The sequence below is a fragment of the Variovorax sp. AC103 genome (assembly GCF_979254005.1).
On sequence record NZ_CEEDFC010000017.1, the window covers coordinates 109,179 to 157,008 of the forward strand.

46 protein-coding genes (1 of these 46 running past the window's edge) are annotated in these 47,830 nt (G+C 69.2%); 23 read left to right on the forward strand and 23 right to left on the reverse strand.

The annotated features are described in order from the left end of the window. Positions 1–351, forward strand: the final stretch of a protein-coding gene (locus AC0IYU_RS23380) for a DUF6708 domain-containing protein (protein WP_472121595.1). Its footprint begins 669 nt before the window's first position; the window shows 351 of its 1,020 coding nt (coding positions 670–1,020); its start codon lies off the left edge, out of view; its stop codon occupies positions 349–351. 195 nt (positions 352–546) lie between these two features. On the opposite strand, the gene AC0IYU_RS23385 is transcribed toward AC0IYU_RS23380, so the two are convergent. The 4 genes from AC0IYU_RS23385 to htpG form a co-directional block, all read right to left on the reverse strand. After that, positions 547–2,214: a hypothetical protein gene (locus AC0IYU_RS23385; RefSeq protein ID WP_472121599.1), complete on the reverse strand. Its 1,668-nt coding sequence runs from the start codon at positions 2,212–2,214 to the stop codon at positions 547–549. A gap of 149 nt (positions 2,215–2,363) precedes the next feature. Beyond that, positions 2,364–3,350: a Bug family tripartite tricarboxylate transporter substrate binding protein gene (locus AC0IYU_RS23390; protein ID WP_472121601.1), complete on the reverse strand. Its 987-nt coding sequence runs from the start codon at positions 3,348–3,350 to the stop codon at positions 2,364–2,366. Positions 3,351–3,423: 73 nt separating this feature from the next. Continuing rightward, entirely contained in the window at positions 3,424–3,984 is a 561-nt protein-coding gene (locus AC0IYU_RS23395) for a hypothetical protein (RefSeq protein WP_472121603.1), read from the reverse strand. Positions 3,985–4,046: 62 nt separating this feature from the next. Further along, positions 4,047–6,083, reverse strand: a complete 2,037-nt coding sequence (gene htpG / locus AC0IYU_RS23400) for a molecular chaperone HtpG (protein WP_472121606.1) — start codon at positions 6,081–6,083, stop codon at positions 4,047–4,049. Positions 6,084–6,517: 434 nt separating this feature from the next. Here htpG and AC0IYU_RS23405 point away from each other — a divergent pair, with 434 nt between their 5' ends. The 7 genes from AC0IYU_RS23405 to AC0IYU_RS23435 all read left to right on the forward strand — a co-directional run bounded on the left by AC0IYU_RS23405 (position 6,518) and on the right by AC0IYU_RS23435 (position 12,559). Beyond that, complete coding sequence (locus tag AC0IYU_RS23405) at positions 6,518–8,662, forward strand: SdrD B-like domain-containing protein (protein WP_472121609.1); 2,145 nt, start codon at positions 6,518–6,520, stop codon at positions 8,660–8,662. A 43-nt stretch (positions 8,663–8,705) separates the two neighbouring features. Beyond that, positions 8,706–9,317 (forward strand): hypothetical protein, encoded by a 612-nt coding sequence (locus tag AC0IYU_RS23410; protein ID WP_472121613.1) that lies wholly within the window; start codon positions 8,706–8,708, stop codon positions 9,315–9,317. Continuing rightward, positions 9,310–9,903, forward strand: a complete 594-nt coding sequence (locus AC0IYU_RS23415) for a hypothetical protein (protein ID WP_472121616.1) — start codon at positions 9,310–9,312, stop codon at positions 9,901–9,903. The genes AC0IYU_RS23410 and AC0IYU_RS23415 overlap by 8 nt, the downstream gene beginning before the upstream one ends. A gap of 2 nt (positions 9,904–9,905) precedes the next feature. Next, positions 9,906–10,424, forward strand: coding sequence for a hypothetical protein (locus tag AC0IYU_RS23420; protein ID WP_472121619.1), 519 nt, complete (start codon positions 9,906–9,908; stop codon positions 10,422–10,424). After that, positions 10,421–11,275 (forward strand): fimbrial biogenesis chaperone, encoded by an 855-nt coding sequence (locus tag AC0IYU_RS23425; protein ID WP_472121622.1) that lies wholly within the window; start codon positions 10,421–10,423, stop codon positions 11,273–11,275. Before AC0IYU_RS23420 ends, AC0IYU_RS23425 begins: the two co-directional genes overlap by 4 nt. Further along, the gene (locus AC0IYU_RS23430; RefSeq protein WP_472121624.1) at positions 11,275–11,937 is read left to right on the forward strand and encodes a hypothetical protein; all 663 of its coding nucleotides are present in this window, start codon (positions 11,275–11,277) and stop codon (positions 11,935–11,937) included. Before AC0IYU_RS23425 ends, AC0IYU_RS23430 begins: the two co-directional genes overlap by 1 nt. A gap of 127 nt (positions 11,938–12,064) precedes the next feature. After that, the gene (locus AC0IYU_RS23435; RefSeq protein ID WP_472121690.1) at positions 12,065–12,559 is read left to right on the forward strand and encodes a DUF3761 domain-containing protein; all 495 of its coding nucleotides are present in this window, start codon (positions 12,065–12,067) and stop codon (positions 12,557–12,559) included. Positions 12,560–12,667: 108 nt separating this feature from the next. On the opposite strand, the gene AC0IYU_RS23440 is transcribed toward AC0IYU_RS23435, so the two are convergent. From AC0IYU_RS23440 to AC0IYU_RS23460, 5 genes are all read right to left on the reverse strand, one after another. Then, positions 12,668–13,708: an ABC transporter substrate-binding protein gene (locus tag AC0IYU_RS23440; RefSeq protein WP_472121626.1), complete on the reverse strand. Its 1,041-nt coding sequence runs from the start codon at positions 13,706–13,708 to the stop codon at positions 12,668–12,670. Between the two features lie 67 nt (positions 13,709–13,775). Continuing rightward, positions 13,776–14,114 carry a hypothetical protein gene (locus AC0IYU_RS23445; protein WP_435437587.1) on the reverse strand — a complete coding sequence of 113 codons (339 nt, stop codon included), beginning with the start codon at positions 14,112–14,114 and terminating at the stop codon, positions 13,776–13,778. Between the two features lie 157 nt (positions 14,115–14,271). Continuing rightward, positions 14,272–15,657 carry a sensor histidine kinase gene (locus AC0IYU_RS23450; protein WP_472121629.1) on the reverse strand — a complete coding sequence of 462 codons (1,386 nt, stop codon included), beginning with the start codon at positions 15,655–15,657 and terminating at the stop codon, positions 14,272–14,274. After that, positions 15,654–16,310 (reverse strand): response regulator, encoded by a 657-nt coding sequence (locus AC0IYU_RS23455; RefSeq protein WP_435437585.1) that lies wholly within the window; start codon positions 16,308–16,310, stop codon positions 15,654–15,656. The genes AC0IYU_RS23450 and AC0IYU_RS23455 overlap by 4 nt, the downstream gene beginning before the upstream one ends. A 104-nt stretch (positions 16,311–16,414) precedes the next feature. After that, positions 16,415–17,248, reverse strand: coding sequence for a pseudouridine synthase (locus AC0IYU_RS23460; RefSeq protein ID WP_472121631.1), 834 nt, complete (start codon positions 17,246–17,248; stop codon positions 16,415–16,417). Positions 17,249–17,332: 84 nt separating this feature from the next. On the opposite strand from AC0IYU_RS23460, the gene AC0IYU_RS23465 reads away from it, so the two are divergent. The 6 genes from AC0IYU_RS23465 (at position 17,333) to AC0IYU_RS23490 (ending at position 23,586) form a co-directional block, all read left to right on the forward strand. After that, positions 17,333–18,421, forward strand: a complete 1,089-nt coding sequence (locus AC0IYU_RS23465) for a bifunctional nicotinamide-nucleotide adenylyltransferase/Nudix hydroxylase (protein ID WP_472121633.1) — start codon at positions 17,333–17,335, stop codon at positions 18,419–18,421. Positions 18,422–18,488: 67 nt separating this feature from the next. Beyond that, positions 18,489–19,934 carry a nicotinate phosphoribosyltransferase gene (locus tag AC0IYU_RS23470; RefSeq protein WP_472121636.1) on the forward strand — a complete coding sequence of 482 codons (1,446 nt, stop codon included), beginning with the start codon at positions 18,489–18,491 and terminating at the stop codon, positions 19,932–19,934. A gap of 235 nt (positions 19,935–20,169) precedes the next feature. Beyond that, entirely contained in the window at positions 20,170–21,324 is a 1,155-nt protein-coding gene (locus AC0IYU_RS23475) for an MGDG synthase family glycosyltransferase (protein ID WP_472121639.1), read from the forward strand. Beyond that, a complete protein-coding gene (locus AC0IYU_RS23480) occupies positions 21,321–21,812 on the forward strand; it encodes a hypothetical protein (RefSeq protein ID WP_435488013.1) in 492 nt (163 codons plus the stop codon). The genes AC0IYU_RS23475 and AC0IYU_RS23480 overlap by 4 nt, the downstream gene beginning before the upstream one ends. Further along, positions 21,809–22,369: a dual specificity protein phosphatase family protein gene (locus tag AC0IYU_RS23485; protein WP_472121642.1), complete on the forward strand. Its 561-nt coding sequence runs from the start codon at positions 21,809–21,811 to the stop codon at positions 22,367–22,369. The genes AC0IYU_RS23480 and AC0IYU_RS23485 overlap by 4 nt, the downstream gene beginning before the upstream one ends. An 86-nt stretch (positions 22,370–22,455) precedes the next feature. Then, positions 22,456–23,586 carry a zinc-binding dehydrogenase gene (locus AC0IYU_RS23490; RefSeq protein ID WP_435488011.1) on the forward strand — a complete coding sequence of 377 codons (1,131 nt, stop codon included), beginning with the start codon at positions 22,456–22,458 and terminating at the stop codon, positions 23,584–23,586. Between the two features lie 143 nt (positions 23,587–23,729). On the opposite strand, the gene kdpE is transcribed toward AC0IYU_RS23490, so the two are convergent. The 9 genes from kdpE to AC0IYU_RS23535 all read right to left on the reverse strand — a co-directional run bounded on the left by kdpE (position 23,730) and on the right by AC0IYU_RS23535 (position 32,454). Next, positions 23,730–24,428, reverse strand: coding sequence for a two-component system response regulator KdpE (gene kdpE / locus AC0IYU_RS23495; protein WP_472121645.1), 699 nt, complete (start codon positions 24,426–24,428; stop codon positions 23,730–23,732). Positions 24,429–24,438: 10 nt separating this feature from the next. After that, on the reverse strand, positions 24,439–27,189 hold the full coding sequence (locus AC0IYU_RS23500; protein ID WP_472121648.1) for a DUF4118 domain-containing protein: 2,751 nt from the start codon (positions 27,187–27,189) through the stop codon (positions 24,439–24,441). A 14-nt stretch (positions 27,190–27,203) separates the two neighbouring features. Next, complete coding sequence (locus AC0IYU_RS23505) at positions 27,204–27,335, reverse strand: hypothetical protein (protein WP_472121651.1); 132 nt, start codon at positions 27,333–27,335, stop codon at positions 27,204–27,206. Then, positions 27,325–27,630, reverse strand: coding sequence for a hypothetical protein (locus AC0IYU_RS23510; protein WP_435488005.1), 306 nt, complete (start codon positions 27,628–27,630; stop codon positions 27,325–27,327). Before AC0IYU_RS23510 ends, AC0IYU_RS23505 begins: the two co-directional genes overlap by 11 nt. Before the next feature lie 67 nt (positions 27,631–27,697). Next, positions 27,698–28,297 (reverse strand): potassium-transporting ATPase subunit KdpC, encoded by a 600-nt coding sequence (kdpC, locus tag AC0IYU_RS23515; protein WP_435488004.1) that lies wholly within the window; start codon positions 28,295–28,297, stop codon positions 27,698–27,700. A 13-nt stretch (positions 28,298–28,310) separates the two neighbouring features. Further along, on the reverse strand, positions 28,311–30,410 hold the full coding sequence (gene kdpB, locus AC0IYU_RS23520; RefSeq protein WP_472121654.1) for a potassium-transporting ATPase subunit KdpB: 2,100 nt from the start codon (positions 30,408–30,410) through the stop codon (positions 28,311–28,313). A 13-nt stretch (positions 30,411–30,423) separates the two neighbouring features. Further along, entirely contained in the window at positions 30,424–32,223 is a 1,800-nt protein-coding gene (gene kdpA, locus AC0IYU_RS23525) for a potassium-transporting ATPase subunit KdpA (RefSeq protein ID WP_472121657.1), read from the reverse strand. Position 32,224: 1 nt separating this feature from the next. Continuing rightward, positions 32,225–32,323 carry a K(+)-transporting ATPase subunit F gene (gene kdpF, locus AC0IYU_RS23530; protein ID WP_093243136.1) on the reverse strand — a complete coding sequence of 33 codons (99 nt, stop codon included), beginning with the start codon at positions 32,321–32,323 and terminating at the stop codon, positions 32,225–32,227. Continuing rightward, the gene (locus AC0IYU_RS23535; protein WP_435496813.1) at positions 32,320–32,454 is read right to left on the reverse strand and encodes a hypothetical protein; all 135 of its coding nucleotides are present in this window, start codon (positions 32,452–32,454) and stop codon (positions 32,320–32,322) included. The genes kdpF and AC0IYU_RS23535 overlap by 4 nt, the downstream gene beginning before the upstream one ends. Before the next feature lie 226 nt (positions 32,455–32,680). Between AC0IYU_RS23535 and AC0IYU_RS23540 the strand changes: the two genes are divergently transcribed. The 5 genes from AC0IYU_RS23540 to AC0IYU_RS23560 are packed head-to-tail and all read left to right on the forward strand — an operon-like array spanning position 32,681 to position 39,651. Then, on the forward strand, positions 32,681–33,787 hold the full coding sequence (locus tag AC0IYU_RS23540) for an efflux RND transporter periplasmic adaptor subunit (RefSeq protein ID WP_472121659.1): 1,107 nt from the start codon (positions 32,681–32,683) through the stop codon (positions 33,785–33,787). Next, entirely contained in the window at positions 33,784–36,864 is a 3,081-nt protein-coding gene (locus AC0IYU_RS23545) for a MexW/MexI family multidrug efflux RND transporter permease subunit (RefSeq protein ID WP_472121662.1), read from the forward strand. The genes AC0IYU_RS23540 and AC0IYU_RS23545 overlap by 4 nt, the downstream gene beginning before the upstream one ends. A gap of 2 nt (positions 36,865–36,866) precedes the next feature. Beyond that, entirely contained in the window at positions 36,867–38,315 is a 1,449-nt protein-coding gene (locus AC0IYU_RS23550; protein WP_472121665.1) for an efflux transporter outer membrane subunit, read from the forward strand. Positions 38,316–38,350: 35 nt separating this feature from the next. Next, entirely contained in the window at positions 38,351–39,031 is a 681-nt protein-coding gene (locus AC0IYU_RS23555; RefSeq protein WP_472121668.1) for a helix-turn-helix transcriptional regulator, read from the forward strand. A 38-nt stretch (positions 39,032–39,069) separates the two neighbouring features. After that, on the forward strand, positions 39,070–39,651 hold the full coding sequence (locus AC0IYU_RS23560) for a superoxide dismutase (RefSeq protein WP_472121671.1): 582 nt from the start codon (positions 39,070–39,072) through the stop codon (positions 39,649–39,651). 4 nt (positions 39,652–39,655) lie between these two features. Here the strand turns inward: AC0IYU_RS23560 and AC0IYU_RS23565 are convergent, their stop codons facing one another. Further along, positions 39,656–40,033: a VOC family protein gene (locus AC0IYU_RS23565; protein WP_435487491.1), complete on the reverse strand. Its 378-nt coding sequence runs from the start codon at positions 40,031–40,033 to the stop codon at positions 39,656–39,658. A 206-nt stretch (positions 40,034–40,239) separates the two neighbouring features. Between AC0IYU_RS23565 and AC0IYU_RS23570 the strand changes: the two genes are divergently transcribed. Continuing rightward, complete coding sequence (locus AC0IYU_RS23570) at positions 40,240–41,220, forward strand: Bug family tripartite tricarboxylate transporter substrate binding protein (RefSeq protein ID WP_472121674.1); 981 nt, start codon at positions 40,240–40,242, stop codon at positions 41,218–41,220. A gap of 60 nt (positions 41,221–41,280) precedes the next feature. Beyond that, entirely contained in the window at positions 41,281–42,309 is a 1,029-nt protein-coding gene (locus AC0IYU_RS23575; RefSeq protein WP_472121678.1) for an MBL fold metallo-hydrolase, read from the forward strand. A gap of 140 nt (positions 42,310–42,449) precedes the next feature. Here AC0IYU_RS23575 and AC0IYU_RS23580 read toward each other — a convergent pair whose 3' ends face one another. The 4 genes from AC0IYU_RS23580 to AC0IYU_RS23595 all read right to left on the reverse strand — a co-directional run bounded on the left by AC0IYU_RS23580 (position 42,450) and on the right by AC0IYU_RS23595 (position 44,824). After that, positions 42,450–42,707, reverse strand: coding sequence for a hypothetical protein (locus tag AC0IYU_RS23580; protein ID WP_472121680.1), 258 nt, complete (start codon positions 42,705–42,707; stop codon positions 42,450–42,452). Between the two features lie 28 nt (positions 42,708–42,735). Beyond that, positions 42,736–43,503: an SDR family NAD(P)-dependent oxidoreductase gene (locus tag AC0IYU_RS23585; protein ID WP_472121683.1), complete on the reverse strand. Its 768-nt coding sequence runs from the start codon at positions 43,501–43,503 to the stop codon at positions 42,736–42,738. 62 nt (positions 43,504–43,565) lie between these two features. Further along, positions 43,566–44,039 (reverse strand): hypothetical protein, encoded by a 474-nt coding sequence (locus tag AC0IYU_RS23590; RefSeq protein ID WP_435487494.1) that lies wholly within the window; start codon positions 44,037–44,039, stop codon positions 43,566–43,568. Further along, positions 44,036–44,824 (reverse strand): Crp/Fnr family transcriptional regulator, encoded by a 789-nt coding sequence (locus AC0IYU_RS23595; protein ID WP_472121685.1) that lies wholly within the window; start codon positions 44,822–44,824, stop codon positions 44,036–44,038. The genes AC0IYU_RS23590 and AC0IYU_RS23595 overlap by 4 nt, the downstream gene beginning before the upstream one ends. Positions 44,825–44,908: 84 nt before the next feature. Here AC0IYU_RS23595 and AC0IYU_RS23600 point away from each other — a divergent pair, with 84 nt between their 5' ends. Together AC0IYU_RS23600 and AC0IYU_RS23605 are read left to right on the forward strand one after the other, a co-directional pair. Continuing rightward, the gene (locus tag AC0IYU_RS23600) at positions 44,909–46,864 is read left to right on the forward strand and encodes an AMP-dependent synthetase/ligase (RefSeq protein ID WP_472121688.1); all 1,956 of its coding nucleotides are present in this window, start codon (positions 44,909–44,911) and stop codon (positions 46,862–46,864) included. Beyond that, positions 46,861–47,646, forward strand: coding sequence for an ABC transporter ATP-binding protein (locus AC0IYU_RS23605; RefSeq protein ID WP_435437556.1), 786 nt, complete (start codon positions 46,861–46,863; stop codon positions 47,644–47,646). The genes AC0IYU_RS23600 and AC0IYU_RS23605 overlap by 4 nt, the downstream gene beginning before the upstream one ends. Positions 47,647–47,830 lie beyond the last annotated feature (184 nt).

The window sequence follows — 47,830 nt, forward strand, 5'->3', positions numbered from 1 at the left end:
ATGCCGCCTTTGAAGGCGGGAGAGGTTTCGCCCACCAAAGGCGCCAGAGGCATCAAAGGCTTCGACATGGTCGAGGCGCTGCGTCAGCGGCGCATCGATTACTGGCGCGACTGGAAGGAGTTTCCCTGGACACAGCTCTGGCAACACCTTGTGCTTCCACTGTTCGCCGTGTACTTCATCGTCAACCGCTTCGTGGTCTGGACCGCGCAAACAGTGATCTGGCCGAACGACATCCTGGACGCACTGGGTGCGCCGGTCACCGCAGCTGATCTCGACGCCGATGTACTGCACGCACTGCGCGCGGCAGCGCCTTCGTCAGGAAGAGCTTCAACGTCGCCAGAAGCGGTATAGCCTCCGCCAACCGTTGTACGACTGCGCGCACGGCGTATGCGGTCAGTTCAAAGAGTGCTCTGAACGCGCACGCCGATGAGTACCTTGCGCAGCGAAAAAAGAGAAGCAGCGGGACCGAAGCGGGAGACATTCGCGGAGCAAGGAGCCCGCCGACGTGAGCGCGCCCTGAAGGAACGGTACACAGCACACAGAGTGCTACCCCGCAACCCCGCGCGCCGAATCGATCAACGCTCTAAAGGCGCGCGTCATCGCGCGCACCGGATGCATCCCGGACCACGGCTTCGCAGTCGCCTTCGGCGGCGCCGAGATCACGCCACGGCCCATGCGCAGCGACACCTGCAGCTTCCTGATCGTGAGCGCCGGCCGGGTCACGCCGCGCATCAGCAGGCCGCCGCGCACGGTTCCCGCGGCCACCGCGAACTGCACCACCAGGCACTTGCGCCCCGCCGAGGGCTCGACCTCGAACACCAGGCTGCGCCGCCGCGCGCCGGTGCCGCGCTGGCCCTGCAGCACCATGCCGTCGAACATGGCGTGCACGCTGGTGGCCTTGGCGTTGCTGCGGTAGTCGATGCGCACCTCCAGGCGGCAGGGCTGCTGGTGCGACTGCGCGGGCTGGTGCAGCGAAGGCAGCGGAATCACCAGGCAGGCCAGCTCGCCCTCGCTGCGCGCACCTTCGCCGTCGAAACCCGCCCAGCCGTGGCTGAGCCAGCCCATCGCGGGGCTGCCGGGGTGGAACAGGTAGGGGCGGCCGGTCTGCAGTTCGGCCGTCTCGCACAGGCCGTGCGAGGCATCGTCGAGGCCCCAGCGCGTGAGAAAGGCCTTGTCGAGGGCGGCCGCCGGCCAGGCCGGCAGGCCGGGGGCCGAGGGCACATCGCCGGCGCCGCACACCGCCGCCATGCAGTCCACCGAGCCCAGCGCCGCGCCCATCGGTATCCAGCCCGAGCAACCCCGCGGCAGCTGCGCCGGTGCGTTGCGGTCGGCGCGGATCAGCGCATGCGCGGGCTTGCGGAAGTAGCGCGCCTCGGTCAGCACGCTCGACGACAGGCTCGCGGCGAAGTGCACGTTGCTGGCCGACAGCAGCGCGTAGGTGTTCTCGCGCGTCCAGGCGACGTTGGGAATGGCGCGCGCAATGGGCGCCAGGTCGTGCAGCGCGCTCTCGTAGGGGTGCGGCTTGACGACCAGCAGGTCGACGCTGCCCGCCAGCTCGCGCAGCGGCGCGATCACGCTGGCCGGGTGCATGGTGCGCCCGCCGCTCACCAGCGACAGGTCGACCAGGCTCTGGCCGAAGAACAGCCCCACGCGCAGGCGCGGGTCGAACAGCGCGGTCGCGCCGTGCCGTGCGAAGCGCCCCTTGAGCGCGCTCGCATGGTTCCAGAACAGCTCCTCGTCCACACGGCGCGCCAGCAGCGCGGCCTCGATGACCGGGTCGTTGGTGCGCGCGCAGAAGTGCAGGTGCTCGGTGAAGCGGCGCGGATCGATCTCGATGTCCAGGTAGCTCGCGCCGCCGCGGTCGATGCAGTGCTGCAGCGCGGGCGTCAGGCCCCAGCCGATGACCAGGCACCCGGGCTCGAACGCCGGCAGGCCCTCGCGCCCGGCCAGCGGCACCAGGTCGGCGGTGCAGGCACGCGCCCAGCCGGCCGGCGTGCAGGGCAGCTCCAGCCGATGCATGAGGCGCGCCACGTCGATGCGCCCGCCTTCGGACAACGGCGCGATCTCGCCCATCGGCAGGTCGAGGCGGCCCAGCGCAGCGTCGAAGAAGGCACGCAGGAATCGCCGGTTGGCGACGTGGTACTGCAGCCCGTTGACGGGCGAGCGGAAGAAGTCGTCCGCAAAAACGACATGGTGAAAACGGCGTGTGGTCATCGGTCTCGGGAGGACCGGGCTGCCCGTTGCAGACCGTCCCTCCGGCCTTTCCTGAGCGATGCGCCAATCTAGGCAGCCACTCTTAGCCTCATGTGAGAAAGGTCCGGCACGCGCGCAAAGTTGCCGTAAAGGCCAGGGGTCGGTTCGCCCTAGTCAAGCGTGAGGTTCAGCTCGCGAATCAACGGATGCCAGCGCGCCGACTCGCCCTGCAGCAGCGCGGCGAACTGGCTGGGCGCATCGCCCACGGGCTCCACGCCGAACTCGGCCAGCTTGCGCTGCACGGCCGGGTTGTGGATGGCATCGGCCACCGACTGCTGCAGCCGCGTGACAAGCTCGCCCGGCGTGCTGGCGGGCACCACCAGGCCCATGAGCGCGGCCGCCTCCACCCGGGGCATGCCGAGCTCGGCGAAGCTGGGCACGCCCGGCAGTTCTTTCAGCCGCTGGGGGTGCGCCACCGCCAGTGCGCGCAGCTTGCCGCTCTGGATGAAGCGGCGCGACGCGGCCAGGTCGCACATCATCACGGGCAGCTGGCCGCCGGCCACGTCGGCCAGCGCGGGCGCGGCGCCGCGGTAGGGCACATGCACCATCTCCAGCCCGGCCTCGCGTTCGAGCAATGCCATCGCCAAGTGCTGCGGGCTGCCGGTGCCGGCCGAGGCGAAGCTCACCTTGCCGGGGAAGGCGCGCGCGTCCTCGATGAAGGCCCGCGCGTCCTTCTGCCCGCTGGACGGGCCGACCAGCAGCACCATCGGCAGCCGGCCCAGCAGGGTCACGGGCGCGAAGTCGCGCGAGGGGTTGTAGCTGAGGTTGCGGTACAGCGCGGGGTTGAACACCAGCATGCCGTTGTCGGCCGACAGCAGCGTGTAGCCGTCGGCGGCCGCGCGGGCGGCCTCGATGGCGCCCAGCGCGGTGTTGCCGCCGGCGCGGTTCTCGATGAGCACGGGCTGCCCCGCGTCGATGGCCAGCTGCGTGGCGATGGTGCGCGCGACGATGTCGGCACCGGCACCGGCGGGGTACGGCACGATCCATCGGATGGGCTTGGCGGGGTAGCCGAACTGGGCCTTCGCCGCGCGGGGCAGCGCCGTGGCAGCCAGCGCGGCCAGGGCCAGGAGTCGCAGCAGCAGCGGTCGGCGGGTCATGGTGCGTCGGTCTCCGAAGGAGATTCAGGCGCCATGTTAGGCCGGGTTGCCTGTTCGCGTCGGGCGGCCGCGCTCAGGGCGCGACGGGGTTGCCCGGCGTGCCGGCTTCGCGGGCCGGCACCGCGGCTGCGGCTGCGGCCGGCGTGCGGTAGCTGACGTTCACCGCGGGCGCCGGGGGCTCCGGCGGCGGACGCGTGATCTTGACGAGGGGCGCCCTGGCCGGGACCGGGGCATGCGCCGCCGGCAGGGCGGCAGGCGCCGGGGCCACGGTGGCAATCGGCGTGAAGGGGTCGGCGGGCGTGGAATAGCGCACCAGGGCCGGCGCCGCCGGAGCGACGGCAGTGGCAGGGGTCGCCGCCGAAGCCACGGCGCCGGTCGGCACTGCCGGCGCGGCCTTCGGGTCGTAGAGCACCGCGCCCTTGCTGACCCCCGTCGCTACCGGCCCCACGCCGACCCCGACACCGGCCGAGCCCGACACCTGCCCGCCGTTGTTCACCGCCACGCCTGCGCCGAGCGGGCCGAAGCCGGTGTTGAGCCCCACCGAGAAATTGCCGTCCTTCGTGGCGCCGAGCCCCAGAGAGAGCCCCGGCACCAGCGGAATGCCGACGTGGTAGTGCGAGCAGCCGCCCACCATGAGGAGCAGCAGCGCCGCGGGAATTGCGGCAGCTGTTGTCCGGACAGTGCGCGGCCGGGCGATCACACCAGCAGCGCGTTGACGCGCCTCACATAAGCCGCGGGGTCGGCCGGCAGGCCGCCTTCGGCCAGCAGCGCCTGGTCGAACAGGATGTTCGCCAGGTCGTCGAAATGCGCGGAGCTTTCGAGCTTCTTCACCAGCGGATGCTCGGCGTTCACCTCGAGCACCGGCTTGAGCTCGGGCGCGGGCTGGCCGGCCTGCTTGAGCATGCGCGCGAGCTGCGTGCTCATGCCGCCGTCCTGCACCACCAGGCAGGCGGGCGAGTCGACCAGGCGGGTGGTCACGCGCACGTCGTCGGCCTTGTCCTTGAGCGCGGCCTTCAGCCGCTCGAGCAGGGGCTTGAACGACTCGGCGGCTTCCTCGGCGGCCTTCTTCTCGTCGTCGTCCTGCAGCTTGCCCAGGTCGACCGCGCCCTTGGCCACGCTTTGCAGCGGCGTGCCGTCGAACTCGTTGAGGTAGTTCAGCGCCCACTCGTCGACGCGGTCGGTCATGAGCAGCACCTCGATGCCCTTCTTCTTGAAGACCTCGAGCTGCGGGCTGTTCTTCGCGCCGGCCAGGGTGTCGGCCGTGATGTAGTAGATCGCGTCCTGGCCTTCCTTCATGCGCGCCTTGTAGTCGGCGAAGCTCACGCTCACCGTGTCGGTGGTCGTGGAGGCGTAGCGCAGCAGCTTGGCGATGCGGTCGCGGTTGCCCATGTCCTCGCCCAGGCCTTCCTTGAGCACCGCGCCGAACTCGGCGTAGAACTTCGCGTACTTGCCCGATTCGTCGGCGGCCGCGGCGGCCGCTTCAGCGGCGGTGGGCGCGTTCTTGTCGACCACGTCGGTCACTGCGCCGGTCGGCTCCGGCGCTGGCACCGATTCGCCCGAGCCCACGTCGATCAGGCCTTCGCCGCTCTCGGGGCCGGTCTTCTGCTTCTTCGCCAGGTCTTCGAGCATGCCGAGCACGCGCTTGGTGCTGCCCTCGCGGATGGCCTTCACGTCGCGGCTTTCCTGCAGCAGCTCGCGGCTCACGTTCAGCGGCAGGTCGGCCGAGTCGATCACGCCCTTCACGAAGCGCAGGTAGCTGGGCATCAGCGCCTCGGCGTCGTCCATGATGAAGACGCGCTTGACGTACAGCTTCACGCCCGCGCTCTTCTCGCGGTTCCACAGGTCGAAGGGCGCCTTGGCCGGGATGTACAGCAGCTGCGTGTACTCGGTGCTGCCTTCCACGCGGTTGTGGCCCCAGGCGAGCGGGGCCTCGTAGTCGTGGCTGATGCTCTTGTAGAACTCCTCGTACTGCTCGGTGGTGATGTCCTTCTTGGGGCGGCTCCACAGGGCGTTGGCCTTGTTGATGGTTTCCCATTCGCCGGTCTTCACCATGTCGCCGGGCTGGTCGTTCTCGCCTTCCTTCCACTCTTCCTTTTCCATCAGGATGGGCAGCGAGATGTGGTCGGAGTACTTGCCCACGACCTGCTTGATCTTCCAGGCGTTGAGGTACTCGTCGGCGTCGTCGCGCAGGTGCAGCGTGATGCTGGTGCCGCGCGCGGCGCGCGTGATGTCGGCCACGTCGAAGTCGCCGGCGCCGCCGCTGGCCCAGCGCACGCCCTGCTCCGGCGGCACGCCCGCACGGCGCGACTCGACCGTGATGCGGTCGGCCACGATGAAGCCCGAATAGAAGCCCACGCCGAACTGGCCGATGAGCTGTGCGTCGGCCTTCTGGTCGCCGCTGAGCTTGCTCATGAAGTCCTTGGTCCCGCTCTTGGCGATGGTGCCGAGGTTGTCGATCGCTTCCTGGCGCGACAGGCCGATGCCCTTGTCGGTGATGGTGAGCGTGCGCGCGGCCTTGTCGAACGAGATGCGCACGTCGAGCTCGGGCTGGTCTTCGTACAGGTCGGGCTGGTCCAGCGCCTCGAAGCGCAGCTTGTCGCACGCGTCGGACGCGTTCGAGATCAGCTCGCGAAGAAAGATTTCCTTGTTGGAGTAAAGCGCATGCGTGACGAGGTGCAGCAGTTGCGCGACTTCGGCCTGGAAGGGGAGTTTGGTGTTGGAGGAATCAGCCATGGAGAAAAGAAATATCGAATCCAAAAAATTCTAAGCCGGCAGGCGCCTGCCGTGTGACGTTGCGCCTGCTTCTCAAGTGGGGAGGTCCTTCGACTTCATCAAGTCTGCGATGAGGTCGAAAGGCCCATTTTGCGCATTCCTGAAGAACAAAAACCAACGTTCCGCCGAAGTAGAAACCCGCGTTGTCATCAAAAGTTACCGTAGATAACATTTTTGGAAATATCCTGTTCTTGGCTCCACAACAGGGCGGCAGCGCCCCGGGAAAACAGGGATGTCGTTTGATGATTCGAGTGGCATTGCGTACCGCGGTCGGTCCCGCCGGCGCACGCCGACGCCCGGCCTGGGCCCCCGTGTGGATCGGATGCGCTGCGGCGCTGGCAGGGCTGCCGTGCGCTCACGGGCAGACCGCATCACCCCCGAAGAGCAGCAGCAGCATGGCGGCCCCGGCCGGCCCCGACATGGCTGACGCGCGCATCGAACCCGTCGACCGCGCAGAGGTGGAGCAGGCGCGTCTGCGGGCGCTCATGGAGTCCGCGCCCAAGGCTTACGAAGACCGCTTCATGAACGCCACCGACCCCGTGACGAACGAGGTCGATGCCGAGCCCGAGCAGCCGCAGGGCTTTCGGGCCTGGCTGGTGGAAAGCCGCATCGGCCTGGGCGACGCCACCAGCACCGGCTACCGCCGCCAGCGCGCCACCGAGTTCGGCCAGCGCCTCGAGTACCGCCGCGAAACGCTCAACTACGGCGAGTTCGTGCTGCAGGCCGACGCGCGCCACCTGAGTGGCGACAGCTTCCTGGGCGGCGGAGGCATCGGCTCGCTGGGCTATGCGCGAGACGCCACCAGCGCGCGCTTCACGTTGCGCAACCTCGGCTTTCCGCTGACCACGCAGACCTTTGCCGACAGCGCGGTGGGTGACATCTACAGCGAGCTCACCGACGGGCTGGCGCGCAACTACCGGCTCTCGCTGGGCTCGACCACCGTGCGGGGCGCATCGACACGCATCTTCAACGCCGACCTGGACGTGCGCGCGGGCTTCGGCGAGCGCGGCAACCTCACGGGCGGTCCGTTTCCCGGCTTCGAAAAGAGCCAGGGCACGCTCGGCTGGCTCGGGCTCACCAAGCGCCTGGGCGACCCGTGGTTCACCTCGTTCCAGCTCGAACAGGCGCGCGGCATTCCGGCCTACTACTTCGACCCGGTCACGGCGCAAGGCTTCGGGCGCAAGAACGTCGACAGCTGGGCCACCTCGATCGGCTACGGCGGCCAGCTGCTGCGCGACGGCGACCTGCGCGCGCGCGCCACCCTGGTGGGCAGCCGCACCACCTCGCCGACGCCGGGCGTGGCCACGGGCGCTTCGCAGGGCCTGTTCGTGGAGGCCAGCGCGCGCACCGGCGCCTACCGGCACGAGCTGGGCGCGTACGCGGCGCGGCCCGACCTGTACTTCGGCGACTACCCGCTGGCCACCGGCACGCGCGGCGCGTACTGGCGCATCGACCGCAGCGACAACCGCCTGAACTGGGGCGCCGGGCTGGACTTCGAGCGCGCCGCGCCGAACGACAGCTTCAACCTCTTCGGCTACCGCCGCGCCGGCGCGAGCGGCAACTTCCAGTACCTGGTGGACCGCAACACCTCGTTCGGCGGCAGCGTGAGCCTGACGCAGACACGCTACGAGCGCGAAGGCACGGGCACCACGGCCGCGACCTCGGGCCAGGGCGACCCCTTTCGCAGCCTGTACGCCAACGCCTTCTACCAGACGCGTTTCTTCGACTGGCCGCGCAGCCGCTTCACCCTGGCGGTGCGGCGCAACGAGGCCATCGTGCTCGGCGACGGCACGGCCACCGGGCAGGAGCTGCAGTGGGAGCAGGACTGGATCAGCGGGCGCTACGAGACCATGCGCCCCGAGCTCACCACCACGCTGGGCTACGCACGCGACCAGAGCAGCGGCGACGTGCGCCATTACCCCACGGCGGGCGCGCAATTCCGCTTCTGGGTGGCCAGCGGCTTCAGCGTGACGGGCAACCTGCGCTACACCTCCCAGCACGGCGGGCTGTACACCAGCCGCGGGCTGTCGGGCACGGTCGGCGCCGAGAAAGACCTGGCGCCCGGCTGGCGCGCGGGCATTTCCGCCAGCCTGAACCAGGCGCGCGCCACCACGGTGCCGGTGGCGCTGAACACGCCGGCGCTCTTTCGCACCACCGACAAGACGGTGTACGTCTACCTGCGCTGGGAAGGCTCCGCCGGCACGGCCTACCAGGCCGCGGGCGCTCGCAACGGCAGCGCCGGCGGCGGCGGCGTGACCGGGCGCGTGTTCTTCGATGCCAACAACGACGGGGAGGCGCAGATCGGCGAAGGCGGCGTCGCCAACGTCGAGGTGCTGCTCGACGGCCGCTACCGCGCCACCACCGACCGCGACGGCCGGTTCGAATTTCCGCTGGTGACCACCGGGCGCCACCAGCTCACCCTCACGCCCGAGACCGTGCCGCTGCCCTGGGGCCCGGCGCGCGACGCGGGCGCGAGCGTCGACGTTCCGCTGCGTGGCCAGGCCAGCACCGCGATCCCCGTGATCAAGGTCGGGCAGTGACCACCTTTTTCGTTTGTTCCACCGCAACGCAAAGGAAACCGAGATGAGACACCACCCGAGATTGCTCACCGTGGCCGCCGGCGCGGCCCTGGCCCTGGCCGCCGGCATGGCCCTGGCCGAGAGCCAGTACGGCTACGGCACCGGCACGCCCGCCGTGACGGCCCAGGCCCACCTCAACCTGAGCGTGACGGTGCCCAAGCTGATCCTGCTGCGCGTAGGCGCGCAAACGGGCAGCGGCGACACGCTGAACTGGACCGCGCCGATCACCTGGGCCACCGCGCCGACCGTCACGGCCGGCGACAACCAGGCGGCCAACTGGGACGGCACCGCGCCCACGCTCGGCACCGTGACCAACCCGGCGGCAGTGCCGGTGTCGGCGTGGACCAACAGCAGCGGCGGCGGATCGCTCACCTACACGGCGGCCGCCTTCGCGCCCACCGGCGGCCCCTTGCTCACCAACATCGGCGTGAACTCCGGCGCGGGCCTGGCGCATCCCGGCGGCGCGACGCTGGTGGCCACCGGCGCGGCGGCCAGCACCTTCGTGCCGTCCACCGTCGCCACCGGCACCTGGACCTTCTCGCTGACCGGCACGGCCCTCACCTGGACGCCGGGCACCTACACGACCGTCATCACCTACACCGCCACCAGTGTCTGAGCCGCTGCGCGCGGTGGTGGCCCTCGCGCTCCTCGCCGGCATGGCGCCGCGCGCGGACGCAGTCTTCACCTACGCACCCACCGCTTCCCCCTACGGCATCACGCTGCAGGTGGGCTCAGCGGCGGCCATCGACGAGGTGGTGTTCAACGCGACCGGCACCAACGCGGGCCTGGCGACGGGCACCGCCATTGCAGGCTCGCAGCCGATCACCATCCGCATCAGCCCGGCGCGCCCGGCCAGGCTGCTGGCCGAGACACGGCCGGTGACGCTCACCGCCACCGTGCCGGCGGGGCTCACCTGCACCACCTCGGCCACTTGCGGCACCAACGTCATTCCGTTCAGCGACATCAGCTGGGTGTCGACCAACGCGACCAGCCCCGCCGAGGGCGACATCCAGAACGGCAGCTTCGCGGCCGGCTCGACGCAGACGCTCGCCAGCTTCAATGGGGCGACGGCCACCGTGCTGCTGGTCAACAGCGACACCCGCTTCATGTCGAACACCCTGACCTTCAGGTACGCCAACACCACGGTGTACCCGGCCGGCAGCTACAGCGGCACGGTGCGCTTCACCGCCACCATGCTTTGACCATGCAAGCCGCCGCTTCGCGCGCACGCCGCTCGGTGACAGCCGGCCTGCTGGCGTGGCTGGCCGGCGTGCCGGGGGCAGCCCATGCGCGGGTCGAGCGGCTGGACGACTCGACCTCGCCGAGCGCGCAGGTGCGCGCGCCGGCGGACGACTCCCCCATCGTCGCGCCCGGCGCGGGCGCCCCGCCCATCGCGCGCATCGCCTTCGGGCGGGTGCACTACCGGCTGGCCACCGCGCGCTACGTGGGCCGCCAGGCGCGCATCTACTACGTGCTGCCGATGGCGGTGCCGGGCCTGCTCTCGCCCGCCGGCCTGGAGGTCAGCTGGCGCACCAACGGTTTCTTCGCCAGCGGCAGCGGCCGGCCCGGCGACCGCGTGCCGGTGTGGAACGGCGTGGTGCGCGACGCATGGATGACCGAGGCGCTCGACCTGGTGTGGCAACTCGACGTGCGCCAGGTGCGGCTCTCGCGCGGCATGCCGCTGGGTTTCGAGGCTTATTTCGAAATAGAGACATCGCCATGACACCACCGCTTTCGACGGGGCACTCCCGCTGCGCTTCCTTCGCTTGCTTCGCTTACTCAGCGCTGGCCGCCTTCGTCGCGCTGTGTGCGGCGTCGCCCGCGTGGGCCGCACCGTTCGAGATCGCGATCATGCCGTCGCGCTTCGAGCTGTCCGCCAAGAGCGGCGCACGGCTGGGCCAGTCGCTGGACATCCACAACGTGGGCGCCGCCGCCACCGAAGTGTCGGTGCGCACGATCGACTGGAGCTACTCGCCCGAGGGCGAGATCTCGTACCTCGACCCGCTGCAGCCCGGCAGCTGCCGGCCGTGGGTGCTGCTGGAGCGCAAGACGGTGAAGGTGCCCGCGCGCGGCAAGGCGTCGTTCCGCTTCCAGATCGAGCCGCCGGCCGATGCGCCGCGCGGCGAATGCCGCTTCATGCTGGCCATCGAGGGCGTGGAGCCGGCTTACCGCGCCGCCATCGGGCAAGGCGGCGCCAGCCTGAGCCTGCCGGTCACCGGGCGCATCGCGGTGGCGGTGTACGTGCTGCTCAACGGTGCCGAGCCCAAGCTGGCGCTCAGCCAGGTCGGCACGCGCGACGTGCACGGCCAGCGCACGCCGTACGTCACGGTGAGCAACAGCGGCGACGCGCACGGCCGCCTGGACGGCAGCCTGGACGCGACCGACGCCGCCGGCAAGCGCTTCGAGCTGGTGCCCGAGGGCACGCCGGTGCTGCCGGGCCAGACGCGCCAGCTTCCGCTGACGCCCAAGCCCGAAGGCGACGGCAAGGCGGCCGCGCCGGTGTACCCGCTGAAGGCCGCCGGCACGCTCGACTGGGAGAAAGACGGCTTCAAGGTGAACGCGGAGTTCCGCTGATGCGGCGCGCCGACCCGCTTTGCCGGGTCTGCCCGGTCCGCGTGATGGCCCTTTGCGCCGCAGCGGCCGCCGGCGCCGGCCCGGCACACGCCGACACGGCCACCACCCTCGGCCTCGGCACGCCGGCTTTCGTCGACCTGAAGTTCACCGTCAACATCGACAAGTTCGTGTTCTTCAGGCTGGGCACCGGCGCCTGGCCCACGACCAGCGGCACCATCGACAGCGCGGCTTTCACGCTCACGCCCACCATTCCCGGCGGACCGACCACGCCGGTCGCGGGCAACAACGCGGCGGCCAACTGGAGCGGCGCGGCGCCGGCCTTCGCGGTGGCGCCCGCGGCAGGCGTCAAGCTGGCGGTCGAGGTGCGCAGCAACGGCGGCCAGGTCAGCCTGCGCGCCACGGCGAGCACGCCGCTCACCAGCACCACCAGCGCGAACACCATTCCCATGTCGGAGATCACGGTGGCCAGCGACAGCGCCACGCTGCCCGCGCCGGCGATTCCCAACGCCGGAACGGGCGCGGCCGTGAACGTGACGCCCAGCGCCTTCGGCACCCTGGTGACGCAGCGCGCCGCGAACTGGACCTTCTCGTACGCCAACCTCACGAGCCGCCCGGCCGGCGTCTACCTCGGGCAGGTCACGTTCACCGCCAGCTCGCCCTGAAACCCGCCGAACCGCCCTGAACGCCTTTGCCCGCGCCAAGTCAGCTGGCGCTGGGATCGATCCCCAAAGCTCCGGCGTGGATCTTTCCCTCACCCTTCAGGAGCTTTGCATGAACAAGAACCCCCGGATGACCTGGATCGCAGCCTGCCTCGGCCTGGCTGCGCTGGGCGCCCAGATGCAGGCCCAGGCCCAGGTGCCCGCCGGTGCGCCCGCCGGCACCACCGTGCAATGCAAGGACGACAGCTACGCCTCGCCCGACGCCAAGTCGGGTGCCTGCCGCGGCCACAAGGGCATCAAGACCTGGTACGGCAAGGGCGCCGCCCCGGCCGCACCCGCCGCGGCGGTGCCCGCGGTGGAGACGCAGTCGGCCAGCGTCGACAAGACCGGCGTGGCCCCCACCACCGGCACGGCCACCCGCACGCCCGGCGCGCGCGACCTCACGAAGATGGCGGCCGCGCCCGGCGGCGGCGCGGGCAAGGTGTGGGCCAACGACGAGACCAAGGTCTACCACTGCATGGGCGACCGCTACTACGGCAAGACCAAGAAGGGCGAGTACCTGAGCGAGGCCGACGCCAAGACCAAGGGCATGCACGCCTCGCACAACAAGCCCTGCACGTCCTGAAGGCTCCTTCCAGGAACACCGCGGAACCGGCTTTGCCGGGCCGCAGGTGTTGCCCCCGGTAGGGGGGAGGAGCAGCGACACGAAGTGCGCGTAGCCTGGGGGCGAGCCCTAACGCGGCTGGGATTCGACTTCGCGCGTCCAGCGGTCGATGAGGCGCTTGCGCTCGTCCGCCTTGCCGTACTTCTCGAAGTCGTACTTGATGAGCTTCACGTCGGCCATCGACGGAATGCGCGGGTCGGGCTTGAAGGTCTTGTTGGCCGGCGACTGCAGGCTGCCGGCCTTGGCGCCGATGGACTGGCCCGCGGGGCTCATGAGCCAGTCGTAATAGCGCTTCGCGTTCTCCTTGTTGCGCGCGCCCTTCACCAGCGCGATGCCGCCGACCTCGTAGCCCGTGCCCTCGCAGGGCGCGGCGGTCTTCACGGGGAATTTGTCGTGGCGCCACTTCTCGAAGCCGAAGATGAAGCTCACACCGATGGCCACCTCGCCCTTGGCCACGTTGGGCGCCTGCGCCTGGCCGCTGCGGGTGTAGCTGGTGACGTTCCTGTTCAGCTTCTTGAGGTAGTCGAAGGCCGCGTCCTCGCCCATCTGCTGCACCAGGCCCGCGATGATGGTGTACGCCGTGCCGCTGGACGCCGGGTGCGAGATCTCGATCTCGCCCTTGTACTCGGGCTTGATGAGATCGGCCCAGCACTTCGGCTCGGGCAGCTTCTTTTTCTTCAGCAGATCGGTGTTGAAGCCGAAGCCCATCGCGCTCGTGTAGAAGCCGCCCACCATGTTCTGCGACAGCGCGTACTGGCGCACCGCCCAGTCGTGCAGGTCGTTGATGTAGGCCGGCCGGTAGGGCTCCAGCAGGCCCTGCTCGGCGGCCTGCAGGAACGGGTCGCCGGTGCCGCCCCACCAGATGTCGGTCTTGGGGTTGGCGGCCTCGGCGCGCAGTTGGGCGCCGATTTCACCGGTGCCCTTGTGGGCCTGCAGCACCCGGATGCCGGTCTCGCGCGTGAAGGCCGCGGCGGCCGCTTCGCACCAGCCCGCGTCGGTGCTGCACAGCGCGTTGACGGTGCCCTGCGCGGCGGCGTTCGATGCCGAAAGAAGTGCCACCGCAGCCATGCAGGCGGCGGTGGCGATGTGCCGAATGGCGAAGCTTGGCATGCGCGGCTCTCCTCGTTGCTGGAGGCCGCAGGATAGCGCCCGGTGGGGCGCGCCGCCAGCAACGCCGTCAGCTGCCGCTGCCGGACTTCACCATCGGCAGCGAGGTCGACTGCCCGATCGGCTCGGTGCCGGTCGGGTGCGAAGCCGCATAGGCGCCGGCCTGGATGTCGGCCACGGGCAGCGTCGAGTTCATCGCGGGCGCGCTGGTCGACTGGCCCATGGGTTCGGTACCGGTCGGGCGGGCTGCGGCCATGGCGCCGGCCTGCACCTCGGGCCGTTCGGGCGAGTTCATCTGCAGCGGATGAAAGTCGGAGCCGTCCATGGTTTCGGCCGACGCCTGGACCGTGCCCAAGGCCGCCAGCGCAGCGAAGGAACCGACGGCAAGAAGCTTGAAGGAAGTGCGCATGATGTGTGTTCTCCTGGGTTTCAGGTTGTCTCGGGTCACGTGCCATCGAGCGAACTGCGCGCGGCAGGACCTGAACGCACTCTAGGCACGCAGACTGACGGGATGGTGAGCGAAGACTTAGCTGCGAGTGAGTGGCGCAACCCCGTTCTTGCCCACTCTACGTTGGCAAGGACGGCAAGTGCACACGCGCCATCAGCCCCGGCCCGTCGTCACGGTTGCGCAGCTCGATGCGCAAGCCGTGCCGCTCGGCGGCGGTGCGGGCAATCGCCAGGCCCAGCCCGCTGCCGCCGGCCACCGAACCCGGCACGCGAAAGAAGCGGTCGAACACGCGGCCGATGACGGCTTGCGGAATACCGGGCCCGTTGTCGAGCACGTCGACCACCGCATGCCCGTCGACCTGGCGCAGCTTCACGTCGACCACGCCGCCCTCGGGCGCATAGCGCAGCGCGTTGTCGATCAGGTTGTCGAACACGCTGCGCAACTCGGCTGCGGGGGCGAACACCACGGCGGTGATTCGGCCTTCGCCTTCGAAGCCGATGTCCACGCGCCGCGCATCCGCCAGCACCATCAACTGGCTCACGCTCTCGCGCAGCAGCACCTCGATGTCGACGCGCTCGCGCGCATTGCCGCTTTGCGGCGCGTCCTGGCGCGACAGGTGCAGCAGCTGCTCGATCAGGTGCTGCGCGCGCGTGACGCCGGCCTCGAGCTGGTTGAAGCGTTCGGTGGCTTCGCCGGCCGGCACGTGCGCGCGCAGGTTCTCGATCTGCAGGCCGATGGCGGCCATGGGCGTGCGCAGTTCGTGCGCGGCGTCCTGCACGAAACGCCGCTGCGTGGCGAAGGCGCTGCGCACGCGCGACAGCAGGTTGTTGAAGGCGCCCACCAGCGGCGCGATCTCGTCGGGCACGCGCGCCAACGACAGCTCGGTCGGGCTGCGTTCGTCCTGCGAGGCGACGTCGCGCGCCACCGCGCGCAGCGAGCGCGAGGCCGCCGACACGATGATCCACAGGATCAGCAACGCCAGCGGCAGCAGCAGCGTGATCGGCAGGCCTTCGAGCAGCGCGCGACGCAGTGCGCGGCGGCGCCGGTAGTCCTCGTTCTGCAGCACCTGCACGCGCGGCTGGTCGGCGCGCGGACCCGGCTCGGCGGTGAACACGCGCCAGCTGGCACCGGCGCGCGATCCCGTGGTCACGTCGCTGAAGCCCGGCCCCGGCTGCAGCGGCACCGACAGCGCGGGCCACGACGTGGCGCGCAAGGTGCGGCCGTCGGCGCTCCAGATCTGCACGATGAAGCTGCCGCGCGAGAACGCGGCCTCGCCGTCCATCGGACGCGGCAGCTTCTGCGGGTCGCTGCCCGCATACGACTCGGCCACCAGCCGCATCTGGTCGTCCAGCGCGTTGTGCACCAGGTTGCCGTAGGCCACGAAGGAGAACCACGCCGTGAGCACGGCCGCGCCCAGGTGCAGCGTGATGAGCCACAGCAGCAGTTGCGTGCGCAGCGAACCCGGCCGCCACCAGCGGCCGCCGCCGCGCACCGCACGGGTCATGCTGCCACGCGCCAGCCGAGGCCGCGTACGTTGCGGATGGCATCGGCGCCGAGCTTGCGGCGCATGCCGTGGATGAGCACGTCGATGGCGTTGCTGGTCACTTCCTCGCCCCAGCCGTAGATGCGGTTCTCGAGCTGCTCGCGCGACAGGATGGCGCCGGGCCGCTCCAGCAGCGCATGCAGCAGCGCGAACTCGCGCGCGGTGAGCGCCTCGCGCGCGCCGTTGACCAGCACCTCGCGCGTGGTGAGGTCGAGCTGCAGCGCACCGCCGCCGACCAGCGAATGCGCCGCGCCGTCGCGCCGGCGCACCACGGCGCGCATGCGCGCGAGCAGTTCGCGGAACTCGAAGGGCTTGAGCAGGTAGTCGTCGGCGCCCAGGTCGAGGCTGTGGATGCGGTCGTCCAGGCCGTCGCGCGCGGTGAGCACCAGCACGGGGGTGGCATCGCCGCGCTCGCGGGCCCGCCGAAGCACCTCGGTGCCGTCCTGCCTGGGCAGGCCGAGGTCGAGCAGCACGCAGGTGTAGCCGCCGTCGCCCAGCGCGCTTTGCGCCAGCTCGCCGTCGCGCACCCAGTCGGCGGACCAGCCCGCGCCTTCGAGCGCCTGCTTCAGGCTGCGCCCGATCATTTCATCGTCTTCCACCAACAGTACGCGCATCGCGGCGACTCCTTCGGCCGCAAGGTAGCACGCGAACGGGATGATCGGAAGTGCCTGCGCCGGGCGCAGCGTAACGACCCAAACTTAAGGCAGGCTGAGCCGGCTCAGAACTTCTCGTGCGGTCCCAGGTAGCGCCATTGCCCCACCGGCAGGTTGCCGAGCATGACCTTGCCGATGCGCACGCGCTTGAGGCCCACCACCTTCAGGCCGACCAGCTCGCACATGCGGCGGATCTGGCGCTTCTTGCCTTCGGTGAGCACGAAGCGCAGCTGCTCCGGGTTCTGCCATTCGACCCGCGCCGGCTTGAGCGCCTGGCCGTCCAGGCTCAGGCCGTGGCGCAGCCGGGCCAGCATGGCTGGCGGAAACACCGCCTGCACGTTCGTGGTGATGGGATCGTCGTCGTCCATGCGCACCAGCTGGCCGGTGGGCGCGGGCTGGCCCAGGCCGTGGTAGGCCACGCGCACCAGGTATTCCTTCTCCATCACCGAGTCTTCGCCGATGAGCTGGCGCGCGATGCGCCCGTCCTGCGTCATCACCAGCAGGCCGATGGAATCGATGTCGAGCCGGCCGCACGGCGCCAGGCCGCGCAGCTGGTGCGGGTGGAAGAAGAAGCGCGTGTTGTCTTCGGCCCAGCGGTTCTGCGGCGTGAACAGCGAGACCGCCGGCTCGTGCCCGTCCTCGGCCTGCGCGCTCACGTAGCCGATGGGCTTGTTGATCAGGATGGTGACCTGGTTGGCCTGCTGGCCCTTGGCCGCCTTGTCGATCTCGACGCGGTCCGAAGGCGTGACCTTCACGCCCATCTCGGCCGGCTTGCCGTTCACCTTCACCCAGCCGTTGGCGATCCACTCGTCGGCCTCGCGGCGCGAACACATGCCGAGCTCGGCCATGCGCTTGTTGAGGCGCACGGGCGCGTGGGGGGAATTGGAAGGCTCGGTCATCGGCAGGGCTTGATCTGTGTGCGGCACCGATGCTATCCTGAACGCAGGCGAGAGTTGATCTCGCCCTTTTTGGGGGATTCCCAAGTGAACACACCAAGCACTCAGACTGCACGCAAGTTTCAATACGCCATCGTCATCGGGCGTTTCCAACCCGTCCATTTCGGACACCAAAGACTCATCGAAGAAGGCCTTCGCGCCGCCGAGCGGGTCATCGTGGTGGTCGGCTCCGACCGCAAGCCCCGCAGCGTCAAGAACCCCTTCACCTTCGACGAGCGCGAACGCATGGTGCGCGCCTGCCTGCGCGGCACCGAGCAGATGCGCGTGAGCGTGGTCGGCGTGGGCGACTCGCCCTACAACGACCAGCTCTGGATCGCGTCCATCCAGTCCGCCGTCGAGCGGCTCATCGTTCAGGACGGCCACGTGCCGGCCAAGGCCAGGGTGGCCCTGGTGGGCCACCTCAAGGACGCATCGAGCTACTACCTCAAGCTCTTCCCGCACTGGGAATTCGTCGGCCACCAGAACGTGGAAAGCCTCAACGCCACCGACGTGCGCAGCCTCTACTTCGACCCCGAGAACCGCGGCCAGCTGGCGCGCGCCGACCTGCCCGACGGCACGGCCGCCTTTCTCGACCAGTTCACCCGCACCGCCGACTACGCCGAGCTCTGCGAAGAGCGCGCCTTCCTGGCCGACTACCGCGACAAGTACCGCTATGCGGGCAGCAGCTTTCCGCCCATCTACACCACGGTGGACGCCATCGTGGTCGAGGCCGGCCACATCCTGCTGGTGCAGCGCAAGTTCCATCCCGGCAAGGGCACCTGGGCGCTGCCCGGCGGCTTCGTCGGCCAGCACGAGCGGCTGCAGGACGCGGCCATCCGCGAGCTGAAGGAAGAAACCCGGCTCAAGGTGCCCGTGCCCGTGCTCAACGGCAGCATGAAGGCCAGCCATGTGTTCGACGCGCCCGACCGCTCGCAGCGCGGACGCACCATCACGCACGGCTTTTTCTTCGAGCTGGCGCACAACCAGTGGGCGGGGTTGTCGGACGTGCGCGCCGACGACGACGCGGCCGAGGTGCGCTGGGTGCCGATCACCGAATTTCTCGACATGCAGGACCGCATCTACGAAGACCACTTCTTCATTGCGAACCATTTTCTGGGTGGTCTGGGCAAGAACTGAACGGCCCCGACTTTTTAGCAAGCACGGCCCCGGTTGACGGGCGCCACAGTGAAAGGAGCTTTCACACATGAACCGCAATCTCACCTCCACACCCCTGGGCAACAACCTCCTGCTTCGCACCGACTCCTACAAGGTGTCGCACTGGATGCAGTACCCCCCCGGCACGCAGACGGTGTACAGCTACATCGAGTCGCGCGGCGGCATCTTCAGCCACTCGCTGTTCTTCGGACTGCAGGCCTACCTGCGCGAGTACCTGCAGACGCCGGTGACGCTCGAAGACGTCGAAGAGGCCGCGGCCCTGATGGCGGTGCACGGCGAGCCCTTCAACCGCGAAGGCTGGCTGCGGCTGATCGAAAAGCACGGCGGGCTGATGCCGGTGCGCATCCGCGCGGTGCCCGAGGGCAGCGTGACGCCGGTGCACAACGTGCTCGCGACCATCGAGAACACCGACCCCGAGTTCTTCTGGGTCACGAGCTTCCTGGAGACCGAGCTGCTGCGCGCCATCTGGTACCCGACCACGGTGGCCACGCTGTCGGCCGCGGCACGCACCACGCTGCTGCGCTATCTGGAAGCGACCTGCGACGACCCGCAAGGGCAGATCGCGTTCAGGCTGCACGACTTCGGCGCGCGCGGTGTGTCGAGCCTGGAATCGGCAGCGCTCGGCGGCATGGCCCACCTGGTCAACTTCATGGGCACCGACACGCTGGCCGCATTGGTCGCGGCGCGCCGCTACTACGACTGCGACGTGGCGGGCTTCTCGATTCCCGCGGCCGAGCACAGCACCATCACGGGCTGGGGCCGCGACCATGAAGCCGATGCCTACAGCAACATGATCGACCAGTTCGGCAAGCCGGGCGCCACGTTTGCGGTGGTGAGCGACAGCTACGACATCTTCAATGCCTGCGCGCGCATCTGGGGCGGCGAGCTGAAGGCGAAGGTGGTGGCCTCGGGGTCGACGCTGGTGGTGCGGCCCGACTCGGGCGACCCGGCGGAAACGACGCTGAAGGTGGCGCAGATCCTGGCCGATCGTTTCGGCACCACGACCAACGCCAAGGGTTTTCGGGTGCTGAACAACGTGCGCATCATCCAGGGCGACGGGGTGAACCTGGATTCGCTGCGGTTGTGCCTGTCGAACTTTTTCCACAACGGGTTCTCGACGGAGAACATCTCCTTCGGCATGGGCGGCGGGCTGCTGCAGCAGGTCAACCGGGACACCATGCAGTGGGCAATGAAGTGCTCGGCCATGCAGGTGAACGGCGAGTGGCGCGACGTGTACAAGTCACCGGTGGGCGACGTGAGCAAGGCGTCGAAGAAGGGGCGGCTGGCGCTGGTGCGCGGTGCGGGTGGGGTCGAGACCACGGTGCGTGAAGAGGCACTTTCGCCCGGGCAGTCCGACTTGCTGCAGACCGTGTTCGAGAACGGGCGCATCTTGGAGAACACCACATTCGAGGCCATTCGGGCAAGGGCTGCGGAAGGGGTGAATCAGTTCGTCACCTCGCGCGCGCCGCTCTGAGGCCCTCGCAGCTGTCCGGGGCGGGTGCACAGGCCGCCGGTTTGCGGCCGATCAACCACCGCCCCGCTGACAACGCTCACGTCGATGGGGTGCCTTGCGCAGCGAAATAAAGGGGGAGGCCGCAGGCCGGAGGACATTCGCGGAGCAAGGTACCCCGTCGGCGTGAGCGCACCCCGGATCAGCACGGCGTGAGTGCCACATGCCATGGCCATAATCCCCGCAACTCCCGGAATTCATGACCAAACTCCTGATCCTCAGCGTGAGCGCCGGCAACGGCCACGTGCGTGCAGCACAGGCGCTTGCCGCCACCGCCCAGACCCTTTCCCCGCCCTGCACGGCGGTCCACATCGACGCCATGGCCCACGTGGCCGGCGGCTTTCGCAAGGTGTACACGGACTGGTACATCCAGCTCGTGAACCGCGCACCCGACCTCTGGTCGTACCTGCACCAGCGCACCGACAGCACACCGCACCACGCGCCCTCGCAGCGCCTGCGCCGTGGCATCGAGCGCCTCAGCACCGGGGCGCTGGTGAAGGAAATTCGCCGCGAGCAACCCGATGCCGTCATCTGCACGCACTTCCTGCCGGCCGAACTGCTGATGCGCGAACGCAACCGCGGGCGCATCGACTACCCGGTGTGGCTGCAGATCACCGACTACGACCTGCACAACATGTGGCTGGTGCCAGGCATGACGGGCTACCTCGCGGCAACCGAGGAGGTCGCGTTTCGCCTGCGGGCGCGCGGCATTCCGGCGGACCGCATCCATGTGACGGGCATCCCGGTGATGCCCGCGTTCTCCGAGCCCGAGGTGCCGGCACTGGCGCGCAACGCCTGCGTGGCGGAACTCGGCCTCGACCCCGCTCGGCCGGTGCTGCTGATGGCCTCGGGCGGCGCGGGCGTGGGCGACCTGGCCAGCATGGTCGAACGTGTGCTCGGCCTGGGCAGCGACGGCAACTTCCAGGTGATCGCGGTGGCGGGCCGCAACGTGGAGACCCACGGCAAGCTCGAAGCGCTGGCCCGGCGCTACCCGGGCCGCGTGGTGGCCATCGGCTTCACCAACGAGATGCACAAGCTCATGGCCGCAGCAGACGTGGTCGTGACCAAGCCCGGCGGGCTCACGGTGTCGGAATGCCTGGCACTGGGCAAGCCGATGCTGCTGATCTCGCCCATTCCAGGGCAGGAAGAACACAACGCCGGCTTCCTGATGGAAGAAGGCGCGGCCTGGCTCGCCTATGACGCCATCGGCCTGGACTACAAGGTCGCGCGGCTGATGTACGACCCGGCCAAGCTCGCGGCCATGGCCGCGCGCAGCCGCGCGCTGCGCAAGCCGCAGGCCGCGCGCGCGGTGCTGCAGCATGTGCTGGGCGCCACGACGGGAACCGCAGCATGAACGGCACCGTCGAAAAGACCGGCGTCGGCCGCACGCTCGGCTATCTCGCCTGGGTGGTCGTCATGGCCTTCTTCTTCGCCAACGCCGAGATCCAGATCGAAGGCGGCGCGGGCTGGGCCACCTCGCTGCCGACCTGGCGCATCGAGAACAGCATCTGGCTCGACCTGTTCTGGGGCGGCCGCGCCATGACGGGCTACCACGCGTGGGTGTTCACCTTCATGGCGCTGGTGTTCTTTTCGCCATTGGCCTTCAACGGCCGCTGGACGTGGCGCAACGTGGGGCTGGCGGTGGCGGGCCTCATCGTGTTCTGGGTCTGCGAAGACTTCCTGTGGTTCCTCATCAACCCGGCCTTCGGCTGGGCGCGCTTCAACCCGGTCGATGCGTTCTGGCACAAGCACTGGCTGTGGGGCGCGCCGGTCGACTACTGGGGCGGGCTCGCGGTGGCGCTGGTGATATTGGCCGTGCGGCACTGGCGGCGCAAGCCATGAGCAAGGCACGCAAGCCGGACGACACCCACGCCGTCACCCCGCGCCCCGGCCACTGGGCCGACGCACTGGACGAACTGCAGGTCGAGAACCTGCACCGCATCACGCCCACGCTGTACCGCAGCGCGCAGCCGCGGCGCGCCGACATGGCGGCGCTGCAGCAGCTCGGCATTCGCACCGTGGTGAGCCTGCGTTCGTTCAACGACGACAAGAAGGTGTTCACCGGTTCCGGCATCCGCCTGGTGCGCGTGCCGATCAACACCTGGTCCATCGACGACGCCAAGGTGCTGCGCGCGCTCACGGCCATTCGCGAGGCGCAGAAGCACGGCCCGGTGCTCATCCACTGCATGCACGGCGCCGACCGCACCGGCGTGGTGGCGGCGGTGTACCGCATGGCGGTGCAGGACTGGGACAAGGAGAGCGCACGCCACGAGATGCTGCGCGGCGGCTACGGCTACCACACGCTGTGGCGCAACATTCCGCGCTACATCGAGCGGCTCGACCCCGTCAAGATGCGCCACGCGCTGGCCCATGCCCCGGTGGTTCCCGTGGTGTCCTGAAGGCGCCTGCGGTTTTCGCACCCCGCTCCTATACTGGCCGCCCCGTGGCCACAGGCCATCTTCGAACCCCTGCAAAGGCTTCCTCCATGGCACTGCAAATCCGCTCCCTCGTTCGCGCCAACGGCGAACTCGAACTCTCGCTGCACGACGACCCCATTCCCGAACCGCAGGCCCACGAAGTGGTGATCCGCGTGGAGGCGTCGCCGCTGAATCCGTCCGACCTGGGCCTGTTGTTCGGCGCGGCCGACATGGGCACCGCCAAGGCCTCGGGCACGCCCGATCGCCCGGTCGTGACCGCCACCGTGCCCGAACGCGCCCGGCCCGCCATGGCCGCGCGGCTCGACGAGTCGATGCCCGTGGGCAACGAGGGCGCGGGCGTGGTGGTCAAGGCCGGTGCGTCGCCGGCCGCGCAGGCGCTGCTGGGCAAGACAGTGGCGGCCATCGGCGGCGCGATGTACTCGCAGTACCGCTGCCTCGCCGCCGCGCAATGCATGGTGTTGCCCGAGGGCACGACGCCGGCCGAAGGCGCGTCGTGCTTCGTCAACCCGCTCACGTCGCTGAGCATGGTGGAGACGATGCGCATGGAGGGCCACAAGGCGCTGGTGCACACGGCGGCCGCGTCCAACCTGGGGCAGATGCTCAACAAGATTTGCCAGAAGGACGGCATCGCGCTGGTGAACATCGTGCGCAAGCAGGAGCAGGAAGACCTGCTGCGCGGGCTGGGCGCGAAGTACGTGTGCAACGCGAGCTCGCCCACGTTCCTTGAAGACCTGACGCAGGCGCTGGTAGAGACCGGCGCAACCCTGGCCTTCGATGCGACCGGCGGCGGCAAGCTGGCGGGGCAGATCCTCGGCTGCATGGAAGCGGCGCTGAACCGCACCGCCAAGGAATACAGCCGCTACGGCTCGGCCACGCACAAGCAGGTGTACATCTACGGCGGCCTCGACCGCAGCCCGACGGAGTTCGTGCGCAACTTCGGCATGGCGTGGGGCATGGGCGGGTGGTTGCTGTTCCCGTTCCTCGGCAAGCTCGGCGATGAAGGCACGCAACGCTTGAAGGCGCGCGTCGTGGCTGAATTGAAGACGACGTTCGCGAGCAAGTACACGCGCGAGGTGTCGCTGGTGGAGATGCTGCAGCTCGACGCGATCGGGGTGTATGGCAAGCAGGCGACGGGGGAGAAGTTCCTGCTGAATCCGAACAAGGGCATTGCGGCCTGAATTCCTTCTTCGGTCTTTGAAGAGGCTCCCGGCAGGCGGCACGGCACGACACCGCAGGCCGTCTGCCCTCGCCCCAACCCTCTCCCGCCAGCGGGAGAGGGAGCAAGACAGGGAGCGGGCTCCACCGCCGCTCCCCTTACAAACTACACCACCAGCCGATACCCCACCGCCGTCTCCGTCAACAAATGCCGCGGCTGCGCCGGGTCTGCTTCGAGCTTCTGCCGCAGATGCCCCATGTAGATCCGCAGGTAGTGGCTCTGGTCCGTGTGCGACGGCCCCCACACCTCGCGCAGCAGCTGGCGCTGCGTGAGCACGCGGCCTGCGTTGGCGACCAGCACCGACAGCAGGCGGTACTCGGTGGGCGTCAGGTGCACCTCCTCGCCCGAACGCCGCACGAGGCGCGCCGCGCGATCGAGTTCGATCTCGCCGAAACGGAACAGCGCCTCGGGCGGCTCTTCGCTGCCGCCGCCTGCGGCACGCGGGCGCCGCAGGTTGGCCCGCACGCGCGCCAGCAGCTCGCCGGTGCCGAAAGGCTTGGTGAGGTAGTCGTCGGCGCCCGCGTCGAGCGCGGCGATCTTGTCGGCCTCGTCGGTGCGGGCCGAGAGCACGATGATCGGCACGGCCGACCAGCCGCGCACATCGCGGATCAGCGACACGCCGTCGCCGTCCGGCAGGCCGAGGTCCAGCACCAGCAGGTCGGGCTGGCGCGTGCCGGCCGCGGCCAGGCCGTCGCGCAGCGTGCCGGCCTCGTGCACCACCCAGCCTTCGGCTTCGAGCGCACCGCGCACGAACCGGCGGATCTGCGGCTCGTCTTCGATCACGATGGCGGTGGGCGATGGCATGGGGCTGGGTTCAGAGTTGCGCTTCGGCCGACTCGGGCGGCTCGCGGCGGGGCAAGGTGACCGTGAATTCTGCACCGCCGCCGAGCGCGTTGCCGGCGGTGATGTCGCCGCCATGTGCGCTCACCACCGCCTTGCAGATCGCCAGGCCCAGGCCCACGCCGGGCGTGGCGGACTCGGCCTCGCCGCGCGTGAACTTGTCGAACAGCTTCTGTTCATGTCCGAGCAACGCGGCCGGCAATCCGGGCCCATGGTCGCGCACCGTCAGCACCAGCGTGCCCGGCTCGGCCCGCGCACCGACCACGATGGGCGCAGCGCCGTACTTGGTGGCGTTCTCCAGCAGGTTGACCAGCACGCGCTCGATCAGCACCGCATCGAACTCGACCAGCGGCAGTTCGGGGTCGAGCGCGGTCTGCACGACGATGCTGCCGAGCGAGGTGCGCGCCGCGCGAATGGCCGAGCCCACCACCTCTTCCACCGACTGCCAGTCGCGCCGCAGGTTCACCGCGCCGCCCGCAATGCCGCTTTCGAGCCGCGCCATGTCGAGCAGGTTGTTCACCAGCGCATGCAGTTCGTGCGCCTGCGCGACGATGGCGCGTGCGGCGTTGCCGTGCTCCTCGGGCGGCAGGGTCTGCAGCGATTCGGCCAGGGCGATGAGCGCGGTGAGCGGCGTGCGCACGTCGTGCGAGATGGCGCCGAGCAACGCGTTGCGCAGGCGCTCCGACTCCATCTCGACCACCGCCTGCTGCGCCACCTCGACGTAGTGCACGCGCTCCAGCGCGATGGCGATCTGCCGTGCCAGCGTGTCGAGCTGCTGCGCCTGTTCGGGAATGAGCAGCCAGCGCGGTTGCGCGGGCGACAGCGCGAGCACGCCGCGCACGCGCATCGGCGCCTGCAGCGGCACGTAGTGCCAGGGCTGCGCGGCCAGCGTGGCGGTCGCGAGGCCGGCGGGCTGGCCGTGGCGGAAGGCCCAGTCGGCCACCTGCGGGTCGAAACCCTGCGGCGGCTCGGTGGGCAGCAGCAACTGGTCGGCCGCGTCGGTCACCAGCACCAGCGCATGCCCGCCGAAGTGGCCTTGCACCGCGGCGCCGCCGAGCGCGACCACCTGCGAGCTTTCAAGCGCGGCGGAGAGCTCGCGCGTGAGCTCGAACAGCGAGCGCGCGCGCCGCTCGCGGCTGGTCGACACGCCCGCCGCGAAACGCAGGCCCGCCGTGAGCTGGCCCACCAGCAGGCCGACGCCCAGCATGATCGCGAAGGTCAGCACGTACTGCACGTCGCTGACGGCGAAGGACATGCGCGGCGGCACGAAGAAATAGTCGAAGGCCGCCACGTTGAGCAGCGCGGCCAGGGCCGCCGGCCCGCGCCCGAAGCGCATGGCCACGCCCACCACGCCGAGCAGGAACAGCATGACGATGTTCGACAGCTCCAGCACGCCGGCCAGCGGCGTGCAGACCAGCGTGAGCGCGATGCTGGTGGCGGCGGCCCATGCGTAGGCGGGCCAGTGGGTCGGCGCCTTCTCGTGGTCGTCGCTGTCGATGCGCGCGCCCTCCAGGGGTGCGCGCGACAGCCGGCGCGAGCTGTCGACCCGCGCGACTTCCATGATGTCGAGCGCGGGTGCGTGCTTCGCGATCGCGCCCGACAAGGGTTGCGCCGCCGTGGGCCACCAGCGCCGCCAGCCCGTGGCCGGCTCGGAGCGGCCCAGCACCAGCGTCGCGCAGTTGAGCCGGCGCGCCTGTTCGGCCAGCTGCTCCGCGACGTCGGCGCCGGTGAGCACGGCGGTGGCCGCGCCCAGCTCTTCCGCCAGCTTGAGCACGGCCAGGATGCGGTCGCGCTCCGCCGCGGCCAGCCGCTGCAACCGGGGCGTCTCGACGTACGCGGCATGCCAGCGCACGTTGAGCTGGCCCGCCAGCCGCGCCGCAGTGCGCACCGTTTGCGCGGCCCCTTCGTGCGGACCGACGCAGGCCAGGATCGCGCCCGATGTGTTCCAGGCCTGCAAGCTGCTGCCCTTGCCGTTCCCGCTGCCTCCGGCACCCGACTGCTCCACGCGCCAGCCGCGCACATCGTCTTCCACATGCTCGGCCGTGCGGCGCAGCGCGATCTCGCGCAACGCGATGAGGTTGCCCTTGCGGAAGAAGTTCTGCGCGGCGCGCTCGGCCTGCTGCGGCAGGTACACCTTGCCGGCCGCGAGCCGCGCCGTGAGTTCGTCGGGCGTGACGTCGACCAGCACCACCTCGTCGGCCTCGTCGAGCACGGTGTCCGGCACGGTCTCGTGCACGCGCACGCCGGTGATGGCGCCGACCGTGCCGTTCAGGCTCTCCAGGTGCTGCACGTTCAGGGCCGACCACACCTCGATGCCGGCGGCCAGCAGCTCCTGCACGTCCTGCCAGCGCTTGGCATGGCGCGAGCCGGGCGCATTGGTGTGGGCCAGCTCGTCGACCAGCAGCACGGCGGGCTTGCGGGCCAGCGCGGCGTCCAGGTCGAACTCGGCCAGGGTGCGGCCGCGGTAGGCCAGCTCGCGCAGCGGCAGGGCGTCGAGCCCCGTGAGCAGCGCGGCGGTTTCGCTGCGGCCGTGGGTCTCGATCACGCCGATCAGCACGTCGCGCCCGGCCGTGCGCTCGCGCTGCGCGGCGCTCAGCATGGCCCAGGTCTTTCCCACGCCGGCACTGGCGCCGAAATAGATGCGCAGCTTGCCGCGCTGCGCGCGCGCCTCGTTGTTGCGCAGTTGCGCAATCAGGGCGTCGGGGTCGGGGCGGTCGTCGTGCATGGGTGGCGCGCAGGTTATCGCATCGGACGGTCCTTGCGGCGGCCGGCATGGCGCCGCGCGGTGCGCGAGAGCACCCACCAGGCAAAGGCCAGCGGCACGAACAGCGCCGCCAGGGCCAGCAAGGCCAGCAGCAGGTCAGTGACCATGGCGCAGGCCGCAGCGCGCGAGGTGCTCGCGCCAGCTCACGAGCCGGCCGATCTCGCCGGAGGGCACGCACTCGATCAGGCGGTGCAGCACGTCGGCATAGCGCGCGAGCGGCAGGCGGATCATCAGGCGCACGCAGGGCGCATCGCTTTCCTGCGAGCAGCAGCCGTGCAGCAGAGGCTCGCAGCGCACCACGCCCGCGTCGGGACAGCCGGCGATGCTGCGGCGCACGCGCAGGGCGTCGGCGCAGCAGACGGTCACGTCGAGCACGTAGAACGGGCTAGGGTGGGTGCTCATGGGTGCGTGCGATCGGGGCACGCCAGGGTGTTCTCGGTAAGCGGCATAGGCCATTTCTTGTTTCTCCTCAACGCGGGGCCGAAGGACGGGAAGACGCATCGAGCGCCAGGTTCAGCGCCAGCACGTTGACGCGCGACTCGCCCAGGAAGCCCCACAGCGGGCCCTGCGTGTTGTTCGCGATCAGCGCATTGACCTGATCGACCGGCACGCCGCGCACCCGCGCCACGCGCGCCGCCTGGTACTTCGCGGCGGCCGGGCTGATGTCGGGATCGAGCCCGCTGCCCGAGGTGGTGACCAGGTCGACCGGCACCGGCGCGGTGTTGCCCGGATCGGCGGCGCGCAGCGCCTCGACGCGCCCCTTGACCGCATCGGTCAGCGCCGGGTTCAGCGGGCCCTGGTTGGAGCCGCCCGAGGCGCTGGCGTTGTAGGGCTGCGGCGCGGTGGCCGATGGGCGGCCCCAGAAGTGCTTCGGGTCGCTGAAGTTCTGCCCGATGAGCTTGGAGCCCACGGTGGTGCCGTCGAGCACCACCAGGCTGCCGTCGGCCTGCGCGGGGAACACCGCTTTCGCGGCGCCGGTGACGGCCATCGGGTAGATCAGGCCGGTGAGTGCGCTCATCAGCACGAAGAGCACGAGCGCGGGGCGAACGATATTGCCGTTGTTGTTCATGACGAAGAACTCCTCAGACCAGGTGGACTGCAACGAGCAGCCAGTCGATCAGCTTGATGCCGATGAAGGGAACCAGCAGGCCGCCCAGGCCGTAGATGGCCAGGTTGCGGCGCAGCAGCGCGGCGGCGCCCACGGGCCGGTAGCGCACGCCCTTGAGTGCCAGCGGAATCAGGAACACGATGACCAGCGCGTTGAAGATCACCGCGCTCAGGATGGCCGACGACGGGCTCGCCAGGCGCATCACGTTCAGCGCGCCCAGCTGCGGATAGGTCGACACGAAGATCGCGGGAATGATCGCGAAGTACTTCGCCACGTCGTTCGCAATGGAGAAGGTGGTGAGCGAGCCGCGCGTCATCAGCAGCGCCTTGCCGGTTTCCACCACCTCGAGCAGCTTGGTCGGGTTGGAGTCCAGGTCGACCATGTTGCCGGCTTCCTTGGCTGCCTGTGTGCCGCTGCCCATGGCCACGGCCACGTCGGCCTGCGCGAGCGCGGGAGCGTCGTTGGTGCCGTCGCCGGTCATGGCCACCAGGCGGCCTTCGGCCTGGTACTGGCGGATGAGCGCCAGCTTGTCCTCGGGCGTGGCCTCGGCCAGGAAGTCGTCCACGCCGGCCTCGGCGGCGATGGCGGCGGCCGTGAGCTTGTTGTCGCCGGTGATCATCACCGTCTTGATGCCCATGCGGCGCAGCTCGGCGAAGCGCTCCTTGATGTCGGTCTTGACGATGTCCTTGAGCTCGACCACGCCGAGCACGCGGGTGCCTTCGGCCACGGCCAGCGGCGTGCTGCCGCGGCGCGAGGCTTCCTCGGCGGCGCGCAGCACCTCGGGCGCCATGGAGCCGCCGAGGGCCTCGACGTAGCGGCGCACGGCCTCCACGGCGCCCTTGCGCAGCAGCACGTCGTCGGTGTCCAGGCTGTTCGGTGCGGCCGGCAGGTCGACACCGCTCATGCGGGTCTGCGCGGTGAAGGGCACGAAGCGCGCGCCTTCCACGGCGTTGGCCTCCAGCCCGTCGCGGCGGGCCAGCTCCACGATGCTGCGGCCTTCGGGCGTCTCGTCGGCCAGCGAGGCGAGCATCGCGGCGCGTGCCAGCCGGGCCTTGGTGATGCCGGGTGCGGGCAGGAACGAGGTGGCCTGGCGGTTGCCGTGCGTGATGGTGCCGGTCTTGTCCAGCAGCAGCACGTCGACGTCGCCGGCGGCTTCCACCGCGCGGCCCGAGGTGGCGATCACGTTGGCCTGCATCATGCGGCTCATGCCGGCCACGCCCACGGCCGACAGCAGCCCGCCGATGGTGGTCGGGATCAGGCACACCAGCAGCGCGACCAGCGCGGTGAGCGACACCACGGTGCCCGCACCGGCGGCCTCCACGCTGAACACCGAGAACGGCAGCAGCGTGACGGTGACCATCAGGAACACCAGCGTCAGCGCCACCAGCAGGATGGTGAGCGCGATCTCGTTGGGCGTCTTCTGGCGCTTGGCGGCCTCGACCATGCCGATCATGCGGTCGAGGAAGGACTCGCCCGGGTTCACCGATACGCGCACCACCAGCCAGTCGGACAGCACGCGGGTGCCGCCGGTCACGGCCGAGAAGTCGCCGCCCGATTCGCGCACCACGGGGGCCGATTCGCCGGTGATGGCGCTTTCGTCGACCGAGGCCACGCCTTCGATGACTTCGCCGTCGAGCGGCACCACGTCGCCAGTCTCGACCAGCACGATGTCGCCCTTGCGCAGGTTGGGCGCCTGTTCAGGCAGCCACTGCGCGCCATGGTGCGGCTCGGTCAGCTTCTTGGCCCAGGTGTCCTTGCGCAGGCCGCGCAGCGAGGCGGCCTGCGCCTTGCTGCGGCCTTCGGCCAGGGCTTCGGCGAAGTTCGCGAACAGCACGGTGAACCACAGCCACACGGTGATGGCCAGCACGAAGGCGGGCTTCATGCCGGTGTCGCCCGGGAAGCTCAGCGCGTGAATCCAGAGCAGCGTCGTGAGGATGCTCCCGATGTAGACGATGAACATCACCGGGTTGCGCCACTGCGTGCGCGGATTGAGCTTGGCGAAGGCGCCCCACAGGGCGGGCTTGACCAGCGCTGCGTCGAACAGCGAGAGAGATGTCTTGGTAGTAGCGGTCATGGTGGGCTCCTTCTTATTTCCAGAGCACCAGGTGTTCGACGATCGGGCCCAGGGCCAGCGCCGGCACATAGTTGAGCAAACCGACCAGCAGCACCGTGCCGATCAGCAACGAGACGAACAGCGGGCCGTGCGTGGGCAGCGTGCCGCCGGTGACGGGCAGGCGCTTCTTGGCCGCGAGCGAGCCGGCAATGGCGAGCACCGGCACGATCATCGCGAAGCGGCCGAGCCACATGGCCAGCGCGAGCAGGCCGTTGTAGAAGGGCGTGTTGGCCGACAGGCCCGCGAAGGCGCTGCCGTTGTTGTTGGCGGCGGAAGTCAGCGCGTACAGGATCTCGGAGAACCCGTGCGCACCGGGGTTCGCGATGCCGGCCTTGCCGGCGCCCGCGACCACCGCCACCGCCGTGCCCGCCAGCACCAGGATGGGCGTGACCAGGATGGCGATGGAGATGAGCTTCATCTCGCGCACCTCGATCTTCTTGCCGAGGTACTCGGGCGTGCGGCCGATCATCAGGCCGGCGATGAACACCGCCAGCATCGCGAAGATCAGCATGCCGTACAGGCCCGAGCCCACGCCGCCGAACACCACCTCGCCGAGTTGCATCAGCACGATGGGCACCATGCCGCCCAGCGGCGTGAGCGAATCGTGCATCACGTTCACCGCACCGCACGAAGCGGCGGTGGTGATGGCGGCGAAGAGGGCCGAGGCATCGATGCCGAAGCGCACTTCCTTGCCCTCCATGTTGCCGCCGCTCTGCAGCGCACTCGACACCTGGTCGACACCCAGCGACGCGAGCAGCGGGTTGCCGGCCTGCTCGGCGGGCGTGATGACCATCACGGCGATGACGAACATGACCGTCATCGCGGCGAGCACGGCCCAGCCCTGGCGCATGTCGCCCACCACGCGGCCGAAGGTGAAGCACAGCGCGGCCGGGATCAGGAAGATCGCGATCATCTGCAGCAGGTTCACCAGCGCGTTCGGGTTCTCGTAGGGGTGCGCCGAGTTGGCGTTGAAGAAGCCGCCACCGTTGGTGCCGAGCATCTTGATGGCTTCCTGCGAAGCGACCGGGCCCATGGCCAGGGTCTGCGTGGCGGTGGTGGCGTCTTCCATCACCGGCTGGCCCTTGTCGTCCTTCAGCGGCTGGCCGTCGGGGCCGTTCTTCGGTTGCTGGAAGGCCGTGGTCTCCAGCGTGTTCACCGTCTTGTAGGCGTCGAAGTTCTGAATGACGCCCTGGCCCGCGAAGACCATGGCGATGACGAACGAGATCGGCAGCAGCACCCACAGCGTGATGCGCGTGATGTCGGCCCAGAAGTTGCCCACCAGGCCCTTGCCGTCACCCCTGCGCGCGAAGCCGCGCACCAGCGCGAAAGCCACCGCGATGCCGGTCGCGGCGGACATGAAGTTCTGCACCGTGAGCCCGAGCATCTGCGTGAGATAGCTCATGGTGGACTCGCCGGCGTAACCCTGCCAGTTGGTGTTGCTCACGAAGCTCACCGCGGTGTTGAAGGCCGAGTCGGGCGACACGGCGGTCATGCCCGCGGGGTTCAGCGGCAGCCAGCCCTGCAGGCGTTGCAGCGCATACAGGAAGATCGCGCCGATGGCGTTGAAGGCCAGCAGCGCGAGCGCGTAGCGCAGCCAGTGCATCGACTGCTCGGGCTTCGTGCCCGCGAGCTTGTAGAGCGGCGCCTCGACGCGCTGCATCCAGCGCGGCAGGCGCTCGTTGCACATCGCGGCAAGGAATTTGCCGACGGGCCAGGCGAGCACGCCCAGCACCGCGAGAAAGAGGGCCAGCAGGCCCCAGGCGGAGGCGGTCATGTCAGAACTCCTCCGCGCAGATCAGCGCGAATACGAGGTAGGCGAAGAGGATCACGGCGATCAGGGCGCCGAAGCCGTACAGGACTTCGAGGCTGATCACGATGCGGCTCCGTCAACGGCATTCGACGCCTTCGATGGGTTCTTCGGTGCGTCGAGCTTGTTCAGCCCGACCACCATGGCCCCCACCACGGCCCACAGCGCCAGCAAGGCGCCCATCCAGACGATGTCCATTCAATTGCTCCTGGAGCGAAACACAAGGCCTTCAGTCTCGGGATCGGTGCGTAAAAACGGGGAACAGAGTCGGCGGGGCCGCATAAAGAAAGCGTAAAAACGCGCCCGCCGCCGCCGCGCGGCGTATAGCCCGCTCCTATCGGGGTCATTGCCCTGTCTTGCTCGACACCGCTGTCGGCGTCATTTAATAATCAAAGCACTTACTTTTATAAATGACGGACCGATCATGAAGACACATTCAAGGGCCTGGCTCGGCGCCGGCCTCGCGGTGGTGGTGCTGGGGGGTGCCGGCTACGGGCTCGTCGCAAAGCGCCAGCCCGCGCATGCGCAGGGCGCCGGCATGCCGCCGGCCAAGGTGGCGGTGGCCATCGCGAAGAAGACCGAGGTGGCACGCTTCCTCGACGGCATCGGCACGCTGGAGGCCCACCGGCAGGTCGAGGTGCCGGCCGAGGTGGAGGGGCGGGTGTCGAAGATCCTCTTCACGCCCGGCGGCGAGGTGCGTGCCGGGCAGTTGCTGGTGCAGCTGAACGACGCGCCCGAGCAGGGCGACCTGGAGCGCCTGGCGGCCCAGCGCGCCAACGCCCGCGCCCTGCTCGAGCGCACGCGCCGCCTGCTGCCGCAGCAGGCCGCCACGCAGGAACAGCTCGAACAGGCACAGGCCGCCTTCGAACAGGCCGGCGGCGACCTGAAGCGCGCGCAGGCGATGCGCGAGCAGAAGCAGATCAACGCGCCGTTCGACGGCGTGCTGGGCATCCGCCGCGTCAACCTCGGGCAGTTCGTGCGCGCCGGCGACGCGCTGGTGTCGCTCACCGACGCGCGCACGCTGTTCGCCAACCTCACGCTGCCCGAGAGCGCCCTGCCCGTGCTCCAGCGCAACCAGCAGGTGGCGCTCTCGGTCGATGCCTATCCGGGCCGCGTGTTCCAGGGGCGCCTCAGCACCATCGAGCCGCAGATCGGCACCGACACGCGCACCGTGCGCCTGCAGGCCACCGTCGACAACAGCGATGGCGCCCTCGCGCCGGGCATGTTCGTCAACGGCAAGGTGGCTCTGCCTGCGCGCGCCGACGCCATCACCGTGCCCGAAACGGCGCTGACCTACAGCACGCACGGCGACTCGGTGTTCGTGGTGCGCGCCGCCGACAAGGGCGACGGCTTCACCGCCCAGCAGGTGTTCGTGAAGGCCGGCGACCGGCAGGACGGCCGGGTCGTCATCGAGAAAGGCCTGATGCCCGGCGACAAGGTCGTCACCTCCGGCCAGCTGCGGCTGTACAGCGGCGCGGCCGTCGCGCCGGGCGAGCAGGACACGCTGGCCCTGCAGGAGCCCAGGCCATGAAGTTCACCGACCTGTTCGTGCGCCGGCCTGTGCTGGCGCTGGTGGTGAGCACGCTCATCCTGCTGCTGGGCGCCCGCGCGCTGGGCGACCTGCCGGTGCGGCAGTACCCGCTCACCGAAAGCACGACGCTCACCATCACCACGCAGTACCCCGGCGCCTCGCCGGAGCTGATGCAGGGCTTCGTCACGCAGCCCCTCGCGCAGGCGGTGGCGACCATCGAGAACGTCGACTACCTCTCGTCTTCGTCCACGCTGGGCCGCAGCGTGATCAGCGTGCGCATGAAGCTCAACGCCGACGCCAACCAGGCGCTCACGCAGGCGATGGCGCAGGTCAGCCAGGTGAAGTACCGCCTGCCGGCCGAGGCCTTCGACCCGGTCATCCTGAAGTCGTCGGGCGAGGCCACGGCCGTGGCCTACGTGGGCTTCTCGAGCAAGACCATGCCGATGCCCGCGCTCACCGACTACCTCTCGCGCGTGGTGCAGCCGCAGTTTGCGTCCATCACGGGCGTCTCGGGCGTGGAGGTGTCGGGCGGGCAGACGCTGGCGATGCGCGTGTGGCTGGACCCCCACCGCATGGCCGCGCGCGGCATCTCGGCCGGCGAGCTGGCCGACGCGCTGCGCCAGAACAACGTGCAGGCCGCGCCGGGCCAGGTGAAGGGGCTGTACGTGGTGTCGAACATCCGCGTGAACACCGACCTGGTGAACGTGGCCGAGTTCCGCGACATGGTGGTCAAGCGCGACGGTGACGCCCTGGTGCGCCTGGGCGACGTGGCCACGGTGGAGCTGGGCGCCGCAAGCGCCGACAGCAGCGCCACCATGGACGGCGTGCCCGCCATCTACCTCGGCCTGCAGGCCGCGCCCAACGGTAACCCGCTGGTGATCGTGAAGCGCATCCGCGACCTGCTGCCGGCCATCAAGCAGAACCTGCCGCCGGGCGTGGAGGTGCAGCTGCCCTTCGAGCTCGCGCGCTTCATCGAGGCGTCGATCGACGAGGTGCAGCAAACGCTGCTCGAAGCCATTGCCATCGTGGTGCTGGTGATCTTCCTGTGCCTGGGCTCGGTGCGCGCGGTGCTGATTCCGGTGGTGACCATTCCGCTGTCGATGCTGGGTGCCGCCGCGCTGATGCAGCTGTTCGGCTTCAGCATCAACCTGCTCACGCTGCTGGCGATGGTGCTGGCCATCGGGCTGGTGGTGGACGACGCCATCGTGGTGGTGGAGAACGTGCACCGCCACATCGAGGAAGGCAAGTCGCGCGTGCAGGCCGCCCTGATCGGCGCGCGCGAGGTGGCCGGCCCGGTGATCGCGATGACGCTCACGCTGGCCGCGGTGTACGCGCCCATCGGCCTCATGGGCGGGCTCACGGGCTCGCTCTTCAAGGAGTTCGCCTTCACGCTGGCCGGCGCGGTGGTGGTGTCCGGCGTGATCGCGCTCACGCTGTCGCCGGTGATGAGTTCGTTCCTGCTGCCGCGGGACACCGCCGGCAGCCGCGTGGCGCGCGCCGCCGAGTCGTTCTTCCACCGCCTGTCGAGCGCCTACGGCCAGCTGCTCGACGTGTCGCTGCACCACCGCTGGGTGACAGGCGCCTTCGCCGCGCTGGTGCTGGCGAGCCTGCCCTTCCTGTACAACGCCGCGCAGCGCGAGCTGGCGCCGGGTGAAGACCAGGCCATGGTGCTCACGGCCATCAAGTCGCCGCAGCACGCCAACATCGACTACGTCGAGAAGTTCGGCAAGAAGTGGGACGAGGTGTTCGCCACGCTGCCGGAGAACACCGGGCGCTGGCTCATCAACGGCTCGGATGGCGTGGCCAACAGCATCGGCGGCGTGCAGCTGTCCGACTGGAAGGACCGCCAGCGCAACGCCGACCAGATCCAGGGCGACACGCAGGCGCGCATGAACGACGTGGAAGGCAGCAGCGTGTTCGCGTTCCAGCTGCCCTCGCTGCCGGGCTCGACCGGCGGGCTGCCGGTGCAGATGGTCATTCGCAGCGCAGGCGACCACGCCAGCGTGTTCGAGGCCATGGAAACCCTGAAGAAGTCGGCGCGCGACAGCGGCAGGTTCGCCGTGGTCGACAGCGACCTGGAGTTCAACAACCCCACGCTCGAAATCCGCGTGGACCGCGCCAAGGCCAACAGCATGGGCGTGACCATGAAGGCCATCGGCGACACGCTGGCGGTGCTGGTGGGCGAGAACTACGTCAACCGCTTCGGCATGGACGGCCGCTCCTACGACGTGATTCCGCAGTCCCCGCGCGGCCAGCGCCTGACGGGCGAGGCGCTCGCGCGCTACTTCGTGAAGAGCGCGAGCGGCCAGTCAGTGCCGCTGGCCAACCTGGTGCAGCTGTCGACCAGCGTGGGCCCCAACAAGCTCACGCAGTTCAACCAGCTCAACGCGGCCACCTTCCAGGCCATCCCGATGCCGGGCGTGAGCATGGGCGACGCCGTGGCCTTCCTGAGCGAAGAGGCGAAGAAGCTGCCCGCGGGCTTCAGCTACGACTGGCAGTCGGATGCGCGGCAGTTCACGCAGGAGGGCTCGGCGCTGGTGATGGCCTTCGTGTTCGCCATCGTGGTGATCTACCTGGTGCTGGCGGCGCAGTACGAGAGCCTGCGCGACCCGCTGATCATCCTGGTCAGCGTGCCGATGTCGATCTGCGGCGCGCTGGTTCCGCTGGCGCTGGGCTTCGGCACCATCAACATCTACACGCAGATCGGGCTGGTGACGCTCATCGGGCTCATCAGCAAGCACGGCATCCTGATGGTGGAGTTCGCCAACGAGATCCAGATGCACAAGGGCTTCGACCGGCGCGCCGCCATCGAGGAGGCCGCGCGCATCCGGCTGCGCCCCATCCTGATGACCACCGCCGCGATGGTGATGGGCCTGGTGCCGCTGCTGTTCGCCAGCGGCGCCGGGGCCAACAGCCGCTTCAGCATCGGCCTGGTGATCGTGGTCGGCATGCTGGTGGGCACGCTGTTCACCCTGTTCGTGCTGCCCACCATGTACACGCTGCTGGCGCGCGACCACCGCCCGGCCAGCCGCTCGCAACGCGCGGCGGAACTCGATGCACTGGCCGAAGGCGCATGACCATGAACAGACTTTTCAACGCCCTCCCTTTTGCGTGGAGCGCCCTGAGCGCCCTGGGCGCGCTGGTGCTCGCGGGCTGCGCGGTCGGTCCGACGTACACCGCGCCTGCCGATGCGCCCGTTGCCATCTCCGCGCCCGAGCGCTCGCTGTTCGCCGACGACGCGGTGCAGCGCGACTGGTGGCGCCAGCTCGACGACGCGCAGCTCGACGCGCTCGTCGAGCGCGCGCTGGCCGGCAACCACGACATCCGCATCGCCCAGGCCCGGCTGCTCGAAGCCCGCGCCACGCAGACCGAGGCGGAGCTCGAACGGTTGCCGGTGGTCATCCTGGGCGCAAGCAAGACGCGCGGCATCGCGCAAGGCAACAGCGGCACGCAGCCCGAGGTGCGTTCGCTGTCGCAGAGCAGCCGCGCGGGCTTCGACGCCGCGTGGGAAATCGACCTGTTCGGCCGCCTGAAGCGGCTCGACGAGGCCGCCACCGCGCGCACCGAGGCGAGCGCGGCCGACCTGGAACAGGTGCGCATCGTGGCCGTGGCCGAGCTGGCGCGCAACTACTACGAGATGCGCGGCGCCGAGCAGCGCCTGGCCGTGACGCGTCGCACGCTGGACAGCCTGCGCAGCAGCCTGCGCGTGACCGAGGCGCAGGTGCGCACCGGCCGCGCGCTCGAAGGCGACCTGGCCAGCGCGCAGGCCAACCTGGCCACCACCGAGAGCCAGCTGCCCGCGCTGGAAACCGCGCGCCGCCAGGCCGCGTACCGCGTCGCGGTGCTCGCCGGCCTGCGCCCCGCCGAGCTGGAGCCCCTGCTGCAGCCGCGAACGCTGCGTGTGCTCGACAAGCGCCTGCCCATCGGCGACCTGGGCGAGCTGCTGCGCCGCCGGCCCGACGTACGCCGCGCCGAGCGCGGCCTGGCGGCCAGCATGGCCGACGTGGGCGCGGTCACGGCCGAGCTGTATCCGCGCTTCGACATCGGCGGCTTCCTGGGCTTCTTCGCGCTGCGCGGCGCCGACCTGGGCAGTTCGTCGAGCCGGGCCTTCAGCGTGACGCCCGGCGTGAGCTGGCCCGCCCTGCGGCTGGGCTCGGTGAAGGCGCGCGTGCGCGGCGCCGAGGCCCGCGCCGAGGGCGAGCGGGCGCTCTACGAACAGACCGTCCTGCGCGCCATCGAGGACGTGGAAGGCGCGCTCACCGGCTACGGCCAGAACCAGTTGCGCCTGCAGCGGCTGGCGGAGGCGTCGGCGCGCAGCGGCCGCGCCGCCCAGCTGGCCGAGGTGCGCTACCGCGAAGGAGCGGCCCCCTACCTGAGCGTGCTCGATGCGCAGCGCACCCTGCTGCGCGCGCAGGACGCCGTGGCCGTGGCCGAAACCGCCTCGTACACCAGCCTGGTGGCGCTTTACAAGGCGCTGGGCGGCGGCTGGCAAGCACCCGCACGGACAAAGGGCGGTCCAACCGGCTGACAATGGCACCGTTGACCTCCACGACCGAACCCGCCATGTCCGCACCCGACGCCAAGCCCGCCTGGCAGCCGCACCAGCCGGCAGACCGCATCCTCTCCACGCTCAAGACGCGCGGCGCGCTCGGCATTCCCGACATCGCCAAGGTGCTGAACGTGACGGTGGAGGCGGTGCGCCAGCAGATGAGCAAGCTCGAGGCCGAAGCCCTGGTCGACGCCGAGAGCCGCTCCAGCGGGCGCGGCCGGCCCACGCAGATCTGGCGGCTCACCGGGGAAGGACACAAGCGCTTTCCCGACACGCACGCCGAGATGACGGTGCAGATGATCAGCGCCGTCATCAGCGTGTTCGGCGAGAAGGGCATGGAGCAGCTCATCGGCGCGCGCGAGGCCGCCATGCGCGCGAGCTACACCGAGGCGATGCGCGGCGCGCGCAGCCTGAAGACGCGGCTGGAGCGGCTGGCGGAAATTCGCAGCCGCGAGGGCTACATGGCCGAGTTCCGGCCGGACGAACAGGGCCAGGGTTTTCTCTTCATCGAGAACCATTGCCCCATCTGCACCGCGGCACAGGCCTGCACGGGTTTTTGCCGCAGTGAACTGCAACTCTTCGACGAAGTGCTGGGGTCGGACGTGACCGTCAGCCGCGTCGAGCATGTCCTGGCGGGCGCGCGGCGGTGCGCCTACCGGGTCGAACCGAAGGCGAACGCGCCCGACCCGGCGTGAACGCCGAATCCGCTTTCAACAACCACGAAGGAACCACGATGGAACACAAGCTCCCACCCCTGCCGTATGCGCTCGACGCACTGGCACCTGAGTATTCGAAGGAAACCCTCGAGTACCACTACGGCAAGCACCACAACGCTTACGTGGTGAACCTCAACAACCTGCAAAAGGGCACCGAGTTCGAAGCCCTGACGCTGGAAGAGATCGTCAAGAAGGCCAGCGGCGGCATCTACAACAACGCCGCGCAGATCTGGAACCACACCTTCTTCTGGAACTGCATGAAGCCGCAGGGCGGCGGTGCACCGACGGGCGCGCTGGCCAAGGCCATCGACGCCAAGTGGGGCAGCTACGACGCGTTCAAGGAAGCCTTCGTGAAGTCGGCCGTGGGCAACTTCGGTTCCGGCTGGACGTGGCTGGTGAAGAAGGCCGACGGTTCGGTGGACATCGTGAACACCGGCGCCGCCGGCACGCCGCTGACCACCGCAGACACCGCGCTGCTGACCGTGGACGTCTGGGAGCACGCCTACTACATCGACTACCGCAACCTGCGTCCGAAGTTCGTCGAGACCTTCCTGGCCAAGCTGGTGAACTGGGACTTCGTCGCCAAGAACTTCGGCTGATCGATCAGCCGTTGATCAGGTTCAGGATGTTCCCATCGGGGTCCTTGAACCACGCGACCTTCATGTCGCCCATGACATGGAGGTCGCCTTCGAGCTTCGTATCGGGCATGTCGTAGTGCTCGAAGCGCACGCCCTTGGCCTTGAGCGCAGCAACGAGGCGCTCGATGTCCGCGCCGACCTGCCAGGTCACTGCCGTCGCCTGGTTCGTGCCGGCGAACGACGAACGGTACACGTTGATGCGCGTGGTACCGCTGCCGTAGACCACGACTTCGTCGCCTTCCGCGCCGACTTGCGCAAGGCCCAGCGTGCCTTCGTAGAAGCGGCGGGCCACCGCGAGGTCTTTCACCGCGAGGTTGGCCACCGCATCGATGTTTGCGAGCATGGTTGTCTCCTTTGTCTGGATCGACATTTCATGTTCGGCGCCGAAACGGCCCTGTCAAGTCGCCGCCGTCTGATACGGGACCCATCGCGAACCACGAAAACACCGCCGCGGCGCTTGCGGCACACTGCACCCTTGGTGCAGTGAGGCCCAAAGACCTCCATCGCCGCTGCTGCAACCCCGATCCGTCCAGACAAAGAGACAAACCCATGATCCGCAAACTCACCCGCACGCTGGCCCTTGCGCTGGCACTCCCCCTCGCGTTCGCCGCGGCCGCCGCGCATGCGCAGAGCTACCCCGCCAAGCCCATCCGCATGATCGTGCCCTTCCCGCCCGGCGGCGGCACCGACATCCTGGCGCGCCTGGTGGCCCAGAAGCTCACCGAGACCAACCACTGGACGGTGGTGCCCGACAACCGTGGCGGAGCCGGCGGCACCATCGGCATCGCCGAGGCGGCGCGCGCCGCGCCCACGGGCTACGACATCGTGATGGGCCAGAAGGACAACATGGTCGTGGCGCCCTGGCTCTACAAGAACCTGAGCTACAACCCGGTGAAGGACCTGACCGCGGTGGCCCACGTGGCCTACACGCCGGTGGTGATCGTCACGCAGGCCAACTCCAGGTTCAAGACGCTCGACGACGTGGTGAAGGCCGCGCGCGCCGCGCCCGACACCGTCACCTACGGCTCGCCGGGCAACGGCACCACCATCCACCTGGCCGGCGAGATCTTCGACAGCGCCGCCAAGATCAAGATGCGCCACGTGCCCTACAAGGGCTCCAACGCGGCCATGATGGACGTGCTGGCCGGCAACGTCGACCTGATGGTGTCGTCGGTGCCTTCGGCCATGGCGCAGATCAAGTCGGGCAAGCTGCGTCCGCTGGCCGTGACCTCGGCCAAGCGCAGCACCTCGCTGCCCGACACGCCCACCGTGGCCGAGCTCGGCTACAAGGACTTCGACGTGAGCACCTGGTACGGCATCTTCGTGCCGGCCGGCACGCCCAAGGACGTGGTGACCCTGCTCAACGCCGAAATCAACAAGCTGCTGGCCACGCCCGAAATGAAGGCCGCCATCATCGCCCAGGGCGCGGAGCCGCAGAGCATGACGCCGGCCCAGTTCGGCACGCTGCTGAAGACCGACTACGACAAGTGGAAGGGCATCGTGCAAGCCTCGGGCGCGACAATCGAATAAGCCTGCGCACCGCAGAATGGTGTCTCCAGAACAAGCCGCTCCGACGGCATGGAGACACCCATGGTTCATTCGATTTTGCTGAAGACAGCCGCCCTGGCAGCGGCTGTCGCCTTCGTGCAGGGCTGTGCGCAGACGCCTGCCCAACCCCCTCTTCAGCCGCCTTCCAACGCCAGCATCGCCGCCCACGTCGCGGCGGCCACCCAAGCGGCGGGCACCGACCTCGGCCCCCTGCTCACGCTGTGCAAGCCCGCGCCCGCCGCGCAGCCGCCGCAGGCCGAACTCGACAGGGGCCTCACCGCCCTCATCAACCAGCCGGCACCGCCGCCCGGCAAGGCCTTCGACAACCTCTACTTCGTGGGGGCCGACTGGGTCAGCGCCTGGGCGATCAAGACCTCGGACGGCATCATCCTCATCGATGCGCTGAACAACCAGGTGGAGGCTGCCGCGCTCATCGAAGGCGGCATGCGCAAGCTGGGCCTGGACCCGGCGCAGATCAAGTACGTGGTGATCACCCACGGCCATGGCGACCACTACGGCGGCGCGCCCTACCTCGCCAAGAAGTACGGCGCCCGGGTGGTGATGAGCGACACCGACTGGCAAATGACCGAGACCAGGCTCGAGTTCGCCACGCCGATCTGGGGCGCGCCGCCCAAGCGCGGCGCCAACGACATTTCGGCGAAGGACGGCGACCGCGTCACGCTGGGCGACACCACGGTCACGCTCTACCTCACGCCCGGCCACACCATGGGCACCCTCTCGCCGGTGTTCGACGTGACTTCCGGCGGGCAGAAGCACCGCGTCCTGCTCTGGGGCGGCACGTCCTTCAACTTCGGCAAGAACGTGCCGCGCCTGGACAGCTACATCGACGCCACGCGGCGCATGTCCACGGTGGTCGCGGCACAGAAGATCGACGTGCTGGTGTCCAACCACTCGGCCATCGACAGTTCGCAGGCCAAGCTGGCGGCGCTGCGGCAGCAGCCGGCAGGGGCGGCGAATCCGTTCGTGCTCGGCACGCCGACGGTGGCGCGGGCGTTGAACGTGATGGGGGAATGCGCGCAGGCGCAGCGCGATCGGTTCACGATGCAGTGAGGCTTCCCGTCTTGCTCCTTCCCCCTTTGGGGGAAGGTCGGGATGGGGGCTGACGGCAATCGACAGGCCGACCGCCATTGATACGCCGCTTGCCCCAACCCCTGCCCTCCCCCCAGAGGGGGAGGGAGCAATCTCCCCGCTCAGTCCGGCACGAACTTCGTGTTGAAGACGTCGACGTCCGACGCCAGCTCGAAGGTCACCACCTGCCCCATCTTCCCGTCGCTCATGCGGCAGGCCGAGAACAGGCTGCTGCGCCCCTTGAAGTAGAACTCGTCCAGCACGATCAGCGCGTACGGGTACGGCACGAAGACCTGGTGTTCGAAGATGACGCGGTGCACGTTGCGCGGCGACGGAAAGAGCTTGTAGTCGTTGGTGTCGATCGACTTGGCGGTGGCCATGGTGTGCTGCCGTTTCTTCTTTTGAGGCTCAGGCCGGGTCGCGCACGTCGGCCACGGGGTTCGCTCCGAAGTCCGCGCGCGCCAGGTACTTCAGCACCTTGGCCGCGGCCGTGGCCGGGCTGTCGAGCAAGCCTTCGTTCTTCATCTTCTCGAAGCGCGTGCGGTCCGGGAATTTCTCGGCCGTGGCGCCGCGCAGCTGTACCTGCATGTCGGTGTCGATCACGCCGGGCGCCAGCGAGACGATGCGCGCGCCGTTCGGCGCATGGGCTTCCTCGAGCGCCACGGCGCGCGAGAAGTGGTCCATGCCGGCCTTGGAACCGCAGTACGGCGCCTGGCTGCCCATGGCGTTGCGGCCCAGGCCCGAGGAGATGTTCAGCACCTTGCGCGCGCCGCGCCATTCGCGCGTGGCGCCCAGGAAGGCGGCGGTCAGCAGCATCGGCGCTTCGAGGCCGATGCGCAGGGCCAGCGACAGCTCGGCGGCCACGGCGCCCGACAGCGGCGCGGGGTTGCCGACTGTGCCCGCGTTGTTGATGAGCGTGACGCTGTCGAAGCGCTGCGCATCGACGGTCTGCAGCCAGGCCGACAGGCGCGCCGCGGCGGCGACCGGGTCGGACAGGTCCTGCTCCCATTGCGTGAGCTCGGCGCCCGCGGCCTTGGCCGCCTCGGCCAGCGCGGGGCTTTGCTTGCGCGAAATGCCCAGCACCGTGTGGCCGGCCTGCAGCAGCTGTTCGGCCATGGCCTGGCCCAGGCCGCGCGAGGCGCCGGTGATGAGGGTGAGGTGGGAAGAAGCGGTCATCTGGAAGAAAGTCTTTCTGGAAAGAAGGCGGGAGGTTAAGGGGTAACGAAAAGCCTCGCGGCTCAACCGGTCCTGAATTGCTTGCGCAGGAAGGCGCGATGCCTGGCGATGTGCTGCAGCTGCGCGGGCGCGACGGTGCCGCCCAGGTCGATTTCGTCCGCGCCGTTGAGCACCGCGTTGGCGTTCGTCATGGCGCGCGCCACGACCTCTTCCTCGCTCACGCCGAGCTGCGCCGCCAGGTCGAGCGCCACGCGGCGCATGGCGCGCTGCGACAGCATCCACATGGCGCCGAAGCGGTCCCAGGCGAGCGCGGCCTCTTCGGACTTCTCGCGGTCGGCCAGGATCTCGCTGAGCGGCTTGGCAAGCACCGCGTCCAGTTCCTCGAGCCTTTCGGCCAGTTGCTCATTGCGCGCGAGGGCCTCTTCGAGCGTCGGCCCGGCCTCTTCGGCCTTGGGCTTCTTCGATGGCTCCGGCGGGGGAATGAACGCGGCCTCCGCGTTCGCGGGCACGATCTGGATCTGGTCTTTGAGCGTCATGAGGTTTCCGTTTCCGCGGAGGGTTGGCTGTTCTTCTTGTTCGACATCGCGCTCACGCGCAGGCCCGGCAGGTCGAGCACGCGCAGGCCACCGTACTCCACGCGGATCAACCCCTGCGCGGAAAGGCCGTTGAGCGCCTCGTTCACGCGCTGGCGCGACAGGCCGACCAGGTAGGCCAGCTCCTGCTGCGTGATGCGCAAGACTTCGCCCACGCCCGGGTACAGCACCGGGTTGAACAGCGACACCAGGTTGCGCGCCACGCGCGCGTCGGGGTTGTTGAGCCGGTCGATCTCCAGCGCAGCGATGAACTGGCCCAGCCGCTCGTTGAGCTGGTTCATCACGAAGCGGTTGAAGCCGATGGAGTGGTCCAGCAGCCAGTGGAAGCTCTCGATCGGCAGCCCCGCCACCACGCTGCGGCGCAGCGCCTGGATGTTGTATCGGTAGGGCTCGCGCTTCATCACCGTGCCTTCGCCGAACCAGCCGCCGGGCGGCACGCCGGTGTAGGTGACCGAGCCGCCGTCGGCGTTGTCGTTGCTCATCTTGAGCAGGCCTTCGACCACGCCGAACCAGTAGGTGGGCGAGCGGCCGACGCGGCACACCAGGTCGCCGGGCTCGGCCTCGCCCACCACGAGCGCGGCCTCGGCGCGGCGGCGCTCGGTGGGCGTGAGCGTGAGCAGCCAGGGGATGCCGCCGAGCTCGGCGGCGTTGGCGGGGCGCACGCGGTCCTTGATCGAACCGCCGAGCACGCTGTGAGAACCGCCATGGGAAGGACTGCCTTGAGGCATCGGGAAACTCCGGGGAGTAGTGTCCCTAGGATTGTCGTTGGAACGACACCCGGGCGTCAAAGTGAGACCTACGATCCGCCCACTGTGCAAACAACCGCCCCCACCTTCCCCCGTCTGCTGCTCGCGCATGCCGAAGCCCGCCCCGAGTCGCCCGCCGTGCGCGAGAAGGACCTCGGCATCTGGCAAACCTGGACCTGGAACGCCGTGGCGCAGGAGGTGCGCGAAATGGCTTGCGGTCTCGCGAGCCTCGGCTTCAAGGTCAACGACCACCTGGCCATCGTGGGCGCCAACCGCCCGCACCTGTACATGGCGGTGGTCGCCGCGCAAAGCCTGCGCGGCGTGCCGGTGCCGCTGTACCAGGACGCGGTGGCCAGCGAGATGGTGTTCATGCTGGAAGACGCGGGCATCGAGTTCGTCTTCGTCGAGGACCAGGAGCAGGTCGACAAGCTGCTGGAGTGCCGCGAGATCCAGAAGGAGCGCTACCCCGCGATCCGCCACATCATCTACGACGACCCCAAGGGCCTGCGCCACTACGACCAGCCCGGGCTCATGAGCTACGAGCAGCTGCGCGCGCTGGGCCGCGAGTTCGACAAGGCCAACCTGGGCTACTACGACCGCGCGGTGGCGGCCGGCGAAGCGACGGACGTGGGCGTGATCCTCTACACCTCGGGCACCACCGGCCGCCCCAAGGGCGTGTGCCAGACGCATGCGAGCTTCATCGCGGCGGGCCGCGGCGGCGTGGAGACCGACCGGCTCGGCCCCGGCGACAACATCATGAGCTACCTGCCGATGGCGTGGGTGGGCGACCACCTGTTCTCGGTGGCGCAGTGGCTGGTGGGCGGCTTCACGCTGAACTGCCCCGAGTCGGCCGAGACGGTGATGAACGACATGCGCGAGATCGGCCCGAGCTACTACTTCGGCCCGCCGCGCACCTTCGAAGGTTTGCTCACCGCCGTGTCGATCCGCATGGAAGACGCGGCGCGCCCGAAGCGCTGGCTCTATGCGAAGTTCATGGCGCTCGCGCAACGCGTGGGCGCGGACATCCTCAACGGCGCGCCGGTCAGCACGGGCGACCGGCTGATGTACGGCCTGGGCAACCTGCTGGTGTACGGCCCGCTGCGCAACGTGCTGGGCATGAGCCGCATCCGCGTGGCGTACACGGCCGGCGCGGCCATCGGGCCCGACCTGTTCCGCTTCTACCGCTCCATCGGCGTGAACCTCAAGCAGTTCTACGGCCAGACCGAGACCTGCGCCTACGTGTGCCTGCAGCAGGACGGCAAGGTCAAGCTGCAGACCGTGGGCACCGCGGCGCCGGGCATCGAACTGAAGATCGCCGAAGACGGCGAGGTGCTGGTGCGCGGCGTGTCGGTGCTCAAGGAGTACTACAAACGTCCCGACGCCACCGCCGAGGTGCTCGATGCCAACGGCTACTTCCACACCGGCGACGCGGGCGTGCTCGACAGCGAAGGCCACCTGCGCATCATCGACCGCGCCAAGGACGTGGGCAAGCTCGTGGGCGGCGCGATCTTCGCGCCCAACTACATCGAGAACAAGCTCAAGTTCTTTCCGCAGATCAAGGAAGCCGTGTGCTTCGGCAACGCGCGCGACGAGGTGTGCGCGGCCATCAACATCGACTTCGAGGCCGTGGGCAACTGGGCCGAACGGCGCGGCCTGTCGTACGGCGGCTACGTCGACCTGGCGGGCAAGCCCGACGTGCTGGCGCTCATCGCCGAGTGCATCGGCAAGGTCAACGCCGACCTGGCGGGCGAGGACGGCATGGGCGAGACGCAGATCGCGCGCTTCCTGGTGCTGCACAAGGAGCTGGACCCCGACGACGACGAGCTCACCCGCACGCGCAAGGTGCGCCGCGGCTTCATCGCCGAGAAATACGCGGTGCTGCTCGAGGCGCTCTATGGCGGCAGGACCGAGCAGTACATCGAGACCCAGGTGAAGTTCGAGGACGGACGTACCGGGGTGGTGAATGCCACGCTCAAGATCGTCGAAGCGAAGACGTTTCCCATCGTGAAGGCCGCGGCATGAGCACTCGCAAGACCGGCGAGGTCATCCTCGACGTGCAGAACATTTCGCTGAGCTTCGGCGGCGTGAAGGCGCTGACCGACATCAGCTTCGACGTGCGCGAGCACGAGGTGCGCGCCATCATCGGGCCGAACGGCGCGGGCAAGAGCTCGATGCTGAACTGCATCAACGGCGTGTACTGGCCGCAGCAGGGCTCCATCACCTTCCGCGGCCAGACCTTCAAGCACATGAACTCGCGCCAGGTGGCCGAGATGGGCGTGGCGCGCACCTTCCAGAACCTGGCGCTGTTCAAGGGCATGAGCGTGCTCGACAACATCATGACGGGGCGCAACCTGAAGATGAAGAGCGGGCTGCTGGCGCAGGCCTTTCGCTGGGGCCCGGCCGAACGCGAGGAGCTCGCGCACCGCGAGTTCGTCGAGCACATCATCGACTTCCTGGAGATCCAGGCGCACCGCAAGACGCCGGTGGGCCGCCTGCCCTACGGCCTGCAGAAGCGCGTCGACCTGGGCCGCGCGCTGGCCATGGAGCCGCAGGTGCTCTTGCTCGACGAGCCGATGGCCGGCATGAACGTGGAGGAGAAGCAGGACATGAGCCGCTTCATCCTGGACGTGAACGACGAGTTCGGCGCGACCATCGTGCTGATCGAGCACGACATGGGCGTGGTGATGGACATCTCCGACCGCGTGGTGGTGCTGGACTACGGCAAGAAGATCGGGGACGGCACGCCCGATGAAGTGCGCAACAACGAAGACGTGATTCGGGCGTACCTGGGTGTGGAGCACTGACGCCATGCCAATCGTCGCCATGAAGCATTGCTCCTTCCCCCTGTGGGGGAAGGCTGGGATGGGGGCACGACGGCCCTCGCAAAGCAGCTGCGCCTCATCGACCGCCGCCTGCCCCCACCCTGTCTCTTATACACATCTGACGCTGCCGACGAAGCGCCACACGTGTAGATCTCGGTGGTCGCCG

Bases quoted from the DNA above. Each gene is read 5' to 3' on its own strand.
- AC0IYU_RS23440 (WP_472121626.1), bottom strand. From the start codon at position 13,708: ATGCCAAGCTTCGCCATTCGGCACATCGCCACCGCCGCCTGCATGGCT.
- AC0IYU_RS23385 (WP_472121599.1), bottom strand. From the start codon at position 2,214: ATGACCACACGCCGTTTTCACCATGTCGTTTTTGCGGACGACTTCTTC.
- AC0IYU_RS23395 (WP_472121603.1), bottom strand. From the start codon at position 3,984: ATGGTGGGCGGCTGCTCGCACTACCACGTCGGCATTCCGCTGGTGCCG.
- AC0IYU_RS23455 (WP_435437585.1), bottom strand. From the start codon at position 16,310: ATGCGCGTACTGTTGGTGGAAGACGATGAAATGATCGGGCGCAGCCTG.
- AC0IYU_RS23490 (WP_435488011.1), top strand. From the start codon at position 22,456: ATGGCACTGCAAATCCGCTCCCTCGTTCGCGCCAACGGCGAACTCGAA.
- kdpE (WP_472121645.1), bottom strand. From the start codon at position 24,428: ATGCCATCGCCCACCGCCATCGTGATCGAAGACGAGCCGCAGATCCGC.
- AC0IYU_RS23570 (WP_472121674.1), top strand. From the start codon at position 40,240: ATGATCCGCAAACTCACCCGCACGCTGGCCCTTGCGCTGGCACTCCCC.
- AC0IYU_RS23445 (WP_435437587.1), bottom strand. From the start codon at position 14,114: ATGCGCACTTCCTTCAAGCTTCTTGCCGTCGGTTCCTTCGCTGCGCTG.
- AC0IYU_RS23605 (WP_435437556.1), top strand. From the start codon at position 46,861: ATGAGCACTCGCAAGACCGGCGAGGTCATCCTCGACGTGCAGAACATT.
- AC0IYU_RS23460 (WP_472121631.1), bottom strand. From the start codon at position 17,248: ATGACCGAGCCTTCCAATTCCCCCCACGCGCCCGTGCGCCTCAACAAG.
- AC0IYU_RS23580 (WP_472121680.1), bottom strand. From the start codon at position 42,707: ATGGCCACCGCCAAGTCGATCGACACCAACGACTACAAGCTCTTTCCG.
- AC0IYU_RS23550 (WP_472121665.1), top strand. From the start codon at position 36,867: ATGAACAGACTTTTCAACGCCCTCCCTTTTGCGTGGAGCGCCCTGAGC.
- AC0IYU_RS23505 (WP_472121651.1), bottom strand. From the start codon at position 27,335: ATGGTCACTGACCTGCTGCTGGCCTTGCTGGCCCTGGCGGCGCTGTTC.
- AC0IYU_RS23585 (WP_472121683.1), bottom strand. From the start codon at position 43,503: ATGACCGCTTCTTCCCACCTCACCCTCATCACCGGCGCCTCGCGCGGC.
- AC0IYU_RS23555 (WP_472121668.1), top strand. From the start codon at position 38,351: ATGTCCGCACCCGACGCCAAGCCCGCCTGGCAGCCGCACCAGCCGGCA.
- AC0IYU_RS23435 (WP_472121690.1), top strand. From the start codon at position 12,065: ATGACCTGGATCGCAGCCTGCCTCGGCCTGGCTGCGCTGGGCGCCCAG.
- kdpA (WP_472121657.1), bottom strand. From the start codon at position 32,223: ATGACCGCCTCCGCCTGGGGCCTGCTGGCCCTCTTTCTCGCGGTGCTG.
- AC0IYU_RS23420 (WP_472121619.1), top strand. From the start codon at position 9,906: ATGCAAGCCGCCGCTTCGCGCGCACGCCGCTCGGTGACAGCCGGCCTG.
- AC0IYU_RS23475 (WP_472121639.1), top strand. From the start codon at position 20,170: ATGACCAAACTCCTGATCCTCAGCGTGAGCGCCGGCAACGGCCACGTG.
- AC0IYU_RS23590 (WP_435487494.1), bottom strand. From the start codon at position 44,039: ATGACGCTCAAAGACCAGATCCAGATCGTGCCCGCGAACGCGGAGGCC.
- AC0IYU_RS23540 (WP_472121659.1), top strand. From the start codon at position 32,681: ATGAAGACACATTCAAGGGCCTGGCTCGGCGCCGGCCTCGCGGTGGTG.
- AC0IYU_RS23450 (WP_472121629.1), bottom strand. From the start codon at position 15,657: ATGACCCGTGCGGTGCGCGGCGGCGGCCGCTGGTGGCGGCCGGGTTCG.
- AC0IYU_RS23430 (WP_472121624.1), top strand. From the start codon at position 11,275: ATGCGGCGCGCCGACCCGCTTTGCCGGGTCTGCCCGGTCCGCGTGATG.
- AC0IYU_RS23405 (WP_472121609.1), top strand. From the start codon at position 6,518: ATGGCGGCCCCGGCCGGCCCCGACATGGCTGACGCGCGCATCGAACCC.
- AC0IYU_RS23410 (WP_472121613.1), top strand. From the start codon at position 8,706: ATGAGACACCACCCGAGATTGCTCACCGTGGCCGCCGGCGCGGCCCTG.
- htpG (WP_472121606.1), bottom strand. From the start codon at position 6,083: ATGGCTGATTCCTCCAACACCAAACTCCCCTTCCAGGCCGAAGTCGCG.
- AC0IYU_RS23485 (WP_472121642.1), top strand. From the start codon at position 21,809: ATGAGCAAGGCACGCAAGCCGGACGACACCCACGCCGTCACCCCGCGC.
- AC0IYU_RS23480 (WP_435488013.1), top strand. From the start codon at position 21,321: ATGAACGGCACCGTCGAAAAGACCGGCGTCGGCCGCACGCTCGGCTAT.
- AC0IYU_RS23565 (WP_435487491.1), bottom strand. From the start codon at position 40,033: ATGCTCGCAAACATCGATGCGGTGGCCAACCTCGCGGTGAAAGACCTC.
- AC0IYU_RS23595 (WP_472121685.1), bottom strand. From the start codon at position 44,824: ATGCCTCAAGGCAGTCCTTCCCATGGCGGTTCTCACAGCGTGCTCGGC.
- AC0IYU_RS23470 (WP_472121636.1), top strand. From the start codon at position 18,489: ATGAACCGCAATCTCACCTCCACACCCCTGGGCAACAACCTCCTGCTT.
- AC0IYU_RS23500 (WP_472121648.1), bottom strand. From the start codon at position 27,189: ATGCACGACGACCGCCCCGACCCCGACGCCCTGATTGCGCAACTGCGC.
- AC0IYU_RS23560 (WP_472121671.1), top strand. From the start codon at position 39,070: ATGGAACACAAGCTCCCACCCCTGCCGTATGCGCTCGACGCACTGGCA.
- AC0IYU_RS23535 (WP_435496813.1), bottom strand. From the start codon at position 32,454: ATGGACATCGTCTGGATGGGCGCCTTGCTGGCGCTGTGGGCCGTGGTG.
- AC0IYU_RS23390 (WP_472121601.1), bottom strand. From the start codon at position 3,350: ATGACCCGCCGACCGCTGCTGCTGCGACTCCTGGCCCTGGCCGCGCTG.
- kdpB (WP_472121654.1), bottom strand. From the start codon at position 30,410: ATGACCGCTACTACCAAGACATCTCTCTCGCTGTTCGACGCAGCGCTG.
- AC0IYU_RS23545 (WP_472121662.1), top strand. From the start codon at position 33,784: ATGAAGTTCACCGACCTGTTCGTGCGCCGGCCTGTGCTGGCGCTGGTG.
- kdpC (WP_435488004.1), bottom strand. From the start codon at position 28,297: ATGAACAACAACGGCAATATCGTTCGCCCCGCGCTCGTGCTCTTCGTG.
- AC0IYU_RS23425 (WP_472121622.1), top strand. From the start codon at position 10,421: ATGACACCACCGCTTTCGACGGGGCACTCCCGCTGCGCTTCCTTCGCT.
- AC0IYU_RS23575 (WP_472121678.1), top strand. From the start codon at position 41,281: ATGGTTCATTCGATTTTGCTGAAGACAGCCGCCCTGGCAGCGGCTGTC.
- AC0IYU_RS23510 (WP_435488005.1), bottom strand. From the start codon at position 27,630: ATGAGCACCCACCCTAGCCCGTTCTACGTGCTCGACGTGACCGTCTGC.